49 protein-coding genes and 2 riboswitches (1 of these 51 cut by a window edge) are annotated in these 55,603 nt (G+C 67.2%); of the genes, 22 read left to right on the top strand and 27 right to left on the bottom strand.

What is annotated here, in order from left to right; genetic code table 11:
- A protein-coding gene (locus B2J86_RS07480) for a formate dehydrogenase subunit alpha (RefSeq protein WP_169633688.1) crosses the window boundary here: on the bottom strand, positions 1 to 2,095 show its 5' portion. The gene continues 881 nt to the left of window position 1, outside the view; 2,095 of the gene's 2,976 nt are visible here — the first part of the coding sequence; the start codon lies at positions 2,093 to 2,095; the stop codon falls past the left edge of the window.
- A gap of 436 nt (positions 2,096 to 2,531) precedes the next feature.
- On the opposite strand from B2J86_RS07480, the gene B2J86_RS07475 reads away from it, so the two are divergent.
- The 5 genes from B2J86_RS07475 to mobA are packed head-to-tail and all read left to right on the top strand — an operon-like array spanning position 2,532 to position 6,972.
- On the top strand, positions 2,532 to 2,996 hold the full coding sequence (locus tag B2J86_RS07475) for a DUF3305 domain-containing protein (RefSeq protein ID WP_169167343.1): 465 nt from the start codon (positions 2,532 to 2,534) through the stop codon (positions 2,994 to 2,996).
- Positions 2,997 to 3,001: 5 nt separating this feature from the next.
- Complete coding sequence (locus tag B2J86_RS07470; protein ID WP_173025113.1) at positions 3,002 to 3,670, top strand: DUF3306 domain-containing protein; 669 nt, start codon at positions 3,002 to 3,004, stop codon at positions 3,668 to 3,670.
- Positions 3,576 to 5,747, top strand: a complete 2,172-nt coding sequence (locus B2J86_RS07465) for a 4Fe-4S binding protein (RefSeq protein ID WP_169167341.1) — start codon at positions 3,576 to 3,578, stop codon at positions 5,745 to 5,747. The genes B2J86_RS07470 and B2J86_RS07465 overlap by 95 nt, the downstream gene beginning before the upstream one ends.
- On the top strand, positions 5,744 to 6,349 hold the full coding sequence (locus B2J86_RS07460) for a molecular chaperone TorD family protein (protein WP_169167340.1): 606 nt from the start codon (positions 5,744 to 5,746) through the stop codon (positions 6,347 to 6,349). Before B2J86_RS07465 ends, B2J86_RS07460 begins: the two co-directional genes overlap by 4 nt.
- 11 nt (positions 6,350 to 6,360) lie before the next feature.
- Positions 6,361 to 6,972, top strand: coding sequence for a molybdenum cofactor guanylyltransferase MobA (mobA, locus tag B2J86_RS07455; protein WP_169167339.1), 612 nt, complete (start codon positions 6,361 to 6,363; stop codon positions 6,970 to 6,972).
- 3 nt (positions 6,973 to 6,975) lie between these two features.
- Here mobA and B2J86_RS07450 read toward each other — a convergent pair whose 3' ends face one another.
- The 5 genes from B2J86_RS07450 to B2J86_RS07430 all read right to left on the bottom strand — a co-directional run bounded on the left by B2J86_RS07450 (position 6,976) and on the right by B2J86_RS07430 (position 13,037).
- Complete coding sequence (locus B2J86_RS07450; RefSeq protein ID WP_169633684.1) at positions 6,976 to 8,094, bottom strand: substrate-binding domain-containing protein; 1,119 nt, start codon at positions 8,092 to 8,094, stop codon at positions 6,976 to 6,978.
- A 55-nt stretch (positions 8,095 to 8,149) separates the two neighbouring features.
- Complete coding sequence (locus tag B2J86_RS07445) at positions 8,150 to 8,989, bottom strand: substrate-binding domain-containing protein (protein WP_169633683.1); 840 nt, start codon at positions 8,987 to 8,989, stop codon at positions 8,150 to 8,152.
- Between the two features lie 122 nt (positions 8,990 to 9,111).
- Complete coding sequence (locus tag B2J86_RS07440; protein ID WP_371736257.1) at positions 9,112 to 11,031, bottom strand: molybdopterin biosynthesis protein; 1,920 nt, start codon at positions 11,029 to 11,031, stop codon at positions 9,112 to 9,114.
- Positions 11,028 to 12,281 carry a gephyrin-like molybdotransferase Glp gene (gene glp / locus B2J86_RS07435; RefSeq protein ID WP_173025111.1) on the bottom strand — a complete coding sequence of 418 codons (1,254 nt, stop codon included), beginning with the start codon at positions 12,279 to 12,281 and terminating at the stop codon, positions 11,028 to 11,030. The genes B2J86_RS07440 and glp overlap by 4 nt, the downstream gene beginning before the upstream one ends.
- 375 nt (positions 12,282 to 12,656) lie before the next feature.
- Positions 12,657 to 13,037: a PilZ domain-containing protein gene (locus B2J86_RS07430; RefSeq protein WP_169167335.1), complete on the bottom strand. Its 381-nt coding sequence runs from the start codon at positions 13,035 to 13,037 to the stop codon at positions 12,657 to 12,659.
- 345 nt (positions 13,038 to 13,382) lie between these two features.
- Between B2J86_RS07430 and B2J86_RS07425 the strand changes: the two genes are divergently transcribed.
- The 3 genes from B2J86_RS07425 to B2J86_RS07415 all read left to right on the top strand — a co-directional run bounded on the left by B2J86_RS07425 (position 13,383) and on the right by B2J86_RS07415 (position 15,215).
- Entirely contained in the window at positions 13,383 to 13,850 is a 468-nt protein-coding gene (locus B2J86_RS07425; protein ID WP_169167334.1) for a hypothetical protein, read from the top strand.
- 60 nt (positions 13,851 to 13,910) lie between these two features.
- Complete coding sequence (locus B2J86_RS07420) at positions 13,911 to 14,681, top strand: 2OG-Fe dioxygenase family protein (protein ID WP_169633680.1); 771 nt, start codon at positions 13,911 to 13,913, stop codon at positions 14,679 to 14,681.
- 96 nt (positions 14,682 to 14,777) lie between these two features.
- Positions 14,778 to 15,215 (top strand): universal stress protein, encoded by a 438-nt coding sequence (locus B2J86_RS07415; protein WP_169167332.1) that lies wholly within the window; start codon positions 14,778 to 14,780, stop codon positions 15,213 to 15,215.
- A 91-nt stretch (positions 15,216 to 15,306) separates the two neighbouring features.
- Here the strand turns inward: B2J86_RS07415 and B2J86_RS07410 are convergent, their stop codons facing one another.
- From B2J86_RS07410 to B2J86_RS07360, 11 genes are all read right to left on the bottom strand, one after another.
- A complete protein-coding gene (locus B2J86_RS07410) occupies positions 15,307 to 16,284 on the bottom strand; it encodes a tripartite tricarboxylate transporter substrate binding protein (RefSeq protein WP_169167331.1) in 978 nt (325 codons plus the stop codon).
- 154 nt (positions 16,285 to 16,438) lie between these two features.
- Positions 16,439 to 17,623, bottom strand: coding sequence for a beta-ketothiolase BktB (gene bktB, locus B2J86_RS07405; RefSeq protein ID WP_169167330.1), 1,185 nt, complete (start codon positions 17,621 to 17,623; stop codon positions 16,439 to 16,441).
- A gap of 83 nt (positions 17,624 to 17,706) precedes the next feature.
- Complete coding sequence (locus B2J86_RS07400; protein ID WP_173025110.1) at positions 17,707 to 18,465, bottom strand: SDR family NAD(P)-dependent oxidoreductase; 759 nt, start codon at positions 18,463 to 18,465, stop codon at positions 17,707 to 17,709.
- 126 nt (positions 18,466 to 18,591) lie between these two features.
- Entirely contained in the window at positions 18,592 to 19,260 is a 669-nt protein-coding gene (locus tag B2J86_RS07395; protein ID WP_173025109.1) for an RluA family pseudouridine synthase, read from the bottom strand.
- Positions 19,247 to 21,463 (bottom strand): PAS domain-containing sensor histidine kinase, encoded by a 2,217-nt coding sequence (locus B2J86_RS07390; protein WP_173025108.1) that lies wholly within the window; start codon positions 21,461 to 21,463, stop codon positions 19,247 to 19,249. Before B2J86_RS07390 ends, B2J86_RS07395 begins: the two co-directional genes overlap by 14 nt.
- 106 nt (positions 21,464 to 21,569) lie before the next feature.
- Positions 21,570 to 24,473 carry an aminomethyl-transferring glycine dehydrogenase gene (gene gcvP / locus B2J86_RS07385; RefSeq protein ID WP_173025107.1) on the bottom strand — a complete coding sequence of 968 codons (2,904 nt, stop codon included), beginning with the start codon at positions 24,471 to 24,473 and terminating at the stop codon, positions 21,570 to 21,572.
- Between the two features lie 24 nt (positions 24,474 to 24,497).
- Complete coding sequence (gcvH, locus tag B2J86_RS07380; RefSeq protein ID WP_169167325.1) at positions 24,498 to 24,872, bottom strand: glycine cleavage system protein GcvH; 375 nt, start codon at positions 24,870 to 24,872, stop codon at positions 24,498 to 24,500.
- Positions 24,873 to 24,960: 88 nt separating this feature from the next.
- Positions 24,961 to 26,097, bottom strand: a complete 1,137-nt coding sequence (gcvT, locus tag B2J86_RS07375) for a glycine cleavage system aminomethyltransferase GcvT (RefSeq protein ID WP_173025106.1) — start codon at positions 26,095 to 26,097, stop codon at positions 24,961 to 24,963.
- Between the two features lie 45 nt (positions 26,098 to 26,142).
- A riboswitch (glycine riboswitch) is annotated at positions 26,143 to 26,255 on the bottom strand.
- A gap of 13 nt (positions 26,256 to 26,268) precedes the next feature.
- A riboswitch (glycine riboswitch) is annotated at positions 26,269 to 26,371 on the bottom strand.
- Positions 26,372 to 26,377: 6 nt separating this feature from the next.
- Positions 26,378 to 27,655, bottom strand: a complete 1,278-nt coding sequence (locus B2J86_RS07370) for a TRAP transporter large permease (protein ID WP_173025105.1) — start codon at positions 27,653 to 27,655, stop codon at positions 26,378 to 26,380.
- Positions 27,652 to 28,146: a TRAP transporter small permease gene (locus B2J86_RS07365; RefSeq protein WP_169167322.1), complete on the bottom strand. Its 495-nt coding sequence runs from the start codon at positions 28,144 to 28,146 to the stop codon at positions 27,652 to 27,654. The genes B2J86_RS07370 and B2J86_RS07365 overlap by 4 nt, the downstream gene beginning before the upstream one ends.
- 117 nt (positions 28,147 to 28,263) lie before the next feature.
- Positions 28,264 to 29,235, bottom strand: coding sequence for a TRAP transporter substrate-binding protein (locus B2J86_RS07360; RefSeq protein ID WP_173025104.1), 972 nt, complete (start codon positions 29,233 to 29,235; stop codon positions 28,264 to 28,266).
- Positions 29,236 to 29,601: 366 nt separating this feature from the next.
- Between B2J86_RS07360 and B2J86_RS07355 the strand changes: the two genes are divergently transcribed.
- Positions 29,602 to 30,060 carry an Lrp/AsnC family transcriptional regulator gene (locus B2J86_RS07355; protein ID WP_173025103.1) on the top strand — a complete coding sequence of 153 codons (459 nt, stop codon included), beginning with the start codon at positions 29,602 to 29,604 and terminating at the stop codon, positions 30,058 to 30,060.
- A 117-nt stretch (positions 30,061 to 30,177) separates the two neighbouring features.
- On the opposite strand, the gene B2J86_RS07350 is transcribed toward B2J86_RS07355, so the two are convergent.
- From B2J86_RS07350 to B2J86_RS07320, 7 genes are all read right to left on the bottom strand, one after another.
- Complete coding sequence (locus tag B2J86_RS07350) at positions 30,178 to 30,972, bottom strand: ABC transporter ATP-binding protein (RefSeq protein ID WP_173025102.1); 795 nt, start codon at positions 30,970 to 30,972, stop codon at positions 30,178 to 30,180.
- A 20-nt stretch (positions 30,973 to 30,992) separates the two neighbouring features.
- On the bottom strand, positions 30,993 to 31,883 hold the full coding sequence (locus B2J86_RS07345) for an ABC transporter permease (RefSeq protein WP_173025101.1): 891 nt from the start codon (positions 31,881 to 31,883) through the stop codon (positions 30,993 to 30,995).
- A gap of 99 nt (positions 31,884 to 31,982) precedes the next feature.
- On the bottom strand, positions 31,983 to 32,948 hold the full coding sequence (locus tag B2J86_RS07340; RefSeq protein ID WP_169633675.1) for an ABC transporter substrate-binding protein: 966 nt from the start codon (positions 32,946 to 32,948) through the stop codon (positions 31,983 to 31,985).
- Between the two features lie 131 nt (positions 32,949 to 33,079).
- Positions 33,080 to 34,486: a cytochrome c gene (locus tag B2J86_RS07335; RefSeq protein WP_173025100.1), complete on the bottom strand. Its 1,407-nt coding sequence runs from the start codon at positions 34,484 to 34,486 to the stop codon at positions 33,080 to 33,082.
- Positions 34,487 to 34,488: 2 nt separating this feature from the next.
- Positions 34,489 to 36,129 (bottom strand): GMC family oxidoreductase, encoded by a 1,641-nt coding sequence (locus B2J86_RS07330; RefSeq protein ID WP_173025099.1) that lies wholly within the window; start codon positions 36,127 to 36,129, stop codon positions 34,489 to 34,491.
- Between the two features lie 7 nt (positions 36,130 to 36,136).
- On the bottom strand, positions 36,137 to 36,646 hold the full coding sequence (locus B2J86_RS07325) for a sugar dehydrogenase complex small subunit (protein WP_173025098.1): 510 nt from the start codon (positions 36,644 to 36,646) through the stop codon (positions 36,137 to 36,139).
- A 200-nt stretch (positions 36,647 to 36,846) separates the two neighbouring features.
- On the bottom strand, positions 36,847 to 38,553 hold the full coding sequence (locus B2J86_RS07320; RefSeq protein WP_169167313.1) for an electron transfer flavoprotein-ubiquinone oxidoreductase: 1,707 nt from the start codon (positions 38,551 to 38,553) through the stop codon (positions 36,847 to 36,849).
- Between the two features lie 153 nt (positions 38,554 to 38,706).
- Here B2J86_RS07320 and B2J86_RS07315 point away from each other — a divergent pair, with 153 nt between their 5' ends.
- Entirely contained in the window at positions 38,707 to 39,489 is a 783-nt protein-coding gene (locus B2J86_RS07315; RefSeq protein ID WP_173025097.1) for an SDR family oxidoreductase, read from the top strand.
- 14 nt (positions 39,490 to 39,503) lie between these two features.
- Complete coding sequence (locus B2J86_RS07310; RefSeq protein ID WP_169167311.1) at positions 39,504 to 39,926, top strand: acyl-CoA thioesterase; 423 nt, start codon at positions 39,504 to 39,506, stop codon at positions 39,924 to 39,926.
- Positions 39,927 to 39,991: 65 nt separating this feature from the next.
- On the opposite strand, the gene B2J86_RS07305 is transcribed toward B2J86_RS07310, so the two are convergent.
- Entirely contained in the window at positions 39,992 to 40,576 is a 585-nt protein-coding gene (locus tag B2J86_RS07305) for a peroxidase-related enzyme (protein ID WP_173025096.1), read from the bottom strand.
- A gap of 31 nt (positions 40,577 to 40,607) precedes the next feature.
- Positions 40,608 to 41,432, bottom strand: a complete 825-nt coding sequence (locus B2J86_RS07300) for an IclR family transcriptional regulator (RefSeq protein WP_216842318.1) — start codon at positions 41,430 to 41,432, stop codon at positions 40,608 to 40,610.
- Positions 41,433 to 41,556: 124 nt separating this feature from the next.
- Between B2J86_RS07300 and B2J86_RS07295 the strand changes: the two genes are divergently transcribed.
- The 3 genes from B2J86_RS07295 (at position 41,557) to B2J86_RS07285 (ending at position 44,437) form a co-directional block, all read left to right on the top strand.
- The gene (locus B2J86_RS07295) at positions 41,557 to 42,561 is read left to right on the top strand and encodes a tripartite tricarboxylate transporter substrate binding protein (RefSeq protein ID WP_169167309.1); all 1,005 of its coding nucleotides are present in this window, start codon (positions 41,557 to 41,559) and stop codon (positions 42,559 to 42,561) included.
- Positions 42,562 to 42,815: 254 nt separating this feature from the next.
- On the top strand, positions 42,816 to 43,502 hold the full coding sequence (locus B2J86_RS07290; RefSeq protein ID WP_169167308.1) for an RraA family protein: 687 nt from the start codon (positions 42,816 to 42,818) through the stop codon (positions 43,500 to 43,502).
- A complete protein-coding gene (locus tag B2J86_RS07285) occupies positions 43,499 to 44,437 on the top strand; it encodes an NAD(P)-dependent oxidoreductase (RefSeq protein ID WP_173025095.1) in 939 nt (312 codons plus the stop codon). The genes B2J86_RS07290 and B2J86_RS07285 overlap by 4 nt, the downstream gene beginning before the upstream one ends.
- 164 nt (positions 44,438 to 44,601) lie before the next feature.
- Here B2J86_RS07285 and B2J86_RS07280 read toward each other — a convergent pair whose 3' ends face one another.
- Entirely contained in the window at positions 44,602 to 45,144 is a 543-nt protein-coding gene (locus B2J86_RS07280) for a PAS and helix-turn-helix domain-containing protein (protein WP_169167306.1), read from the bottom strand.
- Positions 45,145 to 45,223: 79 nt separating this feature from the next.
- Here B2J86_RS07280 and B2J86_RS07275 point away from each other — a divergent pair, with 79 nt between their 5' ends.
- From B2J86_RS07275 to B2J86_RS07240, 8 genes are all read left to right on the top strand, one after another.
- Positions 45,224 to 45,931, top strand: a complete 708-nt coding sequence (locus B2J86_RS07275) for a CoA transferase subunit A (RefSeq protein ID WP_169167305.1) — start codon at positions 45,224 to 45,226, stop codon at positions 45,929 to 45,931.
- Positions 45,932 to 45,933: 2 nt separating this feature from the next.
- A complete protein-coding gene (locus B2J86_RS07270) occupies positions 45,934 to 46,569 on the top strand; it encodes a 3-oxoacid CoA-transferase subunit B (RefSeq protein ID WP_169167304.1) in 636 nt (211 codons plus the stop codon).
- 252 nt (positions 46,570 to 46,821) lie between these two features.
- The gene (locus B2J86_RS07265; RefSeq protein ID WP_169167303.1) at positions 46,822 to 47,007 is read left to right on the top strand and encodes a DUF3311 domain-containing protein; all 186 of its coding nucleotides are present in this window, start codon (positions 46,822 to 46,824) and stop codon (positions 47,005 to 47,007) included.
- Entirely contained in the window at positions 47,007 to 48,530 is a 1,524-nt protein-coding gene (gene mctP / locus B2J86_RS07260; RefSeq protein WP_169167302.1) for a monocarboxylate uptake permease MctP, read from the top strand. Before B2J86_RS07265 ends, mctP begins: the two co-directional genes overlap by 1 nt.
- Positions 48,531 to 48,603: 73 nt before the next feature.
- Positions 48,604 to 49,935, top strand: coding sequence for an HD-GYP domain-containing protein (locus tag B2J86_RS07255; protein ID WP_173025094.1), 1,332 nt, complete (start codon positions 48,604 to 48,606; stop codon positions 49,933 to 49,935).
- Positions 49,936 to 50,106: 171 nt separating this feature from the next.
- Positions 50,107 to 50,913, top strand: coding sequence for a translesion DNA synthesis-associated protein ImuA (gene imuA / locus B2J86_RS07250; protein ID WP_173025093.1), 807 nt, complete (start codon positions 50,107 to 50,109; stop codon positions 50,911 to 50,913).
- Complete coding sequence (locus tag B2J86_RS07245; RefSeq protein WP_173025092.1) at positions 50,879 to 52,228, top strand: DNA polymerase Y family protein; 1,350 nt, start codon at positions 50,879 to 50,881, stop codon at positions 52,226 to 52,228. The genes imuA and B2J86_RS07245 overlap by 35 nt, the downstream gene beginning before the upstream one ends.
- A complete protein-coding gene (locus B2J86_RS07240; protein ID WP_173025091.1) occupies positions 52,221 to 55,451 on the top strand; it encodes an error-prone DNA polymerase in 3,231 nt (1,076 codons plus the stop codon). The genes B2J86_RS07245 and B2J86_RS07240 overlap by 8 nt, the downstream gene beginning before the upstream one ends.
- The last annotated feature ends 152 nt before the right edge of the window (positions 55,452 to 55,603 follow it).

Below are 55,603 nucleotides of genomic sequence, written 5' to 3'. Positions count from 1 at the left end.
CGTCCATCACGTGCTGGCTGGTGTCGTACAGGTTGGCCGTGCCTGGGTGCTTCATCTCGGGCGTGCCCCAGCAGGGCCAGGGCAGGCCGAAGTAGTCGCCGTCCAGCGAGTAGCCCGTTGCCTTGTCGATGCCGCCCTTGGCGCGCAGCGTTTTCACGTCGAAGACGTTCATGTTGCGCATGTGCGCCTTGAGCCGCTCGGGGCTCTGGCCGGTGTAGCCAATGGTCCAGACGCACTTGTTCATCTCCCGCAGGATGTCCTCGGGCATGGGCTCGTCCAGGCCTTTCACTTTCTGCATCTTGTAGTTCTTGACAAGTTCCTTGCCGAAGCCCAGCTTCTCGGCCAGTTGGTACATGATCATGTGGTCGCTGCGGCTTTCCCACAGTGGATCGATCACCTTCTCGCGCCACTGCAGCGAGCGGTTGGAGGCCGTTACCGAGCCGCTGGTTTCGAACTGCGTGCTGGCCGGCAGCAGGTAGACCGCGCGATTCGGGTTGAGGTCACCAGTCTTGCCGGGCATGGCGGCCATGGCTGCGGTGGCGCTGGGGAAAGGGTCGATCACGACCAGCAGGTCCAACTTGTCAAGCGCGGTCTTCATCTCCAGGCCGCGCGTTTGCGAGTTGGGCGCGTGGCCCCAGAAGAAGAGGCCGCGCAAGTTGCTGTCCTGGTCGATCAGCTCGTTCTTCTCGAGCACACCATCGATCCAGCGTGACACTGTGATGCCTGGCTTGGTCATCATGCCCGGCGCGTATTGCTGCTTGATCCACTCGGAGTCCACACCCCAGGTGGCCGCGAAGTGCTTGAAGGAACCTTCGCTCAGGCCGTAATAGCCGGGCAGCGAATCGGGGTTCGGGCCCACGTCGGTCGCACCTTGCACGTTATCGTGGCCTCGGAAGATATTGGCGCCGCCGCCCGACACACCAACATTGCCCAGCGCCAGCTGCAGGATGCACGAGGCGCGCACCATTGCGTTGCCGATGGAGTGCTGGGTCTGGCCCATGCACCACACCAGTGTGCTGGGGCGGTTCTCCGCCATGATCTTGGCGACCTTGAAGGTAGTGGCTTCATCGACACCGCAGACTTCCTGGACCTTGTCGGGCGTCCACTTGGCCAGCACTTCTTCGCGTACCTTGTCCATCCCATAGACGCGGTCCTCGATGTACCGCTTGTCTTCCCAGCCGTTCTTGAACACCTGGTAGAGCACGCCAAAGAGGAAGGCAATGTCGGAGCCCGAGCGGATGCGCACGTACTCGTCGGCCTTCGCTGCCGTGCGCGTGAAGCGAGGGTCGACCACTATCATCTTGCAGCCCGTCTCCTTGGCATGCAACATGTGCAACATCGACACCGGGTGCGCCTCAGCGGCGTTGGAGCCGATGTAGAGCGCCGCCTTGGAGTTCTGCATGTCGTTGTAAGAGTTGGTCATCGCCCCATAACCCCACGTGTTCGCGACGCCGGCGACGGTGGTGCTGTGACAGATTCTGGCTTGGTGATCCGTGTTGTTGCTGCCCCAGAAGGACATCCACTTGCGCAGTAGATAAGCCTGTTCGTTGTTGTGCTTGGATGAACCCACCACGAAGACTGAGTCGGGGCCGCTGGCCTTCTTCAGTTCAAGTAGTTTGGCGCTGACTTCTGTAAGGGCCTGGTCCCAGCTGATACGTTCGTATTTGCCATTGACGAGCTTCATCGGGTATTTCAAACGGAACTCGCCATGGCCGTGCTCGCGCAGTGCAGCACCTTTAGCGCAGTGCGCACCCAAGTTGATGGGCGAGTCGAAGACTGGTTCCTGGCGCACCCACACACCGTTTTCGACCACTGCATCCACAGCGCAGCCTACCGAGCAGTGACCGCATACGGTGCGCTTGACCTCGACCTTGCCAGTGCCGGTCTGTGGGGCGGGATCGGCGGCCTCGGCCTTCTTGACGAGCGAAAGCTGCGAGGCAGCGATTCCCGCGCCGACCCCTAGGCCTGAGCGACGCAAGAAGGCCCGGCGATCAATGGTCGGCACCGCATGTGCCAGCCCGCGCGCGAGATGGGAGACCAGGCCCGAGTACACGGGCGTAGCGACGGAAGACGTTTTTTTGCGGCTAAGCAGCATGGCGGACTCCTTGCGCTCAGACCTTGGCGGTCTCGTAATAGCGCTGGACGTGTTCCGTTAGCTGGTAGCCTCCCGAACTGGCGCTGAAAGAGGCTGTGGCAACGGAGGAAATAGGTTTTTGCAGCATTCCAGGAAGTACTGCGGCTGCAGCAACGGTCGCGCCCGCGGCTCCCGCTCCGGCGAAGACAGTGCGGCGTGAAAGAGCGGGCTGGTGCAAATCACGCGGGGGGTTTGGCAGGGACATCGGGCTAACCTCTTTCGCATAGCAACGTATTACTACTGACTTGAGCATATGCCGTGTACCTAAAACCATGCTAAGGGTTAGTACCCATCTTCCGGCCAGCTGTGCGCTGGCTAAACTCGCTGTTCAACATTGACCCTGTGCTCTGCCAAGGTGCATATTCCTACAGTGTTCTCGAACGACATTCCCCCTTCTATGCGCGTCGCTGTACGTATTGACCGTTTGCGGCAACCAACCCGCTGGGAAGATTGGCGCTTCAATATTGCAGAAGTGGTTATTGACGATGGTGGATTCGGTGATGAGCGCCGGGTGCTGCGCGACGATGGTCAGTGCGCACAATGGCTTTTCCCCCATCTGCCCGTGACTCTCCATCGGGATGAAGCGGAGGGCTATTACCTCAACCTCACGTCTGGATCCCCCGTGTGGTTCGTGATGTGGCGCACCGATCATGCGGACCCGTCGCTGGCTTGGCCCGAGATTGTGACCCTGTCATACAACGAAGCGGGACGCTGGCTCGATGCCCAGGAGCGGGTTGACAACTGTCCGCTGGATATAGGTGTGAGGGAGGCCTTGCAAGGCTACGTCGATGCCAACTACCGTCCCGAGCCCAAGAAGCGCAAACGCCCAGCCTCTTTTATAGCGCCCGAAGAGCGGCGCTGAACGCAATGGCAAAAGACGACGGCTTCCTGTCGCGCTGGTCTCAGCGCAAAGTGCAGGCGCGAGTGGGGGAGGCACCCGCGCTCACTGCGGCCGCGGCGCAAGCCCATCCAGCGGAGGCAGAGACGGCGGACGTGCAGGCTCCGGTCGTTCAGCCTTCCGCGCCTAAGCCCGCACCGCCGCCGCCCACGTTGGACGATGTGGCTGCGCTCACCCGCGAGTCTGATTTTACGCGTTTCGTGAAGCCTGAAGTGAGTGGCGAAGTGCGCAATGCCGCGCTCAAGAAACTGTTCAGCGACCCTCACTTCAGTGTGATGGACGGGCTCGATACCTACATCGACGACTACAGCAAACCCGATCCGCTTCCTGCGTCGATGCTGCGGAAAATGGCGCAGGCGGCCTACCTGGGCCTGGTCGAGCCGGAGCCTGGAAAGGCTCACGCGGAAAGATCCGCTTTGCCGCCCGCCCCTGAGTCTGCGCTGGAACTGGCGCAACAGTCCCCCCATGAATGCGCAGCCGACAATGTGTCGGCTGCCATTTCTTCCGCCGAAAGATCTGATGCGGCCGCGATGAAAGTCCACGATGAAGACCCTGATCTGCGATTGCAATCGCACCATGCCCCTGGATCGCCCGGCCCTGATCCGGGTTCTGGCGAAGACCCCAGGGGCCAGTGCTGACGGCGTCGGCGACGTCCATTCCGTTCTCTGCCGGCGCGAGGCGCCTGCCTTTCAGCGTGCCGCGAAGTCGGGTGAGGACCTGCTGGTCGCCTGCACGCAGGAAAGCCGCCTGTTCCTGGAACTGTCCGAACAGACCGAAGGTGCGCCGTCAACGAACGAGCGGCCGATTCGCTTCGTCAACATCCGCGAAACCGGCGGTTGGTCGCGCGACGGCGCGGCATCCACCGCCAAGCTGGCGGCACTGATCGCTGCCGCCCAGTTGCCGCCGCCCGAGCCTGTGGCCACGGTGAGTTACCGTTCGGCTGGTCGGTGCCTGATCATTGGTCCGGGCGCCCGGGCCGAGGGTGCTGCGGCCATGCTGGGCGACAAGCTAAATTTGACACTGCTGATCGATGGTGGCGAGTTGCCGCAGGCCCATGAGCGTGTCGTCATGCGTGGCCGCCTCACGTACCTGACAGGTTGGCTTGGTGCGTTCGAAGCGGGTTGGGAAAGCACCAACCCCATTGATCTGGATCTGTGTACGCGTTGCAATGCCTGCATTGCCGCCTGTCCGGAGGGCGCAATCGACTTCGGTTACCAGGTTGATCTTGGACGATGCAAAGCGCACCGCGACTGTGTGGCTGCCTGCGAAGCGGCAGGCGCGATCGATTTCAATCGCAGTGCTCGCATCGACGAGGGGCAATTCGACCTGGTGCTGGATCTTGGCAGCACACCTGCGTGCGCCATCTACGAACCGCCGCAAGGGTATTTCCACGTGTCTGGCGAAGCCGAGCTTGCGCAAGCTGTCCTCGAATTGCGCGAGATGGTGGGTGAGTTTGAGAAGCCCAAGTTTTTTCATTATGAACAGCGACTTTGCGCACACAGCCGCAACCAGCAAATTGGCTGCTCGGCGTGTATCGATGTCTGCTCCACCCAGGCCATCCGCTCTGACGCGTCTCTCAAGGGAAAAACGGCGGGCCGTGGGCGCGGTGCTGTCGCCCATCCCAAAGCTGGCATTGTTGTTGAGCCCCATCTGTGCATGGGCTGCGGTGCCTGCGGCACGGTGTGCCCGAGCGGGGCGCTGAGCTATGGATATCCCAGGCCTGCCGACCTGGGCAAGCGCGTGCGCACGTTGCTGGGCACGTATGCCGCGGCTGGTGGTCGCGATGCCGCGCTGCTGTTGCACAGCCAGGAGGAGGGAGCGGCCAGCATCAATGCCCTAGGCCGCGCCGCGAGTGCGGGCCGGGCGCATGGCGTGCCGTCGCGTGTGCTGCCGCTGTCCTTGTGGCATAGCGCCAGCGTCGGTCTGGACGTCTGGCTCGCTGCCTTCGCTCAGGGCGCAAACCAGGTTTGGGTGCTGGTCGGTGATTCGGAGGCGCCTCAGTACCTGCAGGCGCTGTCCGAGCAGATGGCGCAAGCGCAGGCGATCTTGCATGGTTTGGGTTACGCAGGGGAGCATTTCCGGCTGATCACCGCCTCCAGCGTGAGCGCTCTGGACGACGCGCTGCGCGCGCCTGCCGCTCAGGGCGTGGCCAAACCCGCTACTTTCGCCGTTCAGTCTGACAAGCGCGGGACTCTCGAACTTGCGCTTGCGCATCTGCTGGATCAGCTGCCCCAGACTTTCATTGCTCCCGATGCGATCGCGCTGCCCGCGCCCGGTGCGCTGTATGGAGGCGTGCGCGTGGATGGCAGCAAGTGCACCTTGTGCCTTTCCTGTGTGGGCGCTTGCCCGTCCAGCGCTCTGGCCGATAACGCCGATCAGCCGCAGCTCAAGTTCATCGAAAAAAACTGCGTGCAGTGCGGCCTGTGCCAGACCACCTGCCCAGAAGATGCGATTCGGCTCGAGCCGCGTCTGCTGCTGGCCGATGGCGGCCGCGCGCGCACCCGCTCGCGGGTGCTACACGAAGCACCGCCGTTCCATTGCGTTCGTTGTGCCAAACCTTTCGGGACGTTGCGCGCTATCGAGAACATGATCACCAAGCTTGCGGGCCACGCAGCCTTCCAGGGCGCGGCTGCCGAGCGCCTGAAAATGTGCTCGGACTGCCGCGTCGTCGACATGTATTCCAATCCCAACGAACAACGCATCACCGATCTGTGAAAACCGAACCTTTCAGCGAAGAGATTGCCCGCGCCGAACTCTATGGCCTGCTGGCGCGTCTGTGGCTGGCACCGCCCGATGCGGCGCTGCTGGACCAATTCCGCGTCGCCGTGACCGAAGCCCCCGAGGCCGGTGGCTATCTGGAGGCCCCATGGCAGGCGCTGGTCGCGCGCATGCGCGAAGCCAGCGTGGAATCGGCCGCGGCCGAATTCGCGGCGCTGTTCCAGGGCGTGGGGAAGCCCGAGGTCTTTCCCTATGCGTCCTTCTTTCTGGCCGGATTCGTCAATGAGAAGCCGCTGGCGCAGTTGCGCACCGATCTGGCAGCGCTGGGCCTGACGCGCGACACGGCGCAGTTCGAGACCGAGGACCACATCGCTTACGTCTTCGAGGTGATGCGCTATCTGATCGCGGGCGATGACGCTGGTGTGAGCAACCTGGAGCAGCAACGTCGCTTCTTCCGCGTCCATGTGCAATCATGGATCGAGCCGTTGTGCCGGGCCGTGGACGAGCAGCCGAGCGCCAGCTTGTGGCGCGACGTCGCGGCGATGACGCGGGCCTTCGTGCAGATCGAGACGCAGGCCTTCGACCTGCTGGAAGCATGAGCAAGAGCACCATGAACACAACGATAAGCACGATTGCACGCGAAGACATCACCGGCTTGGTGCTTGCAGGCGGCCGGGGCACCCGCATGGGCGGGGTGGACAAGGGGCTGCAGAACCATCGCGGCATGCCGCTTGCGCTGCACACACTGCTGCGCCTGCAGCCGCACGTGGGCGCGAGCATGATCAGCGCCAACCGCAACCTGTCGGCCTACGAGGCCATGGGCGTGCCCGTGTGGCCCGATTCCACCGAGGGCTACGCCGGGCCGCTGGCGGGGTTGCTCACCGGACTGGAGCATGCGGAGACCGGCTGGCTGGTCACCGTGCCTTGCGACACGCCTGGTTTTCCCGAGGACTTCGTTGAACGTCTGGCCGCGGCTGCAGCCGAGCAGGGTGCCGACATCGCCATGGTGGCGACGCGCGAGGACGGCCAGCTGCGCCCGCAGCCCGTCTTCTGCCTGTTGCGCACCGACCTGATTGAAAGCCTGGTGGCCTTCCTGCACGCGGGCGAACGCAAGTTCGACAAGTGGACAGCGCAGCATCGCACGCTGGAAGTGCCGTTCGACGACGCAGCCGCGTTCTTCAACGCCAATACGCTGGACGAGTTGCACCAACTGCAGCGTTGAGCATCACTGCTTCGGCTTTGTGTAGCGCCACCACGCCAGCGCCTGCGTGAGCGCAAGCACCTCGCCCGGCCGATTCACCCCGTAACCGGGCAGTTTCTCCAGCGCCTCGGCCCAAGCCGGTGACGCCAGTCGCTTGCGCAAAGCCCTCAGGGGCGGCGTCTCCAGGTCTTCCTTCAGGCACAGCAGGTAATAGTTTTCGTGCACCAGGGGCGAGAAGACGAGACCCGCTTGAATGGCTGCGGCTTCGATGCCAATGCCCACGTCCGCCGCGCCTGAGGCGATGGCCGCCGCCACGGCCACATGCGTGTCCTCCATGCGCGTGGTGTAGCCCGGCACCTGTTCTGGCTGCAGCCCGCTTTGTTCGAGCAGGTGATCCGTGAGCAGCCGCGTGCCCGACGCGGGTCGGCGTGACACGAAACGCCAGCGCCCGGTGCGCAGCGCCGCGATGCTGTCGGGCCGGGGCTCGCCCGGCCGCCAGATCCAGCCCTGACGCCGCCAATGGCTGCCGATGAGCTTGTGCTGTCCAGGCTGAAGCAGCGGTCGCAAAGCGCGTGCCATCACGCTGTCGGGTGCCGCATCCTGCGCCACATGAAAGCCGGCCACGCGACAGCGGCCATCTTTGAGTGCACGCAGTGCCTCCTGGCTACCCGCGAAGCGCAGGCCTATGTGCAAACCGTCACATTCCTCGGCCAGGGCCTGCAGCCGTGGCAGGCCCAGATCATGGCTGGCGAATATCTCCAGCACCTGCAGCGTGGCGTCATCGGCCAGCGCGAACACGCGTGCCAGTTCGGCACGCAGTGCCTCCACATGGGGCGTCATGCGCACGCGCGCCTGGCGCTCGGCCCACATGAGGCGCTGGGCGAACGGGGTGAGCCGTGCACGCTTGCCTTGCCCCCAATGCACCAGGGGCGCGCCCAACACATCTTCCCAATGCTTGAGCGAGCTCCAGGCATGCCGGTAAGAGCCGTTCTGAGCGCGCGCGGCCGCGCTGATGGAGCCGTGGGCCTGAAGCGCCGAAAGCAGGTCGAAAAGCGGGTTTTCGATTTCGGCCCCCAGCTGACTGGTGGCTTTGGCGGTCTCGAAGGTATAGCGCAGATGGATGCCGCGGCGTGAAGAGGGCATGGGCAAAAGCTGAATACTCCGCAGTGTTTCGCGTTCCGCAGCTGTGCAACAGCGTTTACACGCCTGGGTTGGCGTTCGGGAAGAAGAGTTGTTCGCCGCCGATCTTGTACGAGGCGATGGCATCCTGCCCAGCGCGCGAAACGACCCAGTCGGCGAAGACCTGCGCCTGGTCCTTCTTCGTGTGCGGATGCTTGGCCGGGTTCACAACCATCACGCCGTATTGATTGAACAACTGCTTGTCACCTTCGACGACGATGGCCAAATCGCCACGGTTCTTGAAGTTGAGCCAGGTGCCGCGATCGGAGAGCACGTAGGCGTTGTTGGTGGAGGCCGCGATGTTGAGCGCCTGACCCATGCCGCAGCCGCACTCTTTGTAGCCGGCTGGCTTGGCGGCGGCGAGGTCCACGCCGGCCACCTTCCACTGGCGCAATTCGGCGGAATGTGTTCCGCTTTTGTCGCCACGCGAGACGAAGGCCATGCCCGTGTCGCGCAGCCGTTTGAGCGCGTTAGCGATGTTGTTGCCGCGAACACCGGCCGGGTCGGCTTTCGGGCCCACCAGGATGAAGTCGTTGTACATGACCGGCCGACGCTCCAGTCCGAATCCCTCGGCAACAAACTTTTCCTCGGCGGGCTGGTCGTGCACGAACAGCACATCGGCGTCGCCACGCCGGGCCATGTCCAGCGCTTGGCCGGTGCCCACAGCCACCACCCGCACCTCAATGCCGGAGGCCTGCGTGAACTGTGGCAGAAGGTGCTTGAACAGGCCCGACTGCTCGGTGGAGGTGGTCGAGGCCATCACGATGAACTTGCTCTGGGCCTGAGCCAAGGGCGCGAGCAGCACAGTGGCAACAATGGCGGGGAGGGCGATGAGGACGAGGCGTTTGCGCGAGACCATGGGTGTGGGTACCTCTGACGACAAGGATGGGCCGATTTTCGAAGATTGCTCTTCAATGCACCATATGAGCAGCAGAGCATAGGTGGAGCGCGCAACCCGGGTGGGGTGGCTGTGCCGCTGCCTCAACTGCGCGGGTCGATTCGAAAGCCCAGATTGCGCAGCGCCGTGCGCGCAGCCTCGGATTGCAGCAGCGCGATGAACGCTTTCACTGCGGCCCGCTCCAGTCGCGCCTTGGGCACCACGAAGTCATAGCGCTCTTCCTGCACCGGAATGAAGCCCAGCCCGTACTGCCGCGCGACCGTGTCGATGGCCAGTCCCCAGTCGGCGCGTTGCTGCGCGACGGCGACCGCTACCGCATTGTGCGACTTGGTCTGCACGCCATAGCCCGCGGGTTTTGCATCACCCAGCAACCGGTCAATGAGGATGCGGGTGCCGCTGCCCGCATTGCGATTGACCATCGTGCAGCCGCGTTCGGCAATGGCGGCGGCAATGGCCGCGGCGGCATTGCGGCCTTCAAAGCGCACATCCCCGGGGCGGTAGACGATGCCCTGCATGCGGCCATAGCCGGGAATCAGCTCCAGCGCCGGTGTGAGCAGCGGCCGGTTGTATTCGCCCGTGGCCGGATCCATCAGATGGATGCCCGCCACATCGCATTCGCCGCGCTTGGCCGCCATCAGGCCGCCGGTGCTGCCAACGCTCATGGTCTTGATGCGAATGCCCTGGCGCATGAGTTCGCCCGAGAGCCAATCCAGCCCCACGCAATGGCTGCCGATGAGAATGAGGTCCGCCGGGTCCAGGCCCTCGCCGAGCAGTTGCACCTGCACGAGCGCGCCTGCATCGAGGATCTCGGTGTGCTGACCGATCGTGATGAAGCCGTCCGCACTGCTGAAGGTGGTGACCGAGCCCGAGCCTTTGCCCATGGGGTAGGCTGCCAGGCCTTCGTCGGTGGGCACCAGTCCCACGAGCAGGTATTCGGTGCGGCCGCGCTCGGAGTTCACGCGCATGGGCAGCGTGGCAGGCACCTGCGTGCGCTGCTCGCGCGGCAGGCCCGCGAAGGCGCGGATCACGGGCGCGAGGAATTCGTGGAAGGTGAAAACGGCCGAGGTCGGGAAGCCCGGCAGGATCACCACCGGCTTGCCGTCCGTGACCGCCAGGCAGACCGGCTTCCCAGGCTTGAGCGCCACGCCGTGCGCTACGATCCCCGGGTCGCTGAGCGCGGCCACCACGCGGTAGGACAGGTCGCCTTCGCCCTTCGATGTGCCGCCGGAGAAAACCACAGCGTCGCAATCCAACCCCTTCGTGAGCGCGGCTGACAGGGCTGCCTCGTCATCGGGGACCACGCCCAGCCGCACAGGTTCGCCACCCAATTCCTCTACGGCAGCAGCGATGATGGCGGCGTTGGAGTCGTACACCGCGCCCGTGGGCAGCGGCGCACCGGGCGCAACAATTTCATTGCCGGTGGAAAAGATCGCCACACGCGGCCTGCGGTGCACTCTGATCTCGGCCAATCCCAGCGCCGCCAGCACGCCAATCTCCCGCGAGCTCAGTGGCTGGCCTGCGCGCAGCACGGTTTCGCCGCGTGCGATGTCGGTGCCCGCGTAGCTCACATTCTCTCCGGCCGTTGCAGCGCGTCGGATTTGTACGCTGCCGCCATCGACGTCGGTGTGCTCCACCATCACCACCGCATCCGCTCCGCGTGGCAGCATGCCCCCGGTGGCGATGGACGTAGCCAGGCCAGCCGCCACTTCGCGGCGCGGCACGGTGCCAGGCGCCAGCGATTCATCGGTCAGCGCCACTGCGCGCGCCTCTTCTTCCATCGCACCCCAGGTGTCGGCTGCCTGCAAGGCGAAGCCATCGACGTTGGACCGGTCAAACCCGGGGACATCGATGGGGGCCACCACATCCTCGGCCAAAACCCTGCGAAGAGCGGCATGCAACGCGACGGTCTCGCTGCCGAGGGGCTTGAGCGTCAGGTGTTCACGGAAGCGGCGCTCGGCTTCGTCCCGCGTGACAACATGGAGGAATTGGGTTTGAGCTTTCACGGCCATTCGTAGAGATAGACGCTCACTTCGGAGCCGGGGCCATAGCCTTCGCTTTCAGAGGGCGCGATCACGAAACCATCGGCCCGCGTGGTGGTGCTCAGCATGGAGGCCCCCGACAGTGCGAGGGGCTCCACGCCGTCGGCGCCGAGCCGCACGCGCACATAGTCAACGCGGCCCACTTGCGAGACGATCTTGCGCGCCACCGTGGCACGTTGTGTGCGATATGGCCAGTCTCCAGGCCGACCGCCCATGGTGCGGACTGCGCGGCCTGCAAAAAAGTCGTACGCGCACAGGCACGACACCGGGTTGCCGGGCAACAAAAATACCAGTGCGCCTGCGATGCGCCCCATGCCAGCCGGGCTGGACGGACGCATGGCAACGCCGTGGATCGCCAACTCGCCCACCTTGGCCAACACACGAGGGGCATGGTCTTCTGCGCCGACGCTCGAGCCACCAGAAACCAGCACCACGTCAGCGCCGGGGGCCTGCAGCGCTTGCTCGATCGTCCCCGCATCGTCGCCCAGCCGCTGGTGCGATTCGAGCACCCCCCCGTCCCGCGCCACCAGGCCGCGCAATGTTATCGAATTGGCGTCATAGATCTCGTAGGGGCCTTTGGGGCTTCCGGGGGGGCGCACTTCGTTCCCGGTGACCAGCAGACGCACCCGCGGCCGACGCACCACCTCCAGGCTCGCTATGCCCAACGACGCGACCAACCCCACATCCTGCGGGCGCAGTCGACGACTGGCGTGGAGCGCCGTGCTACCGCGCGCTATGTCTTCGCCAACGTGACCCACGTGCTGCCCCGGAGCGACCGCGCGAGTGATGGTGAGGCGCCCCTCATGCTCGCTCGCGTATTCGGCGGGCACTACGGCGTCGCATCCGCAGGGCACCGGTGCTCCCGTCATGATGCGGATGGCGGTACCAGACAACACGTCGCCTTCGAAAGGCCGACCAGGCCACGCTTCGCCCACCAGTGGAAATTCCAGCGGGTTGTATTCGCCGGCACCCATGGTTTCTTTGCCGTGCAGCGCGTACCCGTCCATGGCTGCGCGGTCGAACTCGGGTACCGCGATGGGGGCGATCACGTCTTGGGAGAGGACACGTCCACTGGCCTCTTCGACTGCCACGGTTTCGCTGGACAAAAGCGGCGTGTTGGCATCAATCCAGGCCAGTGCGGATGCAACCTCCGCGCGCTGCGAGAAGCCGCGCATGCGCACGTCGGAGGGAGCGGTGAGGTGGGGTGTGGGCATTCAATTTAGTATAAGAGGTCGGTGCCCGAGCATCGTTCTGCCCACCAATCACACGGCCGTCGAGCCACCCGGTTCTGTCGGTGCAACGGACGCATCGCTTTCATGCGTCGATCGCCGGTGGTGCTCACCGATCCTGGCAGCGCAGCGGAGTGGTCGTGGCCTCGTTGCTGCCCCTTGTCCAGGTCATCGAACGAAACGTGTGCCGCTTTCACCGAAGCGCCACCGCGCTGGTGGTTTGGCACGTCTCAAGATCGACCAGCGCTTTGTGCGCTGGCTGGCCGGTGGCTTCGGGGCCCCGGGCCACCATGAGCCCGCAGCGCTGGCGCGCGCCGCAAGAGACCCATCCCACGGCCTGAGGACCGGGAACCGGTGCGCTCAGCGTGCGAGCGCCGCACCAGGGGCACCGAGTTCCGCCAGATCGCGTTCGAGCAGCGCAGGGTCTCCGAGTTGCAGTTCGATCAGCCGGCGCAAATGTGTCACGCTGTCGAGGTCGATGCCGCGGCACAACAGGCCGGCGTGGCGCCCCTCCACATAGGCCACCTGTACCGACATGGCGATGTGTGTTCCCGTGCCGGTCAGGGGCACCGTGAGACGGCACAGTGCGCCGGGCTCCAGGGGGGCCAGCGTGGGCAGCACCACCAAAGCCCCCTTGAGTGAGAGGTCCAGCACCTGGGTCCGACGCGTGCCGCTGGGCATGGCCAACTGCGCTGGCGCCTCAAAGAGGACCCGGATGAAATGGCGTCGTTCGTAGGGCATGGTGTTCTCCGCGCGGCTCCAGCCAATGGTCGCCATGCTAATGCAGGGGAAGCGAAATGTGCAGTTCCGGGCATGCCCCGCGACAGCCATCGCGCGAGCCATGTCCTTCAAGCGTCTGTGGCCGCAGTCCCACACCGATGGTGCCGTTGTTTGCTTCTAAAAATATAGCAATAGACGATGATAGGCAAACGGTATGTGGCGATTTTGCTGGGATTTAGGTGGCGTGTTGGCAGGCGCCATGCCGCGCGACATTGGATTTACTTACACTTTTAACCGGTGGTGGCACCGGAAGTGCCCCAGGACTTGTTACAACGGAAGAGTTCACCCATCTTTGAGGAATCCCCCATGAATCCAATACGCAGCCTGCTTTGTGCAGGTGCCGCAGCACTGCTTTGGGCGACCGCCGCGGGCGCTCATGCGCAGGCCTATGTCAATGCCACGGTGGACGGCGTCATTGCTCCCGGCGTGTATGGCCGGGTCCAGATTGGCAACGCGCCGCCCCCGCTGCTGTATGCGCAGCCGGTGCTGATCCAGCGACCGCCCGTGGTGGTGCACCAGGAACCGCTGTACCTGTACGTGCCGCCAGGCCATGCCAAGAACTGGCGCAAGCACTGCGCGCGCTACAACGCCTGCGCCCAGCCGGTGTACTTTGTCAAGGAGCCGCCCCGCCGCGGCCCGCACGGCGGGAAGGGCGGCCGCGACGACCGCTGGCACGGCGATGCGAGGCACGACCACGGCCGCGACCGTGATCGCGACCATGGCCGGGGCCACGACAAGGGCCACGGCAAAGGCCACGGGCGGCACGGCGACTGAGCTGCCTGCAGGGCGCGTGCTTGCCTGGGGCCGCCCATTCTGGGGGTAAGCTCGCACGCTATGGCGTCTGTCACTTTTTCTCCCCCGCTGTCTTCTCCCTCGCATGTCGCGCAGGCTTTGCGCAATGAGGGTTTTGCCGTGCTCGCCCCGGCCGACGTGGCCGCATGGGCGGGCTGTTCGCTGAGCGACCTGCAGGCATTGCGGGCGGACTGGGAGGAACTGCCGCCCGACGCCTACCTGAAGGACGGTGGGCGCTACAGGCACCGGCGCCATTCGTGCTTTGTGGTGCAGGAGGGCGTGGTGCAGCAGGTGCCGCACCGTGCACACTGGCAGCCGATCGAGTACAACGCCCTGCACGGTGGCATGGAACGGTGGTTCGAGCCCATGCGTGCCGATTCGCTGCAGCACCCCGCGTGGGGGCACTTGCTGCGAGCGCTGGCGGATGTGTGCGATGCGCTGTTCGCGCCGGCAGGCACTGCGCTGCCGTGGTTTGTCGAGGCGCACCAGTTCCGCATCGACACCACCGACGGCATTGGCCGGCCCACCCCCGAGGGCGCGCACCGCGACGGCGTGGACTTGGTGGCGGTCTTCCTGGTGGGGCGCAGCGGTGTCAAGGGCGGGGAAACGCGGGTGTTCGAGGCCAGTGCGCGCGGCGGCCAGCGTTTTACACTGACCGAGCCCTGGTCGCTGCTGCTGCTCGACGACGCGCGCATGGTGCACGAGACCACGCCGATCCAGCCCTTGGCCGAGGGCGGGCACCGCGACACGCTGGTGGTGACCTGCCGGCGTGGCAGCTTTCAGGGCAGCGATGCCATGCGCGATCGCACCTGATTTGACGCGAGTCAAGACGCCGCGCCGCGCGGGGGCGACACTTGGGCTTTACTTCCTCAGGCGCCGCCTGATAACAACCACCGAAGGAGAGGTTTCATGTTCAAACACATTCTGGTTCCTGTGGACGGCTCGCCCACCGCGATGCTGGCGGTGTCCAAGGCCGCTGCCCTGGCCAAGACGTTTGGCAGCGCGATCACGGCGCTGTATGTGATCGATCCTTACCCGTTCACCGGCGTCGGCGCCGATTTCGCCTACGGACAGGCCCAGTACCTCGCGGCCGCCACGGCCGAGGCCAACACCGCGCTCGATGCGGTCAAGAAAGCGATGGAAGAGGCTGGCATCGCGGTCAATACCGTGGTGGGCGAGGGCCATGCGGTGCACGACGGCATCGTGCGTGCCATCGAAAGCACGGGCGCCGACCTGGTGGTCATGGGCTCGCACGGCCGCCGCGGCCTCGAAAAACTCATGCTCGGCAGCGTGACCCAGCGCGTGTTGGGCGTGGTGAAGGTGCCTGTGCTGGTGGTGCGCGACTGATGGCGCGTTGGCGGCCCGCAGGGGCGTGACCCTGCGCAAGGGAAAAAAAACGGCTCCGTTCTGGAGCCGTTGTTGTTGGTGCCGGGCCGGCTTATTCGATCTTGGCGCCCGAAGCCTGCACGATGCCCTTCCACTTGGCGTAGTCGGTCTTGAGCAGCGTGGCAAAGCGTTCGGGGCTCATGGCCTCGGCCTCGGCGCCCTGGGCCTGGATAGCGGCCTTCATCTCGGGCGTGGCCAGCAGCTTGTTCACCTCGGCGTTGACGGTGTTCACGATGGCAGCGGGCGTGCCGGCAGGCATGAACAGGCCGTACCAGGTGCTCACGTCAAAGTCCTTGAAGCCCGACTCGGCCACGGTGGGCACCTCGGGCAGCGACGAGCTGCGCCTGGCCGAGGTGACTGCCAGCGGGCGCAGCTTGCCGGACTTGATCTGGCCCATGGCCGAGGGCAGGGACGACACCAGCAGGTCCACGTTGCCGGCCAGCGCGTCCATCAGCGCGGGGTTGGAGCCCTTGTAGGGGATGTGGCTGAGCTTGATCCCGGCAGCTTTTTCGAACAGGTCGCCCGCCAGGTGGATGGACGTGCCATTGCCGGGCGAGCCGTAGGTGATCTTGCCGGGCTCGGCGCGCGCTGCGGCGATCACATCCGCGAGGGTCTTGAACCTGGAGTTGGCGCTGGTGGCGATGACCACCGGCGTGTAGGCCACGTGCGCCACGGCCACCAGGTCCTTGGTGGGGTCCCAGGGCAGGTTCTTGTACAGCCACGGGCCGATCACGAGGTTGTCCTTCTGGCCCATCACCATGTCGTAGCCCGTGGGGGCGGCCTTCACGGCTTCGCTGATGCCGATGGTGCCGCCCGCGCCGGCCTTGTTGTCGGCCACCACGGTCCAATGCGCCTGTTCGGCGAGTTTGGTGGCCACCAGGCGCGCGAGGATGTCGGTGCCGCCGCCGGGCGGGAACGGCACGATCATGCGCACCGGCTTGGTGGGGTAGGCCGCGGCGGGGGCCTGGGCATGGGCCGCGGTGCCCAGCGCGAGCGCGAGGGCGGTGAACGAAAGAAGGTGGCGAATCATCGGGTAGGGTCTCCAAAAAAAGAAGGGCTGCGTCTGCGCGCGCCGCTGCGGTGGCCTGGAAGGCACCGGGCATGATCGCTGATCATGGACGGTGCGCAACCTTGCCCATCGGGCGGGCGGCAGCGCAAACGGCGGGCGCGGCGCAGGTACGGGGTTACATGCGTTCAAAAATGGCGGCGATGCCCTGGCCGCCGCCAATGCACATCGTGACAAGGGCGTAGCGGCCCTGGATGCGCTGCAGCTCGTGCAGGGCTTTCACGGTGATCAGCGCGCCGGTGGCGCCGATCGGGTGGCCCAACGAGATGCCCGAGCCGTTGGGGTTGACCTTGGCCGGGTCCAGCCCCAGGTCGCGGCTGACGGCGCAGGCTTGCGCGGCAAAGGCTTCGTTGGCCTCAATCACGTCGAGGTCGTTGACCGTGAGGCCGGCTTTCTTGAGCGCCAGCTGCGTGGCCGGCACGGGGCCGATGCCCATGTACTTCGGGTCCACGCCCGCGTGCGCATAGGCCACGAGGCGGGCCAGCGGCTTGGCGCCGCGGGCCTGGGCGGTCTTCGCTTCCATCAGCACCACGGCGGCGGCAGCATCGTTGATGCCCGAGGCATTGCCGGCCGTCACGGTGCCGTTTTCCTTGGCGAACACGGGCTTGAGCTTGGCCATGTCTTCGAGCGTGGCGCCGGGGCGGAAATGCTCGTCGGTGGCGTAGGCCACTTCGCCCTTGCGGCCCTTGAGCATGACCGGGACGATCTGGCCGTGGAAGTAGCCCGCCTGCGTGGCGCGCTCGGCGCGGTGGTGGCTTTCCACCGCCAGCCGGTCCTGCTCTTCGCGCGTGATGCCCCATTTGGCGGCGATGTTCTCGGCCGTCACGCCCATGTGGATGGTGTGGAACGGGTCGTGCAGCGCGCCCATCATCATGTCGATCATTTTCGTGTCGCCCATGCGCGCGCCAAAGCGCGTGGCCAGGCTGGCATAGGGCGCGCGGCTCATGTTCTCGGCGCCGCCGCCGATGGCGATATCGGCGTCGCCCAGCAGGATCGACTGGCTGGCGTTGACGATGGCCTGCAGGCCCGAGCCGCACAGGCGGTTGACGTTGTAGGCCGGCGTGCGTTCGCCGCAGCCGCCCTGGATCGCCGCCACGCGCGAGAGGTACATGTCCTTGGGCTCGGTATTGACGACGTGGCCGAACACCACGTGGCCGACGTCCTGGCCGTCGACGTGGGCGCGCGCCAGCGATTCGCGCACGACCAGGGCACCGAGTTCGGTGGGGGGCACGTCCTTCAAGCTGCCGCCAAAGGTACCGATGGCGGTGCGCACGCCGCTGACAACTACGACTTCACGGGTCATGGGAAACTCCTTTTAAGGGTCAAATGGGCTTCAAACGCTTGCTCTGCCTGCGCTGGTAGCTATCAAAATAATTCTGGAGGCGCTCAGGCCTCCCGCACGTCGGCGACCGGGTGGGTGCCAAAGTCCGGCCGCTGCAGCCAGGCCAGCACGCGGGCCGCGGCGTCGTCGGTCGAGGTGAGCTGGCCCGCCGTTTTGAGGCGGGCAAAGCTCTGTGCATCCGGAAAGGCGGCCGGGTCGGTGCCGCGCAGTTGGAGCTGCATGTCGGTGTCGATCACACCGGGAGCCAGCGAGCATACCTTGGCGCCGTGCGGCTGCAGCGCTTCGTCGAGCGCCAGGCAGCGCGTGAAATGGTCCATGCCGGCCTTGGCTGCGCAGTAGGCCGACTGCGACGCCATGGCGCGCCGGCCCAGCCCCGACGAGATGTTGAGCACCTTGCGCGGAACGCCCCAGTCCGCGGTCGCGCCCAGGAAGGCCGCGCACAGCAGCAGGGGTGCCTCCAGGCCCACGCGCAGGGCGCGGGCGAGGTCTGCCGGCGCGCTGGCGGACAGCGGCGCCACCGGCGGTATCACGCCGGCGTTGTTGATCAGTGCGGCGCTCTGCACCTCGCCGCGGGGCTGGGCGCCCAGCCAGCTGCGCAGCCGCTCGGCCGCTGCCTCGCCCTGCGCCAGGTCTTGCTGCCACTGCTCCAGTTGGGCGCCCGACGCTTGGGCCTGGGCGGCCAGGTCGGTGTTGGCGTGGCGGGAAATGGCCAGCAGCAGGTGGCCGGGGCGCAGCAATTGGCGCGCCATGGCCAGGCCCATGCCGCGCGAGGCGCCTGTGAGGATGGTGAGGTGGTAAGGCATGGCGTGATGTTAGCGGGCCGCAGCGCGCGGGCCTGTCGTGGCAGCGACGGCGGTAACGTTGGCCCGATGGTGGTTGAAATGATAGCTGCCAGCGCTTGTACCATCAGCGTTTTGGGCTGTTTTGGCTTAAAACTCTGCCGGCAGGGCGTATTGCACCCAGGCGCCGCATTCCGGGTGCGCGAAGGCCAGCCGTGTGGCGTGCAGCAGCAGGCGCGGCGTGCGCGCTGCGGTGGCGGCGTCGGCATAGAGCGCGTCGCCCAGGATGGGGTGGCCCAGGGCCGCGAGGTGCACGCGCAGCTGGTGCGTGCGGCCGGTGACGGGTTCGAGCTCGAGCCGCGTGGTCTGCGCGGCAGCATCGTGGTCGAGCACGCGCCAGCGCGTGTGGCTGGGCTTGCCCTGCGCGGCATCGACCACGCGCAGCGGGCGCCGCTCCCAGTCGGCGGCAATCGGCAGGTCGATGTCGCCCCACGCGCTGTCCGCGGGCAGGGCCATGCAGCCCTGCACCACGGCCTGGTAGCGCTTTTGGACCTGGCGCTCGGCAAAGGCCTGGCTGAGGGCGCGCTGCACGCCTGCGCTGCGCGCCATCAGCACCAGGCCCGAGGTGGCCATGTCCAGCCGGTGCACCACCAGGGCGCCGGGCCAGTGCTGCTGGGCGCGCGCGCTCAGGCAGTCCTGCTTGTCGGCGCCGCGCCCGGGCACGCACAGCAGGCCGGCGGGCTTGGCCAGCACCAGCAGGGCGTCGTCGGCGTGCAGGCAGGCGACGGCGGGCGCGCCGCGCGGTTCAGTGCCCGGCATGGCCGGTGCCCGGGGCGCCGCTGACTTCGCCGCTGAGGAGGCGCTGCACGGTGGCGCACAATTCCTCGGCGTCGTTGGGCTTGTGGATCAGGGCGCGTGCGCCTTCGGCCAACGCGGCCTGCTCGATCTCGGCCGTGACATAGCCCGAGGCCAGCGCCACCGGCAGATCGGCGCGGATGGCGCGCGCCTCGCGCACCAGGTCCACGCCACAGTAGCCGGGCATGTTGTAGTCGGTCACCAGCAGGTCGTAGCGCTGCGGGTCGGCACGCAGCGCGGCGGCGGCGGCGCGCGGGTCGGTGAAGCCGCTGATGGTGTAGCCGCGCCGGCGCAGTAGGCGCTGCACGAGAAAGACCAGCGCCTCGTCGTCGTCGACGTACATGACGTGGTGGTGGTGCGCAGGCGCTGGCGTGGCTGCGGGGGCCGGTGCGGCGGCTGCTGCGGCAGGCGCCGCGGCCGCAGCAGCGGTGCCGGGCGGCGCGGGTTCGGCCACCGGGAAGTACAGCGTGAAGCGGCTGCCCTGGCCGGGCGTGCTGTGCACGTCGACCGCGCCCTGGTGCGTGCGCATGACGCCATGCACCACGGCCAGGCCCAGGCCCGTGCCCTGGCCCACGGGCTTGGTCGTGAAGAAGGGCTCGAACACGCGCTGCAAGGTCGCCGAGTCCATGCCCGGGCCGCTGTCGTGCACGGTGATGGCCACGTAGCTGCCCTGCGCCAGGCCCAGGCGCTCGCACAGCCGCGGGTCGGGGTGGGCCAGCACGGTCTCCACGGTGACCGTGCCGCGCGCCTCGCCGATGGCGTGGATGGCGTTGGTGCACAGGTTCAGCAGGGCCTGTTCGACCTGGGTGGGGTCGGCGTGGATGGCCGGCAGCGGGCGGGCGGTGTGCAGGCACAGCTCGATGGCCGGCGGCAGTGTCACGCGCAGCAGGCGCTGGGTGTCGTGCAGCACCTCGGACACCACCACGGCGCTGCGGTGCGGCGGCTCGTTGCGGCTGAAGGTGAGGATCTGGCGCACCAGGTCGCGCGCGCGGCGGCCCGCTTTTTCGATCTCGACCAGGCTTTCGAAGGCCGGCGCATCGGGGCCGCAGTCGGCCTTGGCCAGCTCGGCGTTGCCCAGGATGGCGCTGAGGATGTTGTTGAAGTCGTGCGCAATGCCGCCGGCCATGGTGCCCACGGCCTGCATCTTGTGCGACTCGCGCAGCTGGGCTTCGAGCTCGTTGCGGTGCGCCTCGGCCTTCTTGCGGCCCGTGAGGTCGCGCGCGAACACGGTCGTGGTCTCGCCCTCGGCGTGGCGCTCGAACGACACGCTCACTTCCACGGCCAACTCCTTGCCGCTGGCGCTGATCGCGGTCATCTCGCCCAGCAGGGCCTGGGTGGTGAGCTGGGCGAAGGCCAGGGCCTGCCCGGCCTCGGGCAGGAAGCGCGTGAGCGGGCTGCCCAGCGCGTCGCTGGCGGCGCACTGGAACAGCACCGCTGCCGTGGGGTTGAAGACCGTGATGCGCTGGTGCTGGTCGACGCAGACGATGGCGTCGAGGGCGGAGTTGATGACCGCTTCGAGCCGGCGTTCGCTGGCGTGCAGCTGGGCGTTGCGCTGCTGCAGTGCCTGCGCGCTGTGCTGCAGCGCCCGTCGCTCGGCCAGCAGCGGGCCCTGGTCGATGACGGCGCAGAGAAACTGCAGCAGCGTGGGCTCGCCGTCCTGCGGCGCCTCGATGCGGGCGATGTGCAGGTCGCCAGTGATGTGGCTGTGCGCACCGCAGCGGAACACCACTTCGGTCGCCTCGCCGTGGCCTTCGGTGCGCGCGCGCGCAAAAGCCTGCTGCACGCGCTCGGTGTCTGCGGCGCTGACGAAAGGCAGCAGCGACGTGAGAGGGCGGTCGCCTTCGGTGGGCTGGAAGGAGCGGTGCGCCATCGCATTGGCCTGTACCACCATGTCGTGCTCGTCGAGCACCATAAGGGCCAGCGGCACGCTCGAAAACAGCGTCTCGAAGCGCTCGGAGGCGCTTTCGGCCGCTGCCTGGCTGTAGCGCAAAACCTTGTTTTGCACCTCCAGTTCGGCCTGGTAGGCGCGCAGCTCGGCGATCAGGCTGGCCACGGCGCCGGTGGGCCGGTCGGCCATCTGCCGGCGATCGGTGTCGGCGGCCGCGTCCGGCGGTGGCGCTGGGGACTCGGCGGTGCGCAGAAGAAAGGAGAGGTCGGGGCGGCTCATAAAGGGGGTGGCCGCACAGGCCGGCGGCAGCTGCGCTGCGCGCCGGGGTGTCGGCTGCGGCAGTGTAAGCGCGCCGCCGCCTGCCGACCGCCCGCGGCGGGCGGACTCAGGCTTCGTAGTCGCCGACCGGCAGGCAGCTGCAAAACAGGTTGCGGTCGCCGTACACGTTGTCGACGCGGCCCACGGGCGACCAGTATTTGGTCTGGCGCAGCGAGGGCACGGGGTAGGCCGCCGCCTCGCGCGGGTAGGGGTGGGTCCAGTCGCTCGCGAGCAGGCTTTCGGCCGTGTGCGGCGCGTTCTTGAGCGGGTTGTCGTCTTGCGGCCAGGTGCCGGCCTCGATCTGGCGGATCTCGTGGCGGATCGCGACCATCGCGTCGATGAAGCGGTCGATCTCGTACAGCGTCTCGCTTTCGGTGGGCTCGACCATCAGCGTGTTGGGCACGGGGAAGGAGAGCGTGGGGGCGTGGAAGCCGTAGTCGATCAGCCGCTTTGCCACGTCCTCGGCCATCACGCCGCTGCTGTCCTTGAGCCCGCGCAGGTCCAGGATGCATTCGTGCGCCACATGGCCGTTGGCGCTGGCGTACAGCGTGGGGTAGTGGGCCGCGAGGCGCGCGCTGATGTAGTTAGCGCTCAGGATGGCGGTCTCGGTGGCGGCCTGCAGCCCTTCGGCGCCCATCATGCGGATGTACATCCAGCTGATCGGCAGCACGGCGGCGTTGCCCAGCGGCGCGGCGCTGACCGCACCCACGCCACCGGCCACGCCACCTGTGGCATGTCCAGGCAGGTAGGGCACGAGGTCCTCGACCACGCACACGGGGCCGACGCCAGGGCCGCCGCCGCCGTGCGGGATGCAGAAGGTCTTGTGCAGGTTCAGGTGGCTCACGTCGCCGCCGAACTCGCCGGGCGCGGCCACGCCCACCAGCGCGTTCATGTTCGCGCCGTCCACATAGACGCGGCCGCCGTGCTGGTGTACCAGGGCGCACAGCGCTTTCACCTGGGTCTCGAACACCCCGTGCGTGCTGGGATAGGTGATCATCACGCAGGCCAGGCGGTCGCTGTGCCGCTCGCATTGGGCCTGCAGGTCGTCCAAATCCACGTTGCCGTTGGCGTCGCAGGCGGTCACCACGACCTGCATGCCCACCATCTGGGCGCTGGCGGGGTTGGTGCCGTGCGCGCTGCTGGGGATCAGGCAGATGTTGCGGTGGCCCTGGCCCTGGGCCGCGTGGTAGGCCTTGATGGCGAGCAGGCCGGCGTATTCGCCCTGCGAGCCGGCGTTGGGCTGCAGGCTGATGCCGGCGTAGCCTGTGGCCTGGCACAGCCAGGCGCGCAGCTGCGCGTCGAGCTCGGCGTAGCCCTGCAGCTGGTCGGCCGGCGCGAACGGGTGCATGTTCGCGAACTCGGGCCAGGTGATCGGGATCATTTCGCTCGTGGCGTTGAGCTTCATGGTGCACGAGCCCAGCGGGATCATGCTGCGGTCGAGCGCCAGGTCCTTGTCGGACAGCTGGCGGATGTAGCGCAGCATGGCCGTCTCGGAATGGTGGGTGTTGAAGACCGGGTGCGTGAGGTAGCTGCTGGTGCGGCGCAGCCCGGCAGGGATCAAGGGCTCGACGCCGTCTTCAAAGGCGTCGAAGCTTGGAAGCGGCTGGCCGTCCTGCGCAAAGATCTGCCACAGCAGCTCGATGTCGGCGCGCGTGGTGGTTTCGTCGAGCGAGATGCAGAGATAGTCTTCGAAGTAAATTCGCAGGTTGGCGCCCATCTGCACTGCGCGAGCAGCTATGGTTTTGGTAGCGTCATCGGTTTTCAGCGACAGGGTGTCGAAGCAGTGTTGCGGGCGCACGGGGGCCCCCAGCTGTGCGAGGCCCTGCGCCAGGATGGCGGTGTAGGCTGCCACGCGCTGCGCAATGCGGCGCAGGCCCTGCGGCCCGTGGTAGACCGCGTACATGCTGGCGATCACCGCCGGCAGCACCTGGGCGGTGCAGATGTTGGAGGTGGCTTTTTCGCGGCGGATGTGCTGCTCGCGTGTCTGCAGGGCCAGGCGGTAGGCCGGGTTGCCGTGCGTGTCCACGCTCACGCCGACCAGGCGCCCGGGCAGCGAGCGCTTGAACTCGTCGCGGCAGGCCATGTAGGCGGCGTGCGGGCCGCCAGCGCCCATGGGCATGCCCAGGCGCTGCGTGGTGCCGACGACGATGTCGGCGCCCCATTCGCCGGGCGGCGTGATCAGCGTGAGGGCCAGCAGGTCGGCTGCTGCGATGAAGGCGGCCTGTCGGGCGTGGGCTTTCTCCACGTCGGCACGCAGGTCGTCGATGCGGCCGCTGGTGGCGGGGTACTGGGCCAGCACGGCGAAATAGTCGCCGTCCAGCGCGGCGTCCCACTGTTCGCGTGAATCAGCGAGCACGACCTCAATGCCCAGCGGCTTGGCGCGGGTCTGGATGACCTCGATGGTCTGCGGGTGCGCGTCGCCGGCCACGATGAAGCGGTTGCTGCGGGATTTGACCGAGCGCTTGGACAGCGCCATGGCCTCGGCGGCGGCCGTGGCCTCGTCGAGCATGGAGGCGTTGGCCATGGGCATGGCCGTGAGGTCGCACACCAGGGTCTGGAAATTGAGCAGGGCTTCGAGGCGGCCCTGTGAGATCTCGGCCTGGTAAGGCGTGTAGGCCGTGTACCAGGCCGGGTTCTCCAGCACGTTGCGCAGGATGACGCCGGGCGTGTGCGTGCCGTAGTAGCCCTGGCCGATGAAGCTGCGCAGGACTTTGTTCTTCGATGCCAACGCCTTGAGTTCGGCCAGCGCCTGCGCCTCGGTCACCGGCGCGGGCAGGTCCATGGCGCGGCTGCGCGCAATGGAACGGGGCACGATGGAGTCGATGAGGGCGCGGCGCGAGGCCTCGCCGACCACCGACAGCATGTGCGCCTCGTCGGCCGCATCGATGCCGATGTGGCGGGGCAGGAATTCGGTGGCGTTTTCGAGCTCGCCGAGCGGCGAAAGGTTCTGCAGGGCGGAGGGCATCGGCATGGGAAGGGCCAGTCTGGAAGGGGGTTAGGCGTTCTGGGCGAAGTCGGTGTAGGCGGTCTCGTCCATGAGCTCGGTCAGTTGCGCCGGGTCGCTGAGCTTGACCTTGAAGAACCAGCCTGCGCCCAGCGGGTCGGAGTTGGCGAGCGACGGGTCGGCGCGCAGGGCTTCGTTGACTTCGACGATTTCGCCGCTCAGCGGCATGAACACATCGGCCGCGGCCTTGACCGACTCGACCACGCCGGCGACATCGCCCTGCGCAAAGGTGGCGCCGACTTCGGGCAGGTCGACGAAGACCACATCGCCCAGCGCGTCTTGCGCGTGCACGGTGATGCCGACAACGGCGGCCTGGGGGTCAGCGGCGTTGACCCATTCGTGGTCGCGCGAGTAATGGATGGACATGGAACAGTTCTCCGGTCAAAGTGGTGGAATCAGGAATGTAACGGGCGGCGCAGGCAAAAAACGCATGGGCGCACGCCCGCAGCTGCGGTCAGCCGCGGTGGTAGCGCGTGGGCACGAAGGGCGTGGGCGCCACCACCATGGGCACGGGCTTGCCGCGCACGAGGGCGAACAGTTCGGTGCCAACGGGGGCGTAGTCGGGCTGCACATAGGCCATGGCGATGGGCTGGTTCAGCGTGGGGCTCAGCAGGCCGCTGGTGACCTGGCCGACGGCCTGGCCGTCCAGGTTCTCCAGCACGGCGAGTTCGCGCACGGGGATGCGCTCTTTGGCGACCAGGGCGACGCGCTTGCGCGTGAGCAGGGCGGGGTCGTCGAGCTGCGCCAGCACCGTGCCGGCGCCGGGAAAGCCGCCCGCGCGCGCGCCGCCGCTGCGACGCACCTTCGAGATCGCCCAGTTCAGGCCCGCCTCGGGCGGCGTGGTGCTGGTGTCGAGGTCGTTGCCGTACAGGCACAGGCCCGCTTCCAGGCGCAGCGAGTTGCGTGCACCCAGTCCGATGGGCTTGACTTCGGGCTGCGCCAGCAGCGCGCGCGCCAGGGTGTCGGCCTGGGCGGCGGGCACGGAGATTTCAAAACCGTCCTCGCCGGTGTAGCCGCTGCGCGTGACAAAGCAGTCGCTGCCCGCGATGCGGAAGTTGCCGCCGGTCATGAACACCAGCTTGTCGGTGCCGGGCGCCAGGCGCGCGAGCACGGCTGCGGCGTGCGGGCCCTGCAGCGCCAGCAGGGCCTGGTCGGGCAGCGCAATGACCTGGCAGCGCTGGCCGATTTCTGCCTGGATGTGCGCGATGTCGCCCAGCTTGCAGGCGCCGTTGACGATGGCGAAGATCTCGTCCTGCGCCACGCGAAAAAACATCAGGTCGTCGATGATGCCGCCCGCGTCGTTGAGCAGCAGGCCGTAGCGCTGCTTGCCCACGGGCAGGTCGACGACGTCGACGGGCATCAGGGTTTCGAACGCGGCCGCGGCCTCGGCTCCCACCAGGCGCAGCTGGCCCATGTGCGAGACATCGAACAGGCCGGCTGCCTGGCGCGTGTGCAGGTGCTCGGCCATCAGGCCGGCGGGGTACTGCACGGGCATGGAGTAGCCGGCGAACGGCACCATGCGCGCGCCCAGTTCGAGGTGCAGCGCGTTGAGCGGCGTGGTCAGCAAGGGGGCGGCGGCGGTGGCGGACATGGAGATCTCCAGGGCAAATGGGGGCCGTGGCCCACAGGCCACGCGATTTGCCCCGCTGTCCGCTTTACCTGAGAGATTCGCCCGGCGCTGTAAAGCACGGGGGTTGCTCCTTCGGTGGGTGGCCGCTGTTGCGGCCGCCTCTCTCCAGCAAGGGAACGCCCGCATCCCTGCGGGCGCTTGTCAGTCCTTTTGCCTGAGCGTTTGGTTTTCACCTGCGCCTTCGGCGGTACCGCGCACCAGGCAATGGCGGGGCACTCTCTCCTGAACCGGCGAATTCTACCTATTTTGCGTAGACCAGATCGCGCAGCGCGAGCGACAGCGAGGGCACGTAGGTGATGACCATCAGGCAGGCCAGGATGACCAGCACAAAGGGCAGCAGGTGCGTGACGATGCGGTCGAGCGAGATGCGCGCCACCGTGCAGGCGGCGAACAGGTTCACGCCGAACGGCGGCGTGATCATGCCGAGCGCCAGGTTGACCACCATGATCAGGCCAAAGTGCACCGGGTCGATGCCGAAATGCTGGGCCACCGGCGCCAGGATGGGCGCCAGCACGATGATGGCGGCGCTGGTCTCGATGAACATGCCGATGATGAACAGGGCGGCGTTCACCCCGAGCAGGAACAGCGCGGGCGACTGCAGCACCTCCTGCAGCCAGCGGCCGATGGCGTCGGGCACGCCGGCGCGCGTGATCAGGAAGGCGAACAGCCCGGCGTTGGCGATGATGAACATGATCACCGCCGACGAGAGCACCGATTTGCGCAATATCGCGGCCAGGTCCTGGGGCTTGATCTCGCGGTAGATCACGACGCCCACCACCAGCGCATAGAACACCGCCACGGCCGAGGCCTCGGTGGGCGTGAAGATGCCGCCGTAGATGCCGCCCAGGATGATCACCGGCATGAGCAGCGCCCAGCCGGCCTGCAGCGTGGCGCGGCCGAGCGGCATGCGCCCCGTGCCGTCGTTCTTGCCCCAGCCCTTCCATTTGCAATAGAGCCACACGAACAGCATCAGCGCGCCGCTGATGAGAAAGCCCGGGCCAAAGCCCGCGATGAACAGTTCGCCGATCGACACCTCGGCGCTCACGCCGTAGAGGATCAGCGGAATCGACGGCGGAATGATCACGCCGAGCTCGGCGCTCGTGGCCTGCAGCGCGGCGGCGTAGCTGGTGGGGTAGCCGTGCTTGATGAGCGCGGGGATCAGGATGGCGCCGATCGCGAACGTGGTCGCCACCGACGAGCCCGACACCGCCGCGAAGATCATGCAGGTGAGCACGCAGGTCATCGGCAGGCCGCCCTGCACGCCGCCGACGATGCTCTTGGCGAACTCGACCAGGCGGCGCGAGATGCCGCCGGTCTCCATCAGGTTGCCGGCCAGGATGAAGAACGGAATGGCGGCCAGCGGAAACTTGTTGATGGCGCCGAACATTTCCTTCACGGAAATCAGCATGTGCGCGTTCGACGCCTGGATGCCCAGGATGGCCGCCAATCCGATGGACACCGCAACGGAAACGGTGAGCGCGAAGCACACCACCATGGTGGAGATCATGACGCTGGTCATTGCGCGGTCTCCAGTTCCATGCGGCGCGGATCGATCAGGTTGCCGATGATGCCGACCACGCAGAACACACCACCGGCCGGCATCGCCAGATAGGCCCAGAACATCGACACCGATTCGAGGCCCGCCATGCTCTGCACGGCGCCGCGCTGGGTGTAGTCCCAGCCCCACCAGATGATGATGGCGATCAGCGTGAGCGCGGCGAGCGCCACGACCCATTCCAGCACGCGCTGCAGATGGGGTGGACTCCAGCGGTAGAGCACGTCCACGCTGACCATGGCGCCCTGGCGGAAGGCCGCCGGGATGCCGAGGAACACCATCCAGATCAGGCTGAAGCGGATCAGCACCTCGGTCCACTCGGCGGGTTGCTCGAACACGAAGCGCATCAGAATCTGGAACATGCCGAGCGCGGACGCGATGGCGAGCATGGCGCAGGCGCCCCACATGGCGACCGACGTGCACCAGCGTTCAAAAGTAAGGAATTGATTTTTCATGGGACTGCACGGGCGCGCCGGGATGCGCACCCCAAAGAGCAGAGTTTTGGAATGAAAACGCCCGTTGGTGCAATACCGACGGGCGTTGATAGCTATGAAAAGAGAAGTTGGATCGACTTACTTGACGTTGCGGATCTTGTCGAGCGTGGCCTTGCCGAACTGCTTTTCGAACTCGGCGTTGACCGGGGCGAGCGCCGCCACGAACTTGGCCTTGTCGATGGTGTCGATCACCGTCATGCCCTTGGCGCGCAGGTCGGCCACGCCCTTGGCGTCGTCCTCGTCCACGCGCGCGCGGTTGGCCTTGGTGCCTTCCTTGGCGGCGTCGAGGAAGGCCTGCTTGTCGGCGGCCGAGAGCTTGTCGAAAGACGCCTTGTTCATCACGAAGATGCAGGGCGAGTAGACGTGGCCGGTCAGCGTCAGGTGCTTTTGCACCTGGTCGAACTTGGCCGAGATGATGACGGGCAGCGGGTTCTCCTGGCCGTCGACGGTGCCCTGCTGCAACGCGGTGAACACCTCGGGGAAGGCCATGGGCGTGGTGATGATGCCAAAGCCCTTGTAGGCGGCGATGTGCACCGGGTTCTCCATGGTGCGCATCTTCAGGCCCTTGAGGTCGGCCGGGTCCTTCACATCGCGCTTGCTGTTCGTCATGTGGCGAAAGCCGTTCTCGGCCCAGGCCAGGGCCTTGAAGCCCTTGGCGTCGAACTTGGTCAGCATCTCCTGGCCGATGGGGCCGTCGAGCACGGCGCGGGCGTGCGCCTTGTCGCGGAACAGGAAGGGCACGTCGAGGATTTTCGTCTCGGGCACGAAGTTGGGCACCGGGCCGGTCGAGCTGAAGGCGAGTTCCTGCGTGCCCAGCTGCACGGCTTCGATGGATTCGCGCTCGCCGCCGAGGGCGCCGTTGTAGAAGGTCTGCACCTTGTAGCGCCCGCCCGTGCGCTTTTCGACTTCCTTGGCAAACGTATCGATGGCCACGCCCTGGTGCGAGTTCTGCGCCGTCGAGATGCTGATGCGCATGGTGGTCTGTGCGGATGCGGCGGCAGCAAAGCCGAGCGCGAGGCCCAGGCCGAGGGCGAGTTTGGTCAATTGCATGGAGTCTCCTGTCGGGATTTTTGCGGGGGTTGGGCGGGGTGCCTGCCACGGCGGGCGTGCGGCGTGCCACTCGCAAAAATTATGGCGCTGCAACATGGCCAGGGACATCGGGGTTTGCGCGGGTGTGCCAGAAAAGGCCGTGGTGCAGGGGGAGACGGGATGCCGCAGGGGGCGCGGGCTTGCCAGGCGCCCCCGGAGCTGGCGGTAACCAGTCGGGGGCCTGTCGGTTTGTGCGCTCCGGTAAGAGCGCCTTGATGGTTCAAGTATGGTGCGGCGGGGGGAGACGGTTTTTCTGAATTTGCGACGTTTTTCTGAGAATGCAGAAAATTATTCTGACAAATCGCCATTCTGTGAATAATGCGGCGAATGGATCGATTGGACAGAAAAATTCTCGCCGTTCTGCAGGGCAATGCGCGCGCCAGCCTGCAGGACATCGGCCAGGCCGTGGGCCTGAGCCCCTCGCCCTGCTGGGGGCGCATCAAGAAGATGGAAGAGGCCGGCGTGATCGAGGGCTACACCGTGCGCCTGAACCCGCACGCCCTCGGGCTGGGCGACACGGTGCTGGTGCAGGTCACGCTTGACAGCCACTCCGACAACACGCTGGAAAAGTTTGGCGAAACCTTGGCCAGCATTCCCGAGGTGATCGAGGCGCACCTGGTGTCGGGCGACTACGACTACCTGCTGCGCGTGGTGGTCAAGGACACGCGCGACTACGAGCGCCTTCTGCGCGAGAAGCTCTACAAGATCAAGGGCATCCGCCACAGTCGCTCCAGCTTCGTGCTGCGCACGCTGAAGAAAGCCGATCTGCCGCTGTTCGCCGATTGAGTCTGTTTCAGGTCAAATCGGCCTCTAACGCTTGTTGGTAAAGCGCTAGCAGCTATCGATTTTGATGTTGAAGGCCTGTCTGCAGCCCCGGAAGGAGCGCAGGCAGGTGCCACGGGCTTAGCCCAGCAGCAGTGCGTCGTCGGCCAGTTTTTCGCCGCGCACCTTCTCGAACATCTGGAGCAGGTCGGGCACGTCGAGGCGGCTGCGTTCCTCGCCCGACACGTCCAGCACCACTTGGCCCTGGTGCAGCATGACGGTGCGCTCGCCGACGTCCAGCGCCTGGCGCATGCTGTGCGTGACCATCATGGTGGTGAGCCGGTTCTCGGCCACGATGCGCGCCGTCAGCTGCAGCACGAAGTCGGCGGTGCGCGGGTCGAGCGCGGCGGTGTGCTCGTCGAGCAGCAGGATGCGCGAGGGCTGCAGCGCCGCCATCAGCAGGCTCACGGCCTGGCGCTGGCCGCCCGAGAGCAGACCGATGCGGTCGGTGAGGCGGCTCTCCAGCCCCAGGCCCAGCGTGGCCAGGCGCGCGCGGAAGGTCTCGCGCAGTGCGGTCTTGACGGCGCTGCGCAGGCCGCGGCGCGTGCCGCGCTGCTGCGCCAGGGCCATGTTCTCTTCGATGGTCAGGTCTTCGCAGGTGCCGGCCATGGGGTCCTGGAACACGCGGGCCACGCGCGATGAGCGCTCCCATACGGGCAGGCGCGTGACGTCGCTGCCGTCGATGGTGACGCGGCCGCTGTCCACCGCCAGGTCGCCCGAGATGGCGTTCAGGAAGGTGGACTTGCCGGCCCCGTTGGAGCCAATGACGGTGACGAACTGGCCGGCCGGGATGTCGAGCGACATGCCGCGCAGCGCGCGCATTTCGATCGGCGTGCCGGGGTTGAAGGTGATTTCGAGGTTTTGGGCGCTCAGCATGGGTCTTCTCTCGGGTGCGCTCAGTTCGGGCGGCGTTTGGCCAGCTTGCGCTTGAGCTGGGGAATGACCAGCGCGATGGTGACGAGCACGGCCGTGACCAGGTTCAGGTCCTGCGCCTTGAGGCCGATGAAGTCGCTGTTGAGCGCCAGCGCGATGAAAAAGCGGTAGACGATGGCACCGATGACGACGGCCAGCGTGGCGTAGATCAGGCGGCGCGACGGCAGGATGCTCTCGCCCACGATCACCGCCGCCAAGCCGATGACGATGGTGCCGATGCCCATGGAGATGTCGGAGCCGCCCTGCGTCTGGGCAAACAGCGCGCCCGCCAAGCCCACCAAGGCGTTGGAGACGGCCATGCCCAGCAGCACCATGGCGCCGGTGTTGACGCCCTGCGAGCGGGCCATGCGCGCATTGGAGCCGGTGGCGCGGATCGCCAGGCCCCGTTCGGTCGAGAAGAACCAGTCCATGAACAGCTTGGCGGCGATGACGATGACGGCCAGCAGCAGCGGGCGCGCCACGTAGTCGTCCATGCCGGCGGGCTGCAGCAGGGTGAACAGCGTGGGGTCGTTGATGAGCGGCACATTGGGGCCGCCCATGACGCGCAGGTTGATCGAGTACAGCGCGATCATCACCAGGATGCTGGCCAGCAGGTCCATGATCTTGAGGCGCACATTGAGCCAGCCGGTGACGAGCCCGGCGAAGGCGCCCGCGACGGTGGCGGCCAGCGTGGCCAGCCAGGGGTTGACGCCCGAGGAGATCAGGATGGCGCAGACCGCGCCGCCGAGCGGAAAGCTGCCGTCCACGGTCAGGTCGGGAAAGCGCAGCAGCCTGAACGAAATGAACACGCCCAGCGCCACGAGGCTGAAGATCAGGCCGATTTCAATGGCGCCGAGCAGGGAAAAGAGAGACATGGACGGCCAACGGTGGAATTAAAAGAAAGCAGGAGCCATGCGGTGCATGGCCCCTGCCGGTGGGTTGCGCCGTGCGGCGCCCCAAGGGCGCTCAGGCGCTCATTGCACCACTTGCGCGGCCGACTTGACGAGCGCGTCGGAGAGCTTCACGCCCTGCTTCTCGGCGGCGCCGGGGTTCACGAACAGCTCCATCTTGGTGCTCACTTCGGGCTTGATGTCGCCGGGCTTCTCGCCCTTGAGGATGCGCGCGACCATGCGGCCGGTCTGCTCGCCCAGGTCGCGGTAGTTGATGCCGAAAGCGGCAATCGCACCGCGCTTGACGCTGTCGGTGTCCGAGGCGACGAGCGGGATCTTGGCTTCCTGGCCGACCTTGACCAGCGCTTCGTAGGCCGAGACCACGTTGTTGTCGGTATTGGTGTAGATCACGTCGACCTTGCCGATCAGGCTGCGCGCGGCGCTGCCCACGTCCACCGAGCGCGGCGCGGCGGCTTCGACCAGCGTCATGCCCAGCTTGGGCAGCAGCTCTTTCATCTGCTTGACCACGACCACCGAGTTGGCTTCGCCGGGGTTGTAGACCATGCCCACGCGCTTGGCATTGGGCACGACCTGCTTGACGAGATCCATCTGCTTGTCGAGCGCCAGCAGGTCGGACACGCCGGTCACGTTGGTGTGCGAGGCGTTCCAGCTGGGCACGAGCTTGGCGGCGACGGGGTCGGTCACGGCCGAGAACACCACGGGCACGGTCTTGGTCGAGGCGATCACGGCCTGGGCCGAGGGCGTGGCGATGGCGACGATGGCGTCGGGCTTGTCGCCAACGAACTTGCGCGCGATCTGCGCGGCCGTGCCGGTGTTGCCTTGGGCGCTCTGGTACTGCCACTTCAGGTTCTTGCCCGATTCGAAGCCCGCTTCCTTGAGGGCGGCCTGCACACCGTCGCGCACGGCGTCGAGTGCCGGGTGTTCGACGATGGCCGTGACGGCGACCGATTTCTGCTGGGCGTGGGCCGGTGCGATGAACGCCATGGCCAGTGCCAATGCGCCCAGGGGTGCCCAAGACATTTGCTTCATTTCCATCTCCAACCTTGTATCTGTCGTTGTGTCCTGCTTGATTCCGAGAAGGCCCGCGCAGGAGGGTCGCCGGGCCCCGCGGGCGAGTCTACTGCAGCGCAGCGAGGGGGCAGGGGTGGCGCGGCGCGCAGTCAGCGCGGCGGAGCGTGCTTGCGCCTTTGCGCGCGCCGGATGGCCCAGCCCAGCACGAGCAGCACGATCAGAACAGCGATGGCCATGCCCCAGCGGGCCAGCTGGACCAGGGTGTTGTCCGGGGCGTTGCTGCGCAATCGGGCCACCTGGCTTTTGGTGACGCGGGCCTGGGGGTTGCCATATTCCTTGAGCAGATAGTTGCTCAAGGTGCTGATCTGCGGGTCGGTGAGCTCGTGCGCGAAGGCCGGCATGATGCTGTCGCGACCGTGCCGTGGCACGCCTTGCAGAATGGACAGCACGAGGTTGTTGGTGTTGCTGCGCCCCAGGGTGCTGTGGTGGAACAGCGCGGGCAGCTTGCCGTCGGCGCTGCCTTGCGCCTGCGCCTGGTGGCAGCTGGCGCAGAACGCGTCGTAGAGCTGCGGTCCGGTCATGCTGCCGAGGTTTTGCGGCAGTGCCACGCCGCGGATGCTGGCCAGCTGGTCCGTGGCCTGGCCCCAGGAGTAGGCGGGCTGGGTAGCGGCGGGGTCTGCGATGGCGGGCGTGGATTTGAGGTACACGGCCATCGCGTGCAGGTCGGCCTCGGACAGTCGGCTGAGGCTGTGGTCCACGGCTTCGGCCATCGGGCCGCCGCTGGAGCCTTTGCCGACCACATGGCCTTCGCGCATGTAGCGCACCAGTTCGTCTTCGGACCAGCCACCGATGCCGCCCTGGGTGTCGGACGAGATGTTGGGCGCGTGCCATGGCCCGGCTTCACCGCCGCCCAGGCTGCGCTTGGGGTCTTCGGCCATCAGGGCGTTGCGCGGCGTATGGCAGGCGCTGCAATGGGCCAGGCCCTGCACCAGGTAGGCGCCCCGGTTCCATTCGGGCGTCTGCTGTGCGTTGGGCTGGTAGGGCGTGGTGTCGAGGAACAAGGCATTCCACACGGCCAGGGAGGCCCGGATGCTGAAAGGGAAAGGCAGCTGGGTGGCCGGGGGGGCGCTGTCGATGGGCGCGACGCCGTGCATGAAGTAGGCGTACATCGCCGCCATGTCATCGTCGGTGGTCTTGGCATAGGCCGTGTACGGCATGGCCGGGTACAGGTAGGCCCCGTCGGCGCGCCGCCCCTGGCGCAGGGCGGCCGTGAATTGCGCCAGCGTGTAGTTGCCGATGCCCGAGGTTTTCGAGGGCGTGATGTTGGTGGAGTAAATGGCGCCCAGCGGGGTGGCGATAGCCAGGCCGCCGGCCATGGCCGCGCCTTGGGGCGCTGTATGGCAGGCCACGCAGTCGCCCGCCGTCGCGAGGTAGCGGCCGCGTTCGACCAGGTCTTGGGGTGCGGTGGCCGGGGCCTGGGCCCGGGCGCTGAGCGCCACCAGACACAGGGCCGCAACCAGGCCTGTGCGAAGACAAGAGTTCAGGCAAGTGCGCATGCTCAGCTCCTGGCGCTGGGGGCGGCGGCGCGCGGCACCGGCTGACCGGTCCGCTGCGCCAGCAGGTGCTGCGCGCTGCGCAGGGCCACCGCGATGCCGTTTTGCGTCGAATTGCAGGTGGAAGAGGTGGGCAGCACGCCGGTGCCCGCGAGGTACAGGTTCTCGTGGTCGTGCGCCCGGCCCCATTCGTCGCACACCGACACGGCCGGGTCGGTGCCCATGCTCACGGTGCCGCAGATGTGCTGGTTGTTGGCGAAGTCACCATCCTTGCTGAAGCGCAGGTTGATGCCCCCCATCAGTTCGGCAATGCGCTTGAAGTCTTGCTGCGAACGCACATGGCCGGCGCGGGTGTAGTCGTCGATCGAGTAGTGGGTTTGGGGCTTGGGCAGGCCCATGGCATCTTTCTGGTCGCTGAGCGCGATGCGGTGCTCGGGCCTCGGCAGCACCTCCAGCACATTCTTGACGTTCATTTCGCGGGCGGCGCTGTAGCGCAGGCGGCGTTCGAACTCGGGCCCGTACACCCCTTCAGAGATCAGCGTCCTGGTGGTCACGTCCACGCGGGAGATGTTGGTGAAGTCGAGCCGGTAGGCCGCATGCTCCGAGCGGAAGGCGCCGTCGCGCATGGTGTTGATGGAATTGGGGCTCTGCGGCCCCCGGCCCAGCCACACGTCCTCGTCGGCGTCGAAGGTCAGCGAGGTGCTGGGGTGGTCCATCAGGTGGCGGCCCACCATGTCGCGGCTGTTGGCAAGGCCGTGCGGGAACTTGTCGCTTTGCGACAGCAGCAGCAGGCGCGGGCTTTCCACCCCGTTGGCCGCGACGATGAAGGTTTTGCCGGTGACGCGGTGTGAGCGCTTGTCGGGGTCGTAGTAGTGCGCCGCGGTGATGCGGGCGGCGCCATCGTGCTCCAGCTTGAACACATTGGCGTTGACCTGCAGCTTGGCGCCGGCCGCCAGGGCCGCGTCCACGGCCAGGCCGCCGTGGTATTGCGCGTCGATCGGGCAGATCGGCTGGCAGCTGTTGTTGCCGCAGCAGGGCGGGCGGCCATCGTAGGCGCGGCTGTTGCGCGCGGTGGTGTTGCCGACCACGGCGTATTCGGGGGCGAGGCGTTCACGCAGGCGGCGCATCGCCCAGACCTCGGCCACCGGCTCCATGGGAAAGGGCTTGCTGCGCGGCGAGCCGGTATTGGGCGCGCCCGAGACGCCCATGATCTCCTCGGCCTCCTGGTAATAGGGCTCCAGCTCGTCGTAGCCAAAGGGCCAGTCTACGCCCACGCCATAGAGGCTGTGGATGCGGAAGTCGTTGGGCACGTTGCGCCATGCCTGCGCGGCCCAGTGCCAGGTGCTGCCGCCCACCTGCCGGATGTATTCGGCCTTGTAGGGGTAGGGGCCGGCGTGCACCAGGTAGCCGTTGTCTTCGGGCTGGTAGACGGGGTGCGGCGCCCAGGGCGAGGGCGGGTAGGGCGACATCCAGTCGCTGCGGCGCGGCGAGTTGCGAAAGCGCGCCACCAGTTCGGCCCGCGTGACGAGCGGGCCGGCTTCGAGCATCAGCACCGAGGCGCCAGCCAGGGCAAGCTTGCGTGCCAGCAGCGCGCCGATGATGCCGGAACCGACGATGACGAAATCTGCGGAGAGGTCTTGCGGCATAGGCACCTCAGGTGTTGGGGTTGGCGCTCCAGCTGCCGGGCGCGCCATAGGCGTAGGTGGGCGGCCTGAGCTTGTCCGAGACGGTGGCGGCATTGAGGGCGTGTTCGAAGGCCACGACGCGGGCCTGTGGTCCATCGCCCACGACACCAAGGTACCAGGCCGCCATGACCTGGCTGGGCAGTGCGGCGAAGGGCGGCTTTTCAGCGGTCAGCAGCGCTGGCAAGTTGGGCAGCAGGACTTTGCGCGTTTGCAGGAGGCCGAGCAGATCGGTGGCGTGCTGGTCGAAGCTCGTGTCGCTGGCCTGCAGCGCCTCCAGCAAGCGGCGGCCCAGCGTCGGGTCCAGCGTGTCGCGTCCGGTGAGCAGCTGGGACAAGGTCAGGAAGGTGGTCTGCGCACCGCCTTCCACCGGAAAGGCCGGTGTCCAGGGCCACAGCGCCACGGTGGCGGCGGCCAGGGCCCCGCCGATGACGTGGCGCCTGCGCAGGGCAAAGGGCGGGCTCAATGGGGTGGACGGCATGCCATTTCTCCATCGTGGGGTCACGCCCGCGAGGAGACCCCGGGGGGTGAGGTGGCGCCAGTATGTTCCTATTTCTGGGTTTGTGCCGGACCGCGGCCAGGGCGCGGAGGCGCCCGCTGCGCTGCTGCGGTGGCCGGTTTGGATGCGACATGAAAAAGGGCCTGCAACGCAGGCCCACAAAGCGCAGAGTGCTATGGTTTTTACATGCCAGAGTAGTTCGGGCCGCCGCCGCCTTCGGGCGTGACCCAGACGATGTTCTGCGTCGGGTCCTTGATGTCGCAGGTCTTGCAGTGCACGCAGTTTTGCGCATTGATCTGCAGGCGCTGGGCGCTGCCGCCCTGGGCTTCGTCGGGCACGAATTCGTACACGCCGGCCGGGCAGTAGCGCGCCTCGGGGCCCGCGTACTGGGCCAGGTTGACGTTGACCGGCACGCTCGCATCCTTGAGCGTGAGGTGGGCCGGCTGGTCTTCGGCGTGGTTGGTGTTGCTGATGAACACGCTCGAGAGTCGGTCGAAGGTGAGCTTGCCGTCGGGCTTGGGGTAGACGATGGGCTTGCACTGGGCCGCGGGCTTGAGGCTGGCGTGGTCGGGCGTGTGGCGGTGCAGCGTCCACGGGATGTTGCCCTTGAGCACGAACTGCTCGATGCCGTTCATCAGCGTGGCGGTGGTCAGCCCCTTCTTGAACCAGGCTTTGAAATTGCGCGCCTTGTTGAGCTCGGTGTAGAGCCAGCTGTCCTCAAACGCCTTGGGGTAGGCGCTGAGCTCGTCGTGCTGGCGGCCCGCCTGGATCGCGTCGAACGCGGCCTCGGCGGCCAGCATGCCGGTCTTGATGGCGGCGTGGCTGCCCTTGATGCGGCTCACGTTCAGGTAGCCGGCCTCGCAGCCGACCAGCGCGCCGCCGGGGAACACCGTCTTGGGCAGCGACATCAGGCCGCCGGCCGTGATGGCGCGCGCGCCGTAGCCGATGCGCTTGGCCGGCTTGATGCCCTTGGAAGCGTCGCCTTCAAGGTACCAGCGGATGTTGGGGTGGGTCTTCCAGCGCTGGAATTCCTCGAACGGGCTCAGGTAGGGGTTGCTGTAGTCCAGGCCCGTGATGAAGCCCAGCGCCACCTTGTTGTCTTCGGCGTGGTAGAGGAAGGCGCCGCCGTAGGTGTCGGCGTCCATCGGCCAGCCGGCGGTGTGCAGCACGAAGCCGGGCTGGTGGCGGGCCGGATCGATCTCCCACAGCTCCTTGACGCCGATGCCATAGGCCTGCGGATCACGGCCCTCGTCGAGCTTGAACCGGGCCAGCAGCTGCCGGCCCAGGCTGCCGCGCGCGCCCTCGGCAAAAATCGTGTACTTGGCGTGCAGCTCCATGCCCAGCTGGAAGTCGGCCGTGGGTTCGTGGTCCTTGCCCACGCCCATGTTGCCGGTGGCCACGCCCTTGACGGAGCCGTCGGCGTTGTAGAGCACCTCGGCCGCAGGAAAGCCGGGGAAGATCTCCACGCCCAGGCCCTCGGCCTGCTCGGCCAGCCAGCGCGTGACATTGCCCAGGCTGACGATGTAGTTGCCGTGGTTCTGGAAGCACTCGGGCAGCAGGAAGTTGGGCGTGCGGAATGACGATTTTTCGCCCAGGAACACCATGGCGTCGTCGGTGACGGGCTGGTGCAGCGGTGCGCCCAGCTCCCTCCAATTGGGAAACAGCTCGGTCAACGCCTTGGGGTCCATGATGGCGCCCGAGAGAATGTGCGCGCCGGGCTCGGAGCCCTTTTCGAGCACCACGACCGAGAGGTCCTTGCCGCTGTGCGCGGCAAGCTGCTTGAGACGGATGGCGGTGGACAGGCCGGCAGGGCCGCCGCCGACTACGACCACGTCGTATTCCATGGCTTCGCGGGGGCCGTACTGGGCGAGGATTTCTTCGTTGGTCATGAGCGTCTCGTCGGGCGTTTGATAATGGAGGATTCTCAGCAGACAGGGCCTGCAGGCTCTGTCTGGCGCGCGACTGATTGTATTGGGGGCTGCGCACACAATCGAACGTGCGTCCTACCACTGAACAATGGCCGAACAGTCCAAGAGGTGTCCATGGCTTACAGCATCGATTTATCAGGCCGCGTGGCATTCGTGACCGGCGCCTCCAGCGGCCTCGGGGCGCAGTTTGCGCGCACGCTGGCGGCCGCTGGCGCGGGCGTGGTGCTGGCCAGCCGGCGCCTGGAAAAACTCAAGGACCTGCGCGCGCGCATCGAGGCCGAGGGGGGCGACGCGCACGTGGTCGAGCTCGATGTGACCGACCCCGACTCCATCAAGGCGGCCGTCGCCCACGCCGAAACCGAGATGGGCTCGATCGACATCCTGGTCAACAACTCGGGCGTGAGCACCACGCAGCGCCTGCAGGACGTGACGCCTGAGGACTGCGACTTCATCTTCGACACCAATGTCAAAGGCGCCTTCTTCGTGGCGCAGGAAGTGGGCAAACGCATGATCGCGCGCTCGCGCGGCGCCGCGCCCGGGGGCTTCACGGGCGGGCGCATCATCAACATCGCCTCTATGGCGGGGCTCAAGGTGCTGCCGCAGATCGGCGTCTATTGCATGAGCAAGGCGGCCGTCGTGCAAATGACCAAGGCCATGGCGCTGGAATGGGGGCGCTTTGGTATCAACGTCAACGCGCTGTGCCCGGGCTACATCGACACCGAGATCAACCACCACCACTGGGAGACCGAGCCGGGCCAGAAGCTCGTGGCCATGCTGCCGCGCAAGCGCGTCGGCCAGCCGCAGGACCTGGACGCCCTGATCGTGCTGCTGGCCAGCGACCAGAGCCATTTTGTCAACGGCGCGGTGATCGCGGCCGACGACGGTTTTGCGGTGTGACGGCGGGTGCTGGCGTGAAGATCGAGATTCCCGAAACCAAAAAGCTGGTGCACGAACTGCGCTTTCCGGTGCGCTGGGGCGACATGGATGCCATGGGCCACGTCAACAACACGGTGTACTTTCGCTACCTGGAGACCGCGCGCATCGAGTGGATGTACAAGGTGGGCTGCACGCCCGACCCGCAGGGCCAGGGCCCGGTGATCGTCAACGCGTTCTGCAATTTCTACCAGCAGCTGCAGTACCCCGACGAGGTGTTGCTCAAGCTGTATGTCAGCGACCCGGGCCGCACCACGTTCGAGACCTGGGGCACGCTCGAGCGCGTGGGCGAGCCCGGCGTCATCTGCGCCGCCGGCGGCGCCACCACCATCTGGGTGGATTTTCCCCGGCAAAAGGCCGAGTCCTTGCCCGACTGGATGCGGGCCCTGGTCACAGCCTGATTTTTGAATGAAAAGTGGCTGCAGCGCTTTCAGGGTAAGCGTTGGATGCTATCAAAAAGATAGTATTACTTCTGCCGCGGCACGCGGCCCATCAGGTAGAACTCGGGGTTGGGCTGCATGCCGGCAAAGCTCGCCATGCGGTTGGACAGGCCAAAGAACGCGGTGATGGCGGCGATGTCCCAGGCGTCCTCGTCGTCGAAGCCGTGCGCGTGCAGCGCGGCGAAGTCGGCGTCCTCGATCTCGTGCGAGCGCTGGCAGACCTTCATAGCGAAGTCGAGCATGGCGCGCTGGCGCGGTGTGATGTCTGCCTTGCGGTGGTTGACCGTCACCTGGTCGGCCACAAAGGGTTTCTTCTCGTAGATGCGCAGAAGGGCGCCGTGCGCCACCACGCAGTACAGGCACTGGTTGGTCGCGCTGGTGGCGGTGACGATCATCTCGCGCTCGCCCTTGGTGAGGCTGCTGGTGCGGCCCGCGCTTTCGGGATCCATCAGTGCGTCGTGGTAGGCAAAAAAGGCTCGCCACTCGGCCGGGCGCCGCGCAAAGGCCAAAAACACGTTGGGAATGAAACCGGCTTTTTCTTGCACTTCCAGCACTTTGGCCTGGATGTCTTCGGGCAGGGTGTTGAGGTCGGGAAAGGGGTAGCGGGTCAAGTCGGTCTCCTGTTGTCGTGCACCGGCAGTATCACGGATGCCATTGGGCGGCGCGCACCAGACGCTGCGAAGGTGGTGCCGTGTTGCCGGCCAGTGCGTACGAAAGGCGGGTGGCTGCGGCGATCACGGTCTGTGCGAGGGCTTCGAGCTTGGGGGCAGGCAGGCGCGATGCCGGGCCCGAGATGCACACCGAACCCATGAGCCGCCAGTGCATGCCGAACACCGGGGCCGACACGGTGGCTACGCCCTGTTCGCGCTCGCCGATGGACCAGTGGTAGCCCTTTCGGCGGATTTCTTCATACGCTTTGCCAGGCTCTCCCGAGAAGGCCAGAATCACCCGCCCAGGCGACCCCTTGTCCAGTGGCAGGCCCTCGCCCATGCGTGCATGGTGGCGCAGAGCCTGGGGACCTTCCACGCGCACCAGGCAGGTGCGCACCTGGCCCTCGCGCACGTAGAAGGCAGCGCTTTCACCCGTAGCGTGTGTCAATTCGCGCAGCGCGGGTTCGAGCACGTTTTGTACGTCAAACCCCGCCCGGTAGCGCGCTCCCAGCCAGCCTGCGGCGGGGCCCAGGCGCCAGTCGCCGTCTTCGCGCTGCACCATGAAGCCCGACTGCGCAAGCGTGCGCGCCAAGCGCAGCACCGTGCTCTTGTGTAAGCCGCAACGGCGGCTCAACTCGGCCAGGGAAAGGCTGGATTCGCCCAGGGCAAACGCTTCCAGCACATGCAGGGCTCGGGTGACCGCGGCGACGCCCCCGGCGTCGTTGCCGACTATCGGTGCGGCAGTGTTGCCGGGGAAGGACGGACTAGGCGGCGCTGGTTCGGCACTGGCCGAGGCGGTTTTCTGTGGGTTGCCCATGGTGCAATTCGTTTCGTTGTGCGCAACGCCATTGTATGGATTGAAACGCCTGCGTACAGTCGCGCCCCACGGCCTCGGACCCGCATGCCGACGCCGTGACGATCACCACAACGGAGACAAATCCATGCCAATTTCATCGCGTTCGCATTCCTTTGCCACACGTCTGTGTGCAACCTTCTTGGGCCTTGCCGCTGCTGTCTTGCCCACCGGGGCGGCCTGGGCGCAGGCCGCCTATCCGAACAAGCCGATCCGCTTCATCGTGCCATTCCCACCCGGCGGCGGCACGGACATGATTGCCCGTACCGTGGCGCAGAAGCTGACCGATCAGAACAAGTGGAATGTGATCGTGGACAACCGCCCTGGTGCGGGCGGGAACCTGGGTGTGGATGCCGCGGCCAAGGCTGCCCCTGACGGCTACACCCTGGTCATGGGCCAGACCAGCAACTTGGCCATCAACCCCTCGCTCTACGCCAAGCTGCCCTACGACCCCCTCAAGGACCTCGTGCCCGTGGCGCTGGTGTCGTCTTCGCCCATCGTGATCGCTGCACCCGCCAGTTCCCCGTATAAAACCTTTGCCGACGTGGTGGCCGCCGCCAAGAGCAAGCCCGACGTCGTCACCCTGGGTTATTCCGGCAACGGCACCGTGGCCCACCTGTCCGGTGAACTGGCCGAGAACGCCGCCGGCATCAAGCTGCGCCACATCCCCTACAAGGGCGCCTCCCAGGCCATGACGGACCTGCTGGGTGGGCAGATTGATTTGTACATGTCGTCGGTGCCCACGCTGCTGGGCCAAGTGCGCAACGGCAAACTCAAGGTCATTGCCATCACCTCGGCCAAGCGCGCAGCCCAGTTGCCGGATACACCCACTCTGGCAGAGTCGGGCTACAAGGGCTTTGAGGCAGTGACCTGGTTCGGAATCCTTGCACCGGCTGGAACGCCTGCGCCCATCGTGGCGCAGCTCAACAAGGCTATCAACCAGGCGCTGCAACAGCCCGACGTGGCCGACAAGCTGCGCTCCGAAGGCGGCGATATCCTGGGCGGGACCGCAGAACAGTTCGGCCAACTGCTGCGCACTGAAGTGCCCCGCTGGGCCAAGATCGTCAAGGATTCGGGCGCGAGCCTGGACTGACGCGGCCCCCAACGTCCCCAGCATGAGCGACTTCGTGGTCGAGCAGAGCCAGACCGTGTTCGCGTCTGCCACGTCGCCACCGTGCAGCGCCTGAGCCAGGAAGTCGGCAAGGCGCTCGGATACCCATAGAAGGTGGACTCCGTCCCAGAACAGGGTCATCCGGGCCGGCATCAAGGCCGATTAAGGCCGGGTTCCGCCGTACTACCGCACCACTCTCTATTTCTTCTTTTTCCTCTTCATCGGACTGAACCACCATGAGCCCACTTTCCGAAGTCATCCGTGACATCGAGCGCGTGAGCGCCGAGGTCGTGAATAAAGCGGCGACCTTCCAGGCCGCCATCCTGGCCGACGTGGCTGGCCGACGCGGCACCATGCACAGTCGCGTGGCGCCCGTGCACCATGACATGAAGGTCGCCGGCCCGGCCTTCACCGTCGAGGTGCGCCCGGGCGACAACCTCATGATCCACGCCGCCATCGCACTGGCCAAGCCCGGCGACGTGCTGGTGGTCGACGGCAAGGGCGACCAGACTGCCGCGCTCATGGGCACGCTGATGCTCAGCGCCTGCAAGAAGCTGGGCCTGGCTGGCGTGATCGTGGATGGCGCCATCCGCGACAGGCTGGAACTGCTGGATCTGGGTTTTCCCGTGTTCAGCGCCGGCTTCAACCCTGCCGGTCCGACCAAGTATGTGCCCGGCCGCATCAACCACCCGATCTCGGCCGGCGGCGCCATGGTGAACCCGGGCGACCTGGTGGTGGGCGACGCCGACGGCGTGGTCGTCATCGAGCGCGCCAAGGCGCCCGCCATGCTGGCGCTGGCCGCCAAGAAGGTGGCTGACGAAGCGGCGCGCATCGCAGCCATCGCGCGTGGCGACACGGCCTCCAAGTGGCTGCCAGCCGCTTTGCGCGCCGCGGGTGTGCTCAAGGAAGGGGAGTTGCTGTGAGCGCCGCCATCATCGTCACGGGCGCCGACCTGGCGCAGCAGGCGCTGGACCTGCTCAGCGGGTACGAGATCGTCTATGCAGGAAAGACACCCACCGAGGAGGATCTGGTGGCGCTGTGCCAGCGGCACGACCCCGTGGCCATCATCGTGCGCTACGGCAAGGTGGGCGCAGCGGTGATGGATGCGGCGCCCTCGCTCAAGGTCATCTCCAAGCACGGCAGCGGCACGGACACGATCGACAAGGTGGCAGCCCAAGCGCGTGGCATCGAGGTGGTGGCCGCCGTGGGTGCCAACGCAGCGGCCGTGGCCGAGCAGGCGCTGGCGCTGCTGCTGGCCTGCGCCAAGTCGGTGGTGGCGTTGGATGCGCGCATGCACGCCGGCCATTGGGACAAGGCCACGCACAAGAGCCTGGAGCTTTGCGGCCGCACCGTGGGCCTTGTGGGCCTGGGCGCCATCGGCCTGCGCTTTGCCAGGATGGCCGACGCGTTCGGCATGCGTGTCATCGGCTTCGACCCGTTCGCCAGCAACCTTCCGGCCTGGGTGCAGAGCGTGGATCTGGAGACCCTCTGGCGCGAGTCCGATGCTGTTTCCTTGCACTGCCCGCTGACCGATGGGAACCGCGGCATGCTCAACGCCGACACGCTGGCGCAATGCAAGCGTGGCGTGATCGTGGTGAACACCGCGCGCGGCGGGCTCATCGACGAAGCGGCGCTGCTGGCGGCCGTGCGCTCGGGCCAGGTGATGGCGGCGGGGCTCGACAGCTTTGCCGTGGAGCCCATGGCGGCCGGCCATCCGTTCCAGGGCGAGAAGAATTTCATTCTCAGCCCGCACATCGGCGGCGTGACCAGCGACGCCTACGTGAACATGGGCGTGGGCGCGGCGAAGAACCTGCTCGAAGTGCTGGGACGCTCGCCCGCCGCGACGGCAGCGGCGTAACCGGCTGGGCAGGGGCGCGAGCGTTGCGCGCCCGCTGTGCAGGTGACGGGCTTCGTTCCGGCCCGTCAAAAAGGAGGAGGGGCGTCTGCGGTGCCGGGAGTCTCGTCGCTGTGGTCGACGTTCCACTTTCGCCAAAGGGCACTTGGCGCTTTAAGCCTGCGTCTTCAGCCCGTCACCAGCTTGTGCACCAGGTCGGCCGCGGTGGAGGCGCCGTACTTGCGCATCAGGCGCGCGCGGTAGATTTCGACCGTGCGGTGGCTGATGGTCAGCGCTTTGCCGATCTCCTTGGAGGTCATGCCTTCGAGCAGGCGCGCTGCCACTTCGCGCTCGCGGCCCGTCAGGTCGGCCTTGACCGGGCGCTGCGCGCTCAGGTCTTCAAAGCTCCAGATGCCCGACTCGTGGGGCGCTTCGCGGTTGATCGCGCGGCCCGCGACATGGCACCAGAACATCTCGCCCGTGGTGCGCTTCATGATGCGGTTGTCGGCGTAATAACCGTGGGCGTTGAGGATGGGCGCCATGCGCGCGCCCAACCTTTCGTATTCATCGGCGCTGGGGTAGAGGATCTGAAAAGACTGGCCGATCAGCACTTCGCGCGAAGCGCCGAACATCTCGCACAATTGCTGGTTGCAATCCACCATCGTGCGGTTGCGTGAGAGCACCAAGCCCATAGGAGCCATATCGAAAGCCAGCCGGTAATCAAAACCCATATAGTGCAAATCTCTACGGAAAACTACTTATAAAAATACGTAGTATCTTAACCGTACCCATTTGTACTAGGAGACCGATGTGAACAAGGTATTTCCCTCTGCAGCCGAGGCGCTGCGGGGCGTCGTTGCCGATGGCCAGTTGCTGGCCGTCGGGGGTTTCGGGCTGTGTGGCATTCCCGAGGCCTTGATCGATGCGCTGCGCGACTGCGGGGTGAAAAACCTCACGGTGATCTCCAACAACGCCGGCGTGGACGGCTTTGGCCTGGGCAAGCTGCTCAACACGCGCCAGATCCAGAAAATGATCGCCAGCTACGTCGGCGAGAACAAGGAGTTCGAGCGCCAGTACCTGGCGGGCGAACTCGAGCTCGAATTCACGCCCCAGGGCACGCTGGCCGAGAAGCTGCGCGCCGGGGGCGCCGGCATTCCGGCGTTCTTCACCAAGACTGGCGTGGGCACCGTGGTGGCCGAGGGCAAGGAGCTGCGCGAGTTCGATGGCGAGACCTATGTCATGGAGCGCTCGCTCGTGCCGGACGTGGCCCTGGTCAAGGCGCACCGCGCCGACAAGTCCGGCAACCTGCAGTTCCGCCTGACGGCGCGCAACTTCAACCCGGCCGCCGCCATGGCGGGCAAGGTCTGCATCGTGGAGGTCGAGGAGATCGTGGAAACCGGCGACATGGTGCCCGACGAGGTCCATCTGCCGGGCATCTATGTGCACCGCATCGTGCACAACCCGCACCCCGAAAAGCGCATTGAAAAGCGCACCCTCAGCGAAAAGACAGGAGCCTGACCATGCCGTGGACCCAAGACCAGATGGCGGCGCGTGCCGCGCAGGAACTCGAGGACGGTTTCTATGTGAACCTCGGCATCGGCATCCCCACGCTCGTGGCCAATTTCACGGGCGACAAGGAAGTGTGGCTGCAGTCGGAAAACGGCATGCTGGGCATCGGCCCGTTCCCGACCGAAGACCAGGTCGACGCCGACCTCATCAACGCGGGCAAGCAGACCGTGACCACCATTAAGGGGTCGTCCATCTTCGGCAGCCATGACAGCTTTGCCATGATCCGCGGCGGCAAGATCAACCTGTCCATTCTTGGTGCCATGCAGGTCAGCGAAAAAGGCGATCTGGCCAACTGGATGATCCCCGGCAAGATGGTCAAGGGCATGGGCGGTGCGATGGACCTGGTGGCGGGCGTCAAGCGCGTGATCGTGCTCATGGAGCATGTCGCCAAAAAGAAAGATGGCACCGAAGACCTCAAGATCCTGCCGCAGTGCACGCTGCCACTCACGGGCGTGGGTGTGGTGGACCGCATCATCACCGACCTGGCCGTGATGGACGTGACGCCGCAGGGCCTGAAGGTGGTCGAGCTGGCCCCAGGGGTCACGCGCGCGTTTCTGCAGTCCAAGACCGGCGTCACGCTGCTCTGATTCCCCGCGCCCAATCCAACGCACTTTGGTGGAGTGCCTGGCCGTGCGAAGGCACGGTCTGCGGCCATCCTTGGCATTCGCGCTGGATTGAACATGGAAGGGCGCTGGCGGATGCGCGAGCAGGGCGCTGCGGGCCAGGGGCATGCTGCGCCCACCCATGTCCCTGTGGGGAAAAGAGGAAATGCCGGCCGCTGTACATTGCGGCGCCCAGGCGTATAGTTTTCGGCATCGCCTCGTGAAGAAAGGCCACCTATGTGGGTGCTTCTTCTGCTGCCGTTTGTCGGCCTGCTGTACGTGCCGTTCTACAACCACGCACAGCCCGCGCTTTTCGGCTTCCCCTTCTTCTACTGGTACCAGCTGGCCTGGGTGTTCGTCACCGCGCTGCTGACGTGGCTGGTGTACCGCTACTACAAGGCGCGGGGCGGGGAGGATGCATGATGGACAACTCCCCCATCCACTGGACCGCTTTGGCGGTGTTCATCTTTTTCTTCGCCCTGGTCACGGTGATGGGCTTCGTGGCTTCGCGCTGGCAGCGGGGCCCGGCGCCGCCGCCGGGCGGTCCGCAGGGCCAGCACCTGGACGAGTGGGGCCTGGGCGGGCGCCGTTTCGGTGGCTGGATCACCTGGTTTCTGGTCGGCGGCGATTTCTACACGGCCTACACCGTGATCGCGGTGCCCGCGCTGGTGTATGCCGTGGGGGCCTACGGCTTCTTCGCGCTGCCCTACACCATCGTGGTCTATCCGATCGTCTTTGCCATCATGCCGCGGCTCTGGCGCGTGGCCAAAGAGGCCGGCCACGTGACGGCGGCCGACGTGGTCTATGGTCAATACGGCTCGCGCACGCTGGAGCTGGCCGTGGCCTTGACAGGCGTGGTGGCCACCATGCCGTACATCGCGCTGCAGCTGGTGGGCATGCAGGTGGTCATCAAGGCGCTGGGGCTGTCGGGTGAGTTTCCGCTGGCGGCGGCCTTCGTCATCCTGGCGCTCTACACCTACTCGGCCGGCCTGCGCGCGCCGGCGCTGATCGCCTTCGTGAAGGACCTGATGATCTACATTGTGGTGCTGGTGGCGGTGGTGCTGGTGCCGGCCAAGCTGGGCGGCTATGGCGCCGTGTTCCAGGCGGCTGGCGATGCCTTTGCGGCCAAGGGCGGCGCCACCGGCCTGATCCTGCAGCCCGCGCAGATGCTGCCCTATGCCAGCCTGGCGCTGGGCTCGGCCCTGGCGGCCTTCATGTACCCGCATACGCTGACCGGCATCTTCGCCGCCAAAAGCGCCGACACCATCCGCAAGAACGCGGTGTTCCTGCCGGCCTACACGCTGCTGCTGGGCCTGATTGCGCTGCTGGGCTACATGGCGCATGCCGCGCACCTGGCAATCAAGACCCCCAACGACGTGGTGCCGGCGCTGTTCGGTGCGCTGTTTCCGGCCTGGTTCAGCGGCTTTGCGTTTGCGGCGATTGCCATCGGCGCACTGGTGCCAGCGGCCGTGATGTCCATCGGTGCGGCCAATCTCTTCACGCGCAATTTCTGGAAGGCCTACGTGAACCCGGCCGTGTCGCCGCACGGCGAGGCGAAGGTCGCCAAGATCGCCTCGCTGGTGGTCAAGTTCGGCGCCCTGCTGTTCATCCTGTTCGTGCCCACGCAGTACGCGCTGGACCTGCAGCTGCTGGGTGGCGTCTGGATCGTGCAGACCTTCCCGTCGGTGGTGTTCGGCCTGTTCGCCAAGGTCTTCCGGGCGCCGGCCCTGCTGCTGGGCTGGGTGGTGGGCATGGCCACCGGCACGGCGCTGGCCTTTGCCGACGGCATCAAGCCCGTGCATGCCTTCGTGCTGGGTGGCCATTCTTATGCCCTGTACACCGGCCTCAGCGCGCTGCTGCTCAATGTGCTCGTCGTGCTGGTGGCGCAGGCCGTGCTGTCTGCTGGGCGGGGGGCTGCGGCGCCGCACGCGCTGCCTGAGCGATAGGGCCGGCTCCGGCGGCTCCCTGCGCAGGGCACCGTATATTCGCTGGCAGTGTTTTGCCCTTTGACCTTCTCCCATGCATGACCTGCCGACCCCCACCGATGCCAGCGCATCCGAGCTTCTTGTCGACAACGCGCCCTACCTGCGCGCGGTCACCGACCTGGCGGACAAGTGCCGGGTGGTGACCCGGGGCGCCATCTATTCGCACAGCGGCATCAAGCTCGTGGACCAGGGCACGCGCATCGACAGCCGCCTCTATGAGCGGCTGGTGCAGCACAAGCTGCGCGAGCCCATCGACACCCATCTGGTCGCCGAAGACATGGTCGACCACGCCGCTTTGGTGGCGGCGGGGCGCGGTGTGGCCCAGCAGCCCTTAACGCAATTGCTGGTGCGGGCCTTGGGTTCACCGGCCCGCCTGTTGGCGCCGCTGCCGCTGATCCCCTTGCCCGCGCCGCTCGCGTTCCGGCTCACCGTGATGCGCGAGCAGCGGCCCGACCTGTACCAGCACAGCCTGCAGATGATGATGGTCGCGGTTTTCTTGGGCGTTCAAAGCGGCATGGACGAGCGCGGCTGCGTGCCGCTGGCGACCGCCGCGCTGCTGCACGATGTCGGCGTGCTGCACATGGAACCCGCATGGCAGGATCCGCTGCACAAGGTCGTGGGCGCCGGGCGCAAGCACTTGGTGGCCCACCCGGTCACGGCCATGCTGGTGCTGCGCGCTGCGCAGGTCTATCCGCGCCCGGTGGAGCTGGCGGTGCTGGAACACCACGAACGCATGGACGGCACCGGCTACCCGCGCGGCCTGCAAGGTGCCGACATTTCGCCCCTGGGCCGCATCCTTCTGCTGGCCGAAGTCGTGGCCGCGTTCTACGAAAAGTACCCCGACATGCCAGCGCAGCAGCTGTCGCTGATGCTGCGGCTCAACCACCGCAAGTTCCCGTCCGACCTGGTGGCCCACGTGCTGCCGCTGCTGCAGCAGCCGGCGCACGCGGCGGACCGGGCGGACCGGGGCGCGGGCCTGGAGCCGGTGGGGGCCGATGCGGCGCGCCACATCGAGGCGCTGGCCAGTGCGTTCGGCCAGTGGGAGCGTGCCAAGGGCGCGCTGCCCGGCCTGTCCCCGTCGGACGCGGACAGTGCCCTGGCCTTTGTGGAGGGGCGGCTGCGTGCGCTGCAAAAGGTGCTGGTCGAGGCCGGCGCGCACCCCGACCAGCAAAGCCAGTGGCTTGAACCGCTGCAGGGCGACACCGCCGGCCTGGCCGAAGTCGCTTTCGTCGGGCGCGAAGCCCTGTGGCAGCTCAAAACCATCGTCAACGCCAGCCAGCGCCGCTGGCCCGCGGTGATGGAGCGCCAGCACCCTGCCGATGCCGCGGTGGCCGACTGGTGCGATTGGGTGACCCAGCGGCTGTAGCCGCAGGGTTTTCGGGTATTTCCATCAAAACCGCTTCAAACGCTTGATGGTATTGCGCTGAAAGCTATTTTTCGATAGCGCATTGCGCTCCAGAGGATGCGCGTCTTCTGTGAAGGAGCGAGAAAAATCCGATAAATACTGTATATTTGAACAGTATTTATCGGACGCCCAATGCCTGCTTCTCACGCCCCTCCGACTGCTGCCCTCGGACCCCGGCCCGCGCTGTTGGCGCTGCCCGGCGTGTGGCAGGCGGACCAGCTGGGCCAGGCGGCGCGGGTGCAGCCGTCGGGCCATGCCGCATTGGACGCGCAACTGCCCGGTGGCGGCTGGCCGGTGGGCGCGCTGACCGAAGTGCTGCAGCCGCTCCATGGCACGCACGAGTGGCGCCTGGTCTTGCCAGCGCTGGCCCAGGCCACCGCGGGGCGTGCGGGCGCGGTGGTGTTGGTGGCGCCGCCGCACGAGCCGCTGGGGCCGGCGCTGCAGGCCCAGGGCCTGCCCGCCGCGCGCTGCTGCCGCGTGGCCGCCACGGGCAGCGCCGGCCTGTGGACCAGCGAGCAGGCCTTGCACTGCCGCGACGTGCTCGCCGTGCTGGCCTGGTTGCCGCAGGCGCCGCCCTCCGCCCTGCGCCGCCTGCAACTGGCCGCAGCGCAGCAGGGCGCGCTGCTGTGGGTGTTCCGCCCCGCGCCATGGCAGCACCAGGCGTCGCCCGCCGCGCTGCGCCTGCTGGTGCAGGGCGGGCAGGGCGCCCAGAGCGCGGGCATGCAGGTGCGCATCGTCAAGCGGCGTGGGCCGCCGCTGGCCGAGCCGCTGTGGCTGGCCGCCAGAGCGGCGCGCCTGGCCGATGTGCTGGCGGCGCCGGTCGCACGGCGTGCCGGCCTGCCGGCTTCTTCCGCCCCCCTTCAAGTGCGCGCCGCCGTGGGCACGGCACGCGCCAGCGCCAGCCATGCACTGGATCGCGTTCCCCTGGCGGCCCGATGAGGCGCCGCTGGCGGCCGGCGCCCCGGCCGCATGTCTGCACGCCTGGTGGGCGCTGCGCTGGACACCGCGCGTGGCCGTGCTCGACGAAGCGCTGCTGCTGGAGGTATCCAGCACCGAGCGCCTGTGGGGCGGCCGCCCCCGGTTGATCGGGCAACTGCAGGCGGATCGGCCCGCGTCCGGTGGTCCCTGGGCCGAAAGCGCCACGGCCCTGGCGGCATTGGCGCTGCTGCGCCTGCGGCAGAGCGGGCATGCCGCGCCCGCAAGCGTGCCGCAGGATTTGCCACTTCACACCTTGAGCGCCGCGCGCCCCCACGCCGCCAGCCTGGCGCGCATGGGCTGCACCACCTGGGGCGGCTTGCGCGCGCTGCCGCGTGCCGGCGTGGCGCGGCGCTTTGGCGCGGCCCTGCTGCACGCGCTCGACCAGGGCTGGGGCGACGCGCCCGACGCCCTGGCCTGGCTGGCGCTGCCCGACCGCTTCGATCTGGCGCTGGAGCTGCCCGCGCCGGTCGACTCCGGCCCGGCCCTGCTGGCTGCCGCCAGCGATCTGCTCGCCGCCCTGCAGTCCTGGCTGCGGGCGCGCCAGCAGGGCGCGCTGGGGCTTGAGCTGGCCTGGGAGCACGAGCTGCGCCGCTGCAACGGCGTGGACCTGCCCGCGCAGCAGGCCCTGCCGGTGCGCACGGCGCAGCCCACGCAGGACATGGCGCACCTGCGCCGCCTGCTGTCCGAGCACCTGGCGCGCACCACGCTGGCCGCGCCCGCCCGCCAGATCCGGCTGCGCGTGCTGCAGGCCGCGCCCTTGCCCCATGCCAGCGCCAGCCTGCGCTACGCCGCGCCGGCCAGACCTCCGGGCGAGCCCTGGCACCAGCTGGTCGAGCGCCTGAGCGCCCGCCTGGGCGCCGCACAGGTGCAGGCGCCCGCGCTCCTGGCCGACCACCGTCCCGAGTGCATGCAGCGCTGGCAGGCGCCCCCGGCGGCGGCCGCGCTGGCCCCCGAGGGGCCGGCGTGCCCGGACGGCCCGCATGCCCCCGATGCCGCGCTGCTGCCCGCCTGGCTGGTGCGCCCGCCGCTGCGCCTGGCGGTGCAGGGCCACCGCCCGTACCACCACGGGCTGCTGCGCCTGCTGGCCGGCCCGCACCGCGTGGAGGCCGGCTGGTGGACCGTGCCGGAAGAGGGTGGTGCGGCGGCGGCCGTGCGCGACTACTTCGTGGCGCACAACGACACCGTCGGCCTGGTCTGGGTGTACCGCGAGCGGCTCGGGCCGCAGGCCCAGGCCCCGGGGCCGTACCGCTGGTTTCTGCAAGGCTTGTATGCCTGAGTCCCCCAGCGCTGTCGCGCCCCCGGCGCTGCCCGGCTATGCCGAGCTGCACTGCGTCTCGAACTTCAGCTTCCAGCGCGGCGCCTCGCACCCCGAGGAGCTGGTCGAGCGCGCGTTTGCCCTCGGCTACGCCGCGCTGGCGCTGGCCGACGAATGCTCGGTGGCCGGCGTGGTGCGCGCCCATGTGCGCGCCAAGGCGCTCGGGCTCCCGCTCATCGTCGGCAGCGAGTTCCGCTTTGCCGGCTTTCGCGTGGTGGCGCTGGCGCGCGACGCCGAGGGCTGGGGCAATCTGTGCGAATGCATCACGGCGGCGCGGCGCGGCGCGGCCAAAGGCCGCTACAGCAGCGACCCGGCGGGCGGGCACTTTGCGCGACTGCAGGGCTGCGAACTGTTGCTGGTGCCGTGCCGCGATACCCTGTGTGCTCCTGATTTCGCAGCTGTCAGCGCATGCGTGGTAAGGGCCAGGGCCTTGTTTGAGAAAAACTTCTGGCTGGTGACTGAGCTGCTGCTGCGCCCCGACGACGGCCTGTGGCTGGCCACCCTGCAGCGCGTGGGCGCGGCCCTGGACTTGCCGCTCGTGGCGGCGGGCGACGTGCACATGCACCGGCGCTCGCGCAAGCCGCTGCAGGACGTGCTCACCGCCGTGCGACTGGGCACGCCCGTGGCCGAATGCGGCTTCGCGCTGCAGCCGCATGCCGAGCGCCACCTGCGCCAGCGCGTGCGCCTGGCCAGCATCTACCCGCCCGCCCTGCTGGCCGCCACGCTGCAGGTGGCCGCGCGCTGCACGTTCAGCCTCGACGAGATCAGGTACCAGTACCCGCAGGAAACCGTGCCGCCCGGCATGACCCCCGGCACGGCCCTGGCCTGGCTCACCTGGGAGGGGGCGGCCGGGCGCTACCCCGAAGGCGTGCTTGGGGCGGTGCGCGCGCAGATCCTGCGCGAGCTGGAACTGATCGCGCAGTGCGAGTACGAGATGTACTTCCTTACGGTGCACGACATCGTGCGCTTTGCGCGCAGCCAGGGCATCTTGTGCCAGGGGCGCGGCTCGGCCGCCAATTCGGCCGTGTGCTACTGCCTGGGCATCACGGCGGTGAACCCACAGGAGTCCACCTTGCTGTTCGAGCGCTTCATCAGCAAGGAACGCAAGGAGCCGCCCGACATCGACGTGGACTTCGAGCACGAGCGGCGCGAGGAGGTCATCCAGTACATCTATGCCAAATACGGCCGCGAGCGCGCCGCCATCGCCGCCGTGGTCACGACCTACCGCACGCGCAGCGCGCTGCGCGACGTGGGCAAGGCGCTGGCCGTGGCGCCGGCGCTGGTCGATGCCTTTGCCAAGGAGCACCACTGGTTCGACGATGCACTGGCCGAGCACAAGCTGCAGGATCTGGCACAGGCGCTGGGCGTATCCCTGGGAGCGCACACCGCCCGGCTGTGGCTGGAACTGGCCCGGCAGCTCAAGGGCTTTCCGCGCCAGCTGGGCCAGCATGTGGGCGGCTTCGTGCTGACCGACGGCCCGCTCACGCGGCTCGTGCCGGTGGAGCCCGCCGCCATGGGCGGGCGCTCCATCATCCAGTGGGACAAGGACGACCTCGATGAAATGGGCCTCATGAAGGTCGACGTGCTGGCCCTGGGCATGCTCAGCGCGCTGCGCCGCTGCCTGGACCTGCGCGCGCTGCTGCGCGCCGAGCGCTGGGCGCTGGCCGACATCCCGCGCGATGACGCCGCCACCTACGACATGGTCTGCGCCGCCGACACCGTGGGCGTGTTCCAGATCGAGAGCCGCGCGCAGATGGGCATGCTGCCGCGCCTCCAACCGCGCGTGTTCTACGACCTGGTGGTGCAGGTGGCCATCGTGCGGCCCGGCCCCATCCAGGGCGGCATGGTGCACCCCTACCTGCAGGCGCGCGAGCGCCAGCGCCAGAACCTGCCGCTGGTGCTGGAAAAAGAGGAATTGAAAAAAGCCCTGAAGCGCACGCTGGGCGTGCCGATTTTCCAGGAGCAGGTGATGCAGATCGCCATGGTCGCCGCCCGCTTCAGCGCCGACGAGGCCGACGCGCTGCGCCGCTCCATGGCCGCCTGGAAGCGCAGGGGCGGCGTGCACCGCTTCGAGGCGCGGCTAATCGAGGGCATGGTCGACAACGGCTATGACCGAGGTTTTGCCGAGCGCATCTTCCAGCAGATGCTGGGCTTTGGCGAATACGGCTTCCCGGAAAGCCATGCGCACAGCTTCGCGCTGCTGGCCTATGCCAGCAGCTGGCTCAAGTGCCACGAGCCCGCGTGCTTTCTGGCCGCGCTGCTCAATGCGCAGCCCATGGGCTTTTACCCGCCCGCGCAGCTGGTGCAGGATGCGCGCCGCCATGGCGTGCGCGTGCTGCCCATCGACGTGGCCTGCAGCGCCTGGGACTGCACGCTCGAGGGCGAGCTGGTGCCTGTGCCGCCGCCCCCGGGCCGGCGTGCAGGCCCGGCGCCCGGCCCGTTGCCTCAGCCCGCCGTGCGCCTGGGGCTGCGCCTCGTCGCCCGCCTGCGCGCCGATGCGGCCGAGCGCCTGGTGCAGGCACGCGCGCAGGCGCCGTTTGCCAGCACCGAGGACCTGGCCCTGCGCGCGCGCCTGGATGCCGCCGACCTGCAGGCCCTGGCCGCCGCCGATGCGCTGCAGGCCCTGTCCGGCCACCGCCGCCAGCAGACCTGGGACGCCGCCGCGCAGCAGCGCCCACCGGCCCTGCTGCAGGACGCGCCCGTGAACGAGGCGCCGCTGGCGTTGCCCGCCGCGCCCGAGGGCGAAGAGATCGTCTTCGACTACGCCGCCACCGGCCTCACGCTGCGCCGCCACCCGCTGGCCCTGCTGCGCGCGCGGCTGGCGCGCTCGCGCCTGCTCACCGCGCAGCAACTGGCGTCGGTGCCCGACGGGCGGCGCGTGCGCGCCTGCGGCATCGTCACCGTGCGCCAGCGCCCCGGCACCGCCAAGGGCACGCTGTTCATCACGCTCGAGGACGAGACTGGCCCGGTCAACACCATCGTCTGGCCCGCCCTGGTGGAGCGCTGGCGCGACGCCTTGCTGCGGTCGCAACTGCTGGCGGTCGAGGGCCTCTGGCAATGCAGCGCCGATCCGGCCGAAGGCGCTGCCGTGGTGCGCCACCTGGTGCTGCAGCGCTGCAAGGACCTCACACCGCTGCTGGGGCGCCTGGCCGATGCGCTGCAGGGCAGCCGCGACTTCCATTGACGCAGGCCTTTGTCCGCGCGCGCTGGCGCATGAGTTTGAAGTGTTTTTGGCCCCAAACGCTGATGGACAAAGCGCTGGCAGCTATCAAAAAGAAGTCTTTCCGTCGTTAGACCAGGGCAAGGCTTGGCGCTCGCGCGTCCCGCAGCCTGCGG

Source organism: Acidovorax sp. SRB_14 (assembly GCF_012932145.1).
GTDB lineage: Bacteria > Pseudomonadota > Gammaproteobacteria > Burkholderiales > Burkholderiaceae_C > Simplicispira.
Note: the sequence above shows the minus strand (reverse complement) of the source record. Positions and strands in the feature narration are given on the sequence as shown.

What these genes read in the sequence shown, in the direction of transcription:
- B2J86_RS07325 (WP_173025098.1), bottom strand. Translation starts at nt 36,646, where the DNA reads ATGCCGTCCACCCCATTGAGCCCGCCCTTTGCCCTGCGCAGGCGCCAC.
- B2J86_RS07240 (WP_173025091.1), top strand. Translation starts at nt 52,221, where the DNA reads ATGCCTGAGTCCCCCAGCGCTGTCGCGCCCCCGGCGCTGCCCGGCTAT.
- B2J86_RS07255 (WP_173025094.1), top strand. Translation starts at nt 48,604, where the DNA reads ATGCATGACCTGCCGACCCCCACCGATGCCAGCGCATCCGAGCTTCTT.
- gcvP (WP_173025107.1), bottom strand. Translation starts at nt 24,473, where the DNA reads ATGCCGATGCCCTCCGCCCTGCAGAACCTTTCGCCGCTCGGCGAGCTC.
- bktB (WP_169167330.1), bottom strand. Translation starts at nt 17,623, where the DNA reads ATGACCCGTGAAGTCGTAGTTGTCAGCGGCGTGCGCACCGCCATCGGT.
- B2J86_RS07360 (WP_173025104.1), bottom strand. Translation starts at nt 29,235, where the DNA reads ATGCAATTGACCAAACTCGCCCTCGGCCTGGGCCTCGCGCTCGGCTTT.
- B2J86_RS07465 (WP_169167341.1), top strand. Translation starts at nt 3,576, where the DNA reads ATGAAGACCCTGATCTGCGATTGCAATCGCACCATGCCCCTGGATCGC.
- B2J86_RS07430 (WP_169167335.1), bottom strand. Translation starts at nt 13,037, where the DNA reads ATGCCCTACGAACGACGCCATTTCATCCGGGTCCTCTTTGAGGCGCCA.
- mobA (WP_169167339.1), top strand. Translation starts at nt 6,361, where the DNA reads ATGAACACAACGATAAGCACGATTGCACGCGAAGACATCACCGGCTTG.
- B2J86_RS07330 (WP_173025099.1), bottom strand. Translation starts at nt 36,129, where the DNA reads ATGCCGCAAGACCTCTCCGCAGATTTCGTCATCGTCGGTTCCGGCATC.
- B2J86_RS07300 (WP_216842318.1), bottom strand. Translation starts at nt 41,432, where the DNA reads ATGGGCAACCCACAGAAAACCGCCTCGGCCAGTGCCGAACCAGCGCCG.
- mctP (WP_169167302.1), top strand. Translation starts at nt 47,007, where the DNA reads ATGGACAACTCCCCCATCCACTGGACCGCTTTGGCGGTGTTCATCTTT.
- B2J86_RS07320 (WP_169167313.1), bottom strand. Translation starts at nt 38,553, where the DNA reads ATGACCAACGAAGAAATCCTCGCCCAGTACGGCCCCCGCGAAGCCATG.
- gcvT (WP_173025106.1), bottom strand. Translation starts at nt 26,097, where the DNA reads ATGTCCGCCACCGCCGCCGCCCCCTTGCTGACCACGCCGCTCAACGCG.
- B2J86_RS07365 (WP_169167322.1), bottom strand. Translation starts at nt 28,146, where the DNA reads ATGAAAAATCAATTCCTTACTTTTGAACGCTGGTGCACGTCGGTCGCC.
- B2J86_RS07395 (WP_173025109.1), bottom strand. Translation starts at nt 19,260, where the DNA reads ATGCCGGGCACTGAACCGCGCGGCGCGCCCGCCGTCGCCTGCCTGCAC.
- gcvH (WP_169167325.1), bottom strand. Translation starts at nt 24,872, where the DNA reads ATGTCCATCCATTACTCGCGCGACCACGAATGGGTCAACGCCGCTGAC.
- B2J86_RS07280 (WP_169167306.1), bottom strand. Translation starts at nt 45,144, where the DNA reads ATGGGTTTTGATTACCGGCTGGCTTTCGATATGGCTCCTATGGGCTTG.
- B2J86_RS07295 (WP_169167309.1), top strand. Translation starts at nt 41,557, where the DNA reads ATGCCAATTTCATCGCGTTCGCATTCCTTTGCCACACGTCTGTGTGCA.
- B2J86_RS07445 (WP_169633683.1), bottom strand. Translation starts at nt 8,989, where the DNA reads ATGGTCTCGCGCAAACGCCTCGTCCTCATCGCCCTCCCCGCCATTGTT.
- B2J86_RS07415 (WP_169167332.1), top strand. Translation starts at nt 14,778, where the DNA reads ATGTTCAAACACATTCTGGTTCCTGTGGACGGCTCGCCCACCGCGATG.
- B2J86_RS07345 (WP_173025101.1), bottom strand. Translation starts at nt 31,883, where the DNA reads ATGTCTCTCTTTTCCCTGCTCGGCGCCATTGAAATCGGCCTGATCTTC.
- B2J86_RS07335 (WP_173025100.1), bottom strand. Translation starts at nt 34,486, where the DNA reads ATGCGCACTTGCCTGAACTCTTGTCTTCGCACAGGCCTGGTTGCGGCC.
- B2J86_RS07265 (WP_169167303.1), top strand. Translation starts at nt 46,822, where the DNA reads ATGTGGGTGCTTCTTCTGCTGCCGTTTGTCGGCCTGCTGTACGTGCCG.
- B2J86_RS07355 (WP_173025103.1), top strand. Translation starts at nt 29,602, where the DNA reads ATGGATCGATTGGACAGAAAAATTCTCGCCGTTCTGCAGGGCAATGCG.
- imuA (WP_173025093.1), top strand. Translation starts at nt 50,107, where the DNA reads ATGCCTGCTTCTCACGCCCCTCCGACTGCTGCCCTCGGACCCCGGCCC.
- B2J86_RS07315 (WP_173025097.1), top strand. Translation starts at nt 38,707, where the DNA reads ATGGCTTACAGCATCGATTTATCAGGCCGCGTGGCATTCGTGACCGGC.
- B2J86_RS07390 (WP_173025108.1), bottom strand. Translation starts at nt 21,463, where the DNA reads ATGAGCCGCCCCGACCTCTCCTTTCTTCTGCGCACCGCCGAGTCCCCA.
- B2J86_RS07340 (WP_169633675.1), bottom strand. Translation starts at nt 32,948, where the DNA reads ATGAAGCAAATGTCTTGGGCACCCCTGGGCGCATTGGCACTGGCCATG.
- B2J86_RS07420 (WP_169633680.1), top strand. Translation starts at nt 13,911, where the DNA reads ATGGCGTCTGTCACTTTTTCTCCCCCGCTGTCTTCTCCCTCGCATGTC.
- B2J86_RS07410 (WP_169167331.1), bottom strand. Translation starts at nt 16,284, where the DNA reads ATGATTCGCCACCTTCTTTCGTTCACCGCCCTCGCGCTCGCGCTGGGC.
- B2J86_RS07270 (WP_169167304.1), top strand. Translation starts at nt 45,934, where the DNA reads ATGCCGTGGACCCAAGACCAGATGGCGGCGCGTGCCGCGCAGGAACTC.
- B2J86_RS07475 (WP_169167343.1), top strand. Translation starts at nt 2,532, where the DNA reads ATGCGCGTCGCTGTACGTATTGACCGTTTGCGGCAACCAACCCGCTGG.
- B2J86_RS07245 (WP_173025092.1), top strand. Translation starts at nt 50,879, where the DNA reads ATGCACTGGATCGCGTTCCCCTGGCGGCCCGATGAGGCGCCGCTGGCG.
- B2J86_RS07350 (WP_173025102.1), bottom strand. Translation starts at nt 30,972, where the DNA reads ATGCTGAGCGCCCAAAACCTCGAAATCACCTTCAACCCCGGCACGCCG.
- glp (WP_173025111.1), bottom strand. Translation starts at nt 12,281, where the DNA reads ATGCCCACACCCCACCTCACCGCTCCCTCCGACGTGCGCATGCGCGGC.
- B2J86_RS07370 (WP_173025105.1), bottom strand. Translation starts at nt 27,655, where the DNA reads ATGACCAGCGTCATGATCTCCACCATGGTGGTGTGCTTCGCGCTCACC.
- B2J86_RS07290 (WP_169167308.1), top strand. Translation starts at nt 42,816, where the DNA reads ATGAGCCCACTTTCCGAAGTCATCCGTGACATCGAGCGCGTGAGCGCC.
- B2J86_RS07400 (WP_173025110.1), bottom strand. Translation starts at nt 18,465, where the DNA reads ATGCCTTACCACCTCACCATCCTCACAGGCGCCTCGCGCGGCATGGGC.
- B2J86_RS07450 (WP_169633684.1), bottom strand. Translation starts at nt 8,094, where the DNA reads ATGCCCTCTTCACGCCGCGGCATCCATCTGCGCTATACCTTCGAGACC.
- B2J86_RS07425 (WP_169167334.1), top strand. Translation starts at nt 13,383, where the DNA reads ATGAATCCAATACGCAGCCTGCTTTGTGCAGGTGCCGCAGCACTGCTT.
- B2J86_RS07470 (WP_173025113.1), top strand. Translation starts at nt 3,002, where the DNA reads ATGGCAAAAGACGACGGCTTCCTGTCGCGCTGGTCTCAGCGCAAAGTG.